Source organism: Escherichia sp. HH26CH (assembly GCF_009820205.1).
Lineage (GTDB): Bacteria > Pseudomonadota > Gammaproteobacteria > Enterobacterales > Enterobacteriaceae > Escherichia > Escherichia coli_F.
Genome location: NZ_VNXM01000054.1, coordinates 115343 through 173013, shown reverse-complemented (window position 1 = coordinate 173013; position 57671 = coordinate 115343). Strand labels below are relative to the sequence as shown.

Annotated in this window: 51 protein-coding genes and 1 pseudogene (2 of these 52 running past the window's edge); 24 read left to right on the top strand and 28 right to left on the bottom strand. The window is 50.5% G+C overall.

All coding sequences use genetic code 11. The features are described 5' to 3' along the window. From FQ015_RS18255 to ybiE, 5 genes are all read left to right on the top strand, one after another. Window positions 1-1509, top strand: partial view of a type III effector gene (locus FQ015_RS18255; protein WP_160524342.1) — the 3' portion only. Its footprint begins 504 nt before the window's first position; the window shows 1509 of its 2013 coding nt (coding positions 505-2013); its start codon lies off the left edge, out of view; its stop codon occupies window positions 1507-1509. A 283-nt stretch (window positions 1510-1792) separates the two neighbouring features. Next, on the top strand, window positions 1793-3943 hold the full coding sequence (gene dinG / locus FQ015_RS18250) for an ATP-dependent DNA helicase DinG (protein WP_039021137.1): 2151 nt from the start codon (window positions 1793-1795) through the stop codon (window positions 3941-3943). Between the two features lie 27 nt (window positions 3944-3970). Next, entirely contained in the window at window positions 3971-4933 is a 963-nt protein-coding gene (gene ybiB / locus FQ015_RS18245; RefSeq protein ID WP_039021133.1) for a DNA-binding protein YbiB, read from the top strand. Window positions 4934-5073: 140 nt separating this feature from the next. Beyond that, on the top strand, window positions 5074-6159 hold the full coding sequence (gene hcxB, locus FQ015_RS18240) for a hydroxycarboxylate dehydrogenase HcXB (protein WP_039021132.1): 1086 nt from the start codon (window positions 5074-5076) through the stop codon (window positions 6157-6159). 66 nt (window positions 6160-6225) lie between these two features. Next, complete coding sequence (gene ybiE / locus FQ015_RS24320; RefSeq protein ID WP_211180490.1) at window positions 6226-6285, top strand: protein YbiE; 60 nt, start codon at window positions 6226-6228, stop codon at window positions 6283-6285. Window positions 6286-6387: 102 nt separating this feature from the next. On the opposite strand, the gene ybiJ is transcribed toward ybiE, so the two are convergent. The 5 genes from ybiJ to mcbA all read right to left on the bottom strand — a co-directional run bounded on the left by ybiJ (window position 6388) and on the right by mcbA (window position 10779). Next, window positions 6388-6648, bottom strand: a complete 261-nt coding sequence (gene ybiJ / locus FQ015_RS18235) for a DUF1471 family protein YbiJ (protein WP_000849301.1) — start codon at window positions 6646-6648, stop codon at window positions 6388-6390. A gap of 264 nt (window positions 6649-6912) precedes the next feature. After that, a complete protein-coding gene (gene ybiI / locus FQ015_RS18230) occupies window positions 6913-7179 on the bottom strand; it encodes a C4-type zinc finger protein YbiI (RefSeq protein WP_000146357.1) in 267 nt (88 codons plus the stop codon). Window positions 7180-7252: 73 nt separating this feature from the next. Further along, the gene (gene ybiX / locus FQ015_RS18225; protein WP_000990146.1) at window positions 7253-7930 is read right to left on the bottom strand and encodes a PKHD-type hydroxylase YbiX; all 678 of its coding nucleotides are present in this window, start codon (window positions 7928-7930) and stop codon (window positions 7253-7255) included. A 41-nt stretch (window positions 7931-7971) separates the two neighbouring features. Then, window positions 7972-10254 carry a catecholate siderophore receptor Fiu gene (locus tag FQ015_RS18220; protein ID WP_039021131.1) on the bottom strand — a complete coding sequence of 761 codons (2283 nt, stop codon included), beginning with the start codon at window positions 10252-10254 and terminating at the stop codon, window positions 7972-7974. A gap of 264 nt (window positions 10255-10518) precedes the next feature. Further along, window positions 10519-10779: a DUF1471 family periplasmic protein McbA gene (gene mcbA, locus FQ015_RS18215; RefSeq protein WP_000710619.1), complete on the bottom strand. Its 261-nt coding sequence runs from the start codon at window positions 10777-10779 to the stop codon at window positions 10519-10521. Between the two features lie 275 nt (window positions 10780-11054). On the opposite strand from mcbA, the gene rlmF reads away from it, so the two are divergent. Further along, complete coding sequence (gene rlmF, locus FQ015_RS18210; RefSeq protein ID WP_039021130.1) at window positions 11055-11981, top strand: 23S rRNA (adenine(1618)-N(6))-methyltransferase RlmF; 927 nt, start codon at window positions 11055-11057, stop codon at window positions 11979-11981. On the opposite strand, the gene ybiO is transcribed toward rlmF, so the two are convergent. The 6 genes from ybiO to rhtA form a co-directional block, all read right to left on the bottom strand. Further along, window positions 11978-14203 carry a mechanosensitive channel protein gene (ybiO, locus tag FQ015_RS18205; RefSeq protein ID WP_001267253.1) on the bottom strand — a complete coding sequence of 742 codons (2226 nt, stop codon included), beginning with the start codon at window positions 14201-14203 and terminating at the stop codon, window positions 11978-11980. The genes rlmF and ybiO overlap by 4 nt on opposite strands. Before the next feature lie 116 nt (window positions 14204-14319). After that, on the bottom strand, window positions 14320-15042 hold the full coding sequence (gene glnQ / locus FQ015_RS18200; protein ID WP_000569077.1) for a glutamine ABC transporter ATP-binding protein GlnQ: 723 nt from the start codon (window positions 15040-15042) through the stop codon (window positions 14320-14322). Then, a complete protein-coding gene (glnP, locus tag FQ015_RS18195; protein ID WP_001159065.1) occupies window positions 15039-15698 on the bottom strand; it encodes a glutamine ABC transporter permease GlnP in 660 nt (219 codons plus the stop codon). Before glnP ends, glnQ begins: the two co-directional genes overlap by 4 nt. Before the next feature lie 138 nt (window positions 15699-15836). Further along, window positions 15837-16583, bottom strand: a complete 747-nt coding sequence (glnH, locus tag FQ015_RS18190; protein ID WP_000843866.1) for a glutamine ABC transporter substrate-binding protein GlnH — start codon at window positions 16581-16583, stop codon at window positions 15837-15839. Window positions 16584-16986: 403 nt separating this feature from the next. Further along, entirely contained in the window at window positions 16987-17490 is a 504-nt protein-coding gene (gene dps / locus FQ015_RS18185) for a DNA starvation/stationary phase protection protein Dps (RefSeq protein WP_000100800.1), read from the bottom strand. 298 nt (window positions 17491-17788) lie between these two features. Continuing rightward, window positions 17789-18676, bottom strand: a complete 888-nt coding sequence (gene rhtA / locus FQ015_RS18180) for a threonine/homoserine exporter RhtA (protein ID WP_001295297.1) — start codon at window positions 18674-18676, stop codon at window positions 17789-17791. Window positions 18677-18910: 234 nt separating this feature from the next. Here rhtA and FQ015_RS18175 point away from each other — a divergent pair, with 234 nt between their 5' ends. Together FQ015_RS18175 and ompX are read left to right on the top strand one after the other, a co-directional pair. Then, a complete protein-coding gene (locus tag FQ015_RS18175) occupies window positions 18911-18976 on the top strand; it encodes a protein YliM (RefSeq protein ID WP_120795379.1) in 66 nt (21 codons plus the stop codon). Between the two features lie 52 nt (window positions 18977-19028). Continuing rightward, window positions 19029-19544, top strand: a complete 516-nt coding sequence (gene ompX / locus FQ015_RS18170; protein ID WP_001295296.1) for an outer membrane protein OmpX — start codon at window positions 19029-19031, stop codon at window positions 19542-19544. 48 nt (window positions 19545-19592) lie between these two features. On the opposite strand, the gene opgE is transcribed toward ompX, so the two are convergent. Then, window positions 19593-21176 carry a phosphoethanolamine transferase gene (gene opgE / locus FQ015_RS18165; RefSeq protein ID WP_039021129.1) on the bottom strand — a complete coding sequence of 528 codons (1584 nt, stop codon included), beginning with the start codon at window positions 21174-21176 and terminating at the stop codon, window positions 19593-19595. Between the two features lie 269 nt (window positions 21177-21445). Beyond that, window positions 21446-21574, bottom strand: coding sequence for a manganase accumulation protein MntS (gene mntS, locus FQ015_RS18160; RefSeq protein ID WP_039021128.1), 129 nt, complete (start codon window positions 21572-21574; stop codon window positions 21446-21448). A gap of 185 nt (window positions 21575-21759) precedes the next feature. On the opposite strand from mntS, the gene mntR reads away from it, so the two are divergent. Both mntR and FQ015_RS18150 read left to right on the top strand, forming a co-directional pair. Beyond that, on the top strand, window positions 21760-22227 hold the full coding sequence (gene mntR, locus FQ015_RS18155; RefSeq protein ID WP_000091016.1) for a manganese-binding transcriptional regulator MntR: 468 nt from the start codon (window positions 21760-21762) through the stop codon (window positions 22225-22227). Continuing rightward, entirely contained in the window at window positions 22224-23342 is a 1119-nt protein-coding gene (locus FQ015_RS18150; RefSeq protein ID WP_039021127.1) for an anion transporter, read from the top strand. Before mntR ends, FQ015_RS18150 begins: the two co-directional genes overlap by 4 nt. 57 nt (window positions 23343-23399) lie before the next feature. Here the strand turns inward: FQ015_RS18150 and ldtB are convergent, their stop codons facing one another. Further along, window positions 23400-24320 (bottom strand): L,D-transpeptidase, encoded by a 921-nt coding sequence (gene ldtB, locus FQ015_RS18145; RefSeq protein WP_001056376.1) that lies wholly within the window; start codon window positions 24318-24320, stop codon window positions 23400-23402. A gap of 218 nt (window positions 24321-24538) precedes the next feature. On the opposite strand from ldtB, the gene FQ015_RS18140 reads away from it, so the two are divergent. Then, window positions 24539-26131, top strand: a complete 1593-nt coding sequence (locus FQ015_RS18140) for an ABC-F family ATPase (RefSeq protein ID WP_000961458.1) — start codon at window positions 24539-24541, stop codon at window positions 26129-26131. Between the two features lie 249 nt (window positions 26132-26380). On the opposite strand, the gene FQ015_RS18135 is transcribed toward FQ015_RS18140, so the two are convergent. From FQ015_RS18135 to FQ015_RS18120, 4 genes are all read right to left on the bottom strand, one after another. Then, a complete protein-coding gene (locus FQ015_RS18135; RefSeq protein WP_160524341.1) occupies window positions 26381-27640 on the bottom strand; it encodes a DUF1479 domain-containing protein in 1260 nt (419 codons plus the stop codon). Window positions 27641-27791: 151 nt separating this feature from the next. Continuing rightward, window positions 27792-28607, bottom strand: a complete 816-nt coding sequence (ybiV, locus tag FQ015_RS18130; protein WP_039020430.1) for a sugar-phosphatase YbiV — start codon at window positions 28605-28607, stop codon at window positions 27792-27794. Window positions 28608-28752: 145 nt separating this feature from the next. Further along, window positions 28753-31185: a glycyl radical protein gene (locus FQ015_RS18125; RefSeq protein ID WP_000209386.1), complete on the bottom strand. Its 2433-nt coding sequence runs from the start codon at window positions 31183-31185 to the stop codon at window positions 28753-28755. Window positions 31186-31190: 5 nt separating this feature from the next. Beyond that, complete coding sequence (locus FQ015_RS18120) at window positions 31191-32090, bottom strand: glycyl-radical enzyme activating protein (protein WP_039020431.1); 900 nt, start codon at window positions 32088-32090, stop codon at window positions 31191-31193. A 130-nt stretch (window positions 32091-32220) separates the two neighbouring features. Between FQ015_RS18120 and fsa the strand changes: the two genes are divergently transcribed. Then, entirely contained in the window at window positions 32221-32883 is a 663-nt protein-coding gene (gene fsa / locus FQ015_RS18115) for a fructose-6-phosphate aldolase (protein WP_001305948.1), read from the top strand. Window positions 32884-32970: 87 nt separating this feature from the next. Here fsa and moeB read toward each other — a convergent pair whose 3' ends face one another. After that, window positions 32971-33720: a molybdopterin-synthase adenylyltransferase MoeB gene (gene moeB / locus FQ015_RS18110; RefSeq protein ID WP_039020432.1), complete on the bottom strand. Its 750-nt coding sequence runs from the start codon at window positions 33718-33720 to the stop codon at window positions 32971-32973. Beyond that, window positions 33720-34955 (bottom strand): molybdopterin molybdotransferase MoeA, encoded by a 1236-nt coding sequence (gene moeA / locus FQ015_RS18105; protein WP_039020433.1) that lies wholly within the window; start codon window positions 34953-34955, stop codon window positions 33720-33722. The genes moeB and moeA overlap by 1 nt, the downstream gene beginning before the upstream one ends. Before the next feature lie 203 nt (window positions 34956-35158). On the opposite strand from moeA, the gene iaaA reads away from it, so the two are divergent. The 7 genes and pseudogenes from iaaA to FQ015_RS18070 all read left to right on the top strand — a co-directional run bounded on the left by iaaA (window position 35159) and on the right by FQ015_RS18070 (window position 45253). After that, a complete protein-coding gene (gene iaaA / locus FQ015_RS18100) occupies window positions 35159-36124 on the top strand; it encodes a beta-aspartyl-peptidase (protein ID WP_160524340.1) in 966 nt (321 codons plus the stop codon). Then, window positions 36111-37982 carry a glutathione ABC transporter ATP-binding protein GsiA gene (gene gsiA / locus FQ015_RS18095; protein ID WP_039020435.1) on the top strand — a complete coding sequence of 624 codons (1872 nt, stop codon included), beginning with the start codon at window positions 36111-36113 and terminating at the stop codon, window positions 37980-37982. Before iaaA ends, gsiA begins: the two co-directional genes overlap by 14 nt. Before the next feature lie 19 nt (window positions 37983-38001). Next, on the top strand, window positions 38002-39540 hold the full coding sequence (gene gsiB, locus FQ015_RS18090) for a glutathione ABC transporter substrate-binding protein GsiB (RefSeq protein WP_134736205.1): 1539 nt from the start codon (window positions 38002-38004) through the stop codon (window positions 39538-39540). 17 nt (window positions 39541-39557) lie between these two features. After that, a complete protein-coding gene (gsiC, locus tag FQ015_RS18085; protein ID WP_000936054.1) occupies window positions 39558-40478 on the top strand; it encodes a glutathione ABC transporter permease GsiC in 921 nt (306 codons plus the stop codon). Between the two features lie 2 nt (window positions 40479-40480). Beyond that, entirely contained in the window at window positions 40481-41392 is a 912-nt protein-coding gene (gsiD, locus tag FQ015_RS18080) for a glutathione ABC transporter permease GsiD (protein WP_001218007.1), read from the top strand. Between the two features lie 177 nt (window positions 41393-41569). Next, window positions 41570-43917: pseudogene (locus FQ015_RS18075) on the top strand (sensor domain-containing phosphodiesterase). Between the two features lie 7 nt (window positions 43918-43924). After that, complete coding sequence (locus FQ015_RS18070) at window positions 43925-45253, top strand: GGDEF domain-containing protein (protein ID WP_032183821.1); 1329 nt, start codon at window positions 43925-43927, stop codon at window positions 45251-45253. A 46-nt stretch (window positions 45254-45299) separates the two neighbouring features. Here FQ015_RS18070 and rimO read toward each other — a convergent pair whose 3' ends face one another. Beyond that, a complete protein-coding gene (gene rimO / locus FQ015_RS18065) occupies window positions 45300-46625 on the bottom strand; it encodes a 30S ribosomal protein S12 methylthiotransferase RimO (RefSeq protein WP_000049367.1) in 1326 nt (441 codons plus the stop codon). A 212-nt stretch (window positions 46626-46837) separates the two neighbouring features. On the opposite strand from rimO, the gene bssR reads away from it, so the two are divergent. Both bssR and yliI read left to right on the top strand, forming a co-directional pair. Continuing rightward, the gene (bssR, locus tag FQ015_RS18060) at window positions 46838-47221 is read left to right on the top strand and encodes a biofilm formation regulator BssR (protein ID WP_000497137.1); all 384 of its coding nucleotides are present in this window, start codon (window positions 46838-46840) and stop codon (window positions 47219-47221) included. Window positions 47222-47331: 110 nt separating this feature from the next. Continuing rightward, window positions 47332-48447, top strand: a complete 1116-nt coding sequence (gene yliI, locus FQ015_RS18055; protein WP_160524339.1) for an aldose sugar dehydrogenase YliI — start codon at window positions 47332-47334, stop codon at window positions 48445-48447. On the opposite strand, the gene gstB is transcribed toward yliI, so the two are convergent. Continuing rightward, the gene (gene gstB / locus FQ015_RS18050; RefSeq protein WP_000631897.1) at window positions 48444-49070 is read right to left on the bottom strand and encodes a glutathione S-transferase GstB; all 627 of its coding nucleotides are present in this window, start codon (window positions 49068-49070) and stop codon (window positions 48444-48446) included. The two genes, yliI and gstB, sit on opposite strands and share 4 nt — an antisense overlap. A gap of 246 nt (window positions 49071-49316) precedes the next feature. Between gstB and dacC the strand changes: the two genes are divergently transcribed. After that, window positions 49317-50519, top strand: coding sequence for a serine-type D-Ala-D-Ala carboxypeptidase (dacC, locus tag FQ015_RS18045; protein ID WP_000195961.1), 1203 nt, complete (start codon window positions 49317-49319; stop codon window positions 50517-50519). Between the two features lie 46 nt (window positions 50520-50565). Here dacC and deoR read toward each other — a convergent pair whose 3' ends face one another. Then, window positions 50566-51324, bottom strand: coding sequence for a DNA-binding transcriptional repressor DeoR (gene deoR, locus FQ015_RS18040; RefSeq protein ID WP_000450117.1), 759 nt, complete (start codon window positions 51322-51324; stop codon window positions 50566-50568). A 57-nt stretch (window positions 51325-51381) separates the two neighbouring features. Then, a complete protein-coding gene (ybjG, locus tag FQ015_RS18035) occupies window positions 51382-51978 on the bottom strand; it encodes an undecaprenyl-diphosphate phosphatase (RefSeq protein WP_024212110.1) in 597 nt (198 codons plus the stop codon). A 285-nt stretch (window positions 51979-52263) separates the two neighbouring features. Here ybjG and mdfA point away from each other — a divergent pair, with 285 nt between their 5' ends. After that, the gene (gene mdfA / locus FQ015_RS18030; protein ID WP_039020442.1) at window positions 52264-53496 is read left to right on the top strand and encodes a multidrug efflux MFS transporter MdfA; all 1233 of its coding nucleotides are present in this window, start codon (window positions 52264-52266) and stop codon (window positions 53494-53496) included. 40 nt (window positions 53497-53536) lie between these two features. Here mdfA and ybjH read toward each other — a convergent pair whose 3' ends face one another. The 3 genes from ybjH to FQ015_RS18015 all read right to left on the bottom strand — a co-directional run bounded on the left by ybjH (window position 53537) and on the right by FQ015_RS18015 (window position 55930). Then, window positions 53537-53821, bottom strand: a complete 285-nt coding sequence (gene ybjH, locus FQ015_RS18025; RefSeq protein WP_000605480.1) for a protein YbjH — start codon at window positions 53819-53821, stop codon at window positions 53537-53539. Window positions 53822-53906: 85 nt separating this feature from the next. Beyond that, a complete protein-coding gene (gene ybjI / locus FQ015_RS18020; RefSeq protein ID WP_001353328.1) occupies window positions 53907-54722 on the bottom strand; it encodes a 5-amino-6-(5-phospho-D-ribitylamino)uracil phosphatase in 816 nt (271 codons plus the stop codon). Beyond that, on the bottom strand, window positions 54722-55930 hold the full coding sequence (locus tag FQ015_RS18015) for an MFS transporter (RefSeq protein WP_032183824.1): 1209 nt from the start codon (window positions 55928-55930) through the stop codon (window positions 54722-54724). The genes ybjI and FQ015_RS18015 overlap by 1 nt, the downstream gene beginning before the upstream one ends. Before the next feature lie 83 nt (window positions 55931-56013). On the opposite strand from FQ015_RS18015, the gene rcdA reads away from it, so the two are divergent. Beyond that, window positions 56014-56550 (top strand): DNA-binding transcriptional regulator RcdA, encoded by a 537-nt coding sequence (rcdA, locus tag FQ015_RS18010; RefSeq protein WP_039020443.1) that lies wholly within the window; start codon window positions 56014-56016, stop codon window positions 56548-56550. Window positions 56551-56724: 174 nt separating this feature from the next. Here the strand turns inward: rcdA and FQ015_RS18005 are convergent, their stop codons facing one another. After that, on the bottom strand, window positions 56725-57671 hold the 3' portion of the coding sequence (locus FQ015_RS18005; RefSeq protein ID WP_001024876.1) for an aspartate:alanine antiporter. It continues 739 nt past the right edge of the window; 947 of the gene's 1686 nt are visible here — the last part of the coding sequence; the start codon falls outside the window, past its right edge — the gene reads right to left on this strand; the stop codon is at window positions 56725-56727.

Here is a 57671-nt window from a genome sequence, read left to right as displayed (position 1 = left end):
GGTGAGAAATTGAATGATGATAATCTTGCATATCATTCTATATTCACTAACGAATTCTCTGTTATTATTCCGCCATCCTATTATGATGCGACTTCAGCAGTAAACGCTAATAATATTGTGAGAGAAAAACTATATGAAAGTGATAGTAAAGTTAAAGATATCGTCGATGATATGTCTAATCATGACGTGGAGAGCGAAAAAGATATATTTGTAATCGGGGGGATGATAGAAAAACTAGAGTCTCTGGCAGACGAATCTTTCAATGATAAAACTGATAACATAAAAACAGTAAAAGATTTGCTAACGCAATTAACTGATGGCATGGAACTCTTCACGCTGCGGGACATGGTAGCATTCCCATCGTCCATAATAGCAAAACTATTAAAATCCCCACTTAATAGCGATCATGAACTTGTTATGCGCGTACTGGATACGTATCTGTGCTACTTCAGAAATAAAAATCTGAGTAACGATGCGGAAATAATAAACTTTTTCTATGCTCTCTTTTTAAAGAGACCAGAGTTGATGGTTTCTGAAAATTATAGATTTATTCAATTTGTTGATTTGCTTTTTGAAAACAGAAGTGTGGAAGAGAAAAACTTAGCATTTGACCTTTATCACAATTATCAGGTATTACCTGAAATAAAACAATTCGTTACTGAAGAAATAAAGTTGAATTTCAATCAGCTGCAAGGATTGTCAGATAAAGATAATAAATGTTATATCCTGTTATCATCCGATAACTCTGGGCGAGTAATGCACTTATCGCACCAGGCGTTAATCTCAATGCTTGAGCCAGAAGTTAAGAAAAAGACCATCTGGAATAATTACTCTATTTATCCATCTTTGCAGGATACCCATGAAGTTGTCAGAGATGATCCAGAAACGATTTGTACGCGTGCATTTCCTTTATTTGCAAAAGGATGGGAATATGCGCAGAAAAATAAGAAACACCAATTGATTCTCAATGCTCTTGGATTGAAAGGTTATATTCGTGATGTATTTATGTCAGCAATAATGCGAAAAACAGACTTTGTGCCAGAATCGGATAATCAACCGACAGAATTTAAATCATTATTTTCCTCTTTGATGACCGATTCAGACCAATGGCAACAGCATACTTTGAAAGAAAAACATTACACTAATCTATTAACGATGCTGGATCTCAAAGAGGCCAGTGAAAGTGATAAGTCTAAAATATTTTTCTGTCTGTCTGCCGTATTTGCAAATATTTCTCACAGTAATGTCTTTTACGGTATTCCTGATGCGTCAAAAATTTTAAAACGTTATGCATTTGCTTTATTGGCTAAAGCTTACTCTTTAGATGAAAATATGATAAGCAGTCAAACTTTTAATACATACAAAGCGGTATTGCTTGATTTCAATAATCTGTCTAATGAAGAGGCCAACCAGCTGCGTATAAGTTCGTTATATCGTGATATGGTCCGCTACGCACAATATCGTTTTTCTAAAGTTTTATCCGAGTGGACGCCAGACGCATGGCTGTAAAGATCCCAACAGGATAATGGCATTGATGGCCCTGGCTCAGGCCAGGGCGGGCAATACCGGTTCCTGCGAAGCGATGACGGCGGCAAGTGTAACCACGAAATGCGGTATCACTTGCTGTTTTCTGCCCTGAAGACTGGCGCTCACCGTGCCGTCGAACTTTCAATCAAATATATTGTGTGAGGGCGTGTTTGCGAGCCGCTTTCCAGAAACAGAAAAACCATTACCCCTGAAAACCGAAAAATGCCACAATATTGGCTGTTTATACAGTATTTCAGGTTTTCTCATGGCATTAACCGCCGCGCTTAAAGCGCAAATTGCCGCCTGGTATAAGGCGCTTCAGGAACAGATCCCCGACTTTATTCCCCGTGCGCCGCAGCGGCAGATGATTGCGGACGTCGCCAAAACGCTGGCCGGAGAAGAAGGGCGGCATCTGGCGATTGAAGCCCCCACCGGCGTTGGGAAAACGCTCTCCTATTTGATCCCCGGCATCGCCATTGCCCGCGAAGAGCAAAAAACGCTGGTGGTGAGTACCGCCAACGTGGCGTTGCAGGATCAGATTTACAGCAAAGATTTACCGCTGCTGAAAAAGATCATTCCCGATCTTAAATTCACTGCCGCTTTTGGGCGTGGGCGCTACGTTTGCCCGCGTAATCTGACGGCGCTCGCCAGCACTGAGCCCACGCAACAGGATCTGCTGGCGTTTCTTGACGACGAACTGACGCCAAATAATCAGGAAGAGCAAAAACGTTGTGCAAAGTTGAAGGGCGATCTCGACACTTATAAATGGGATGGTCTGCGCGATCATACGGATATCGCCATTGATGATGATCTCTGGCGTCGTTTAAGTACCGACAAAGCCAGCTGCCTCAACCGCAACTGTTACTACTATCGTGAATGCCCGTTTTTTGTTGCTCGTCGGGAGATTCAGGAAGCGGAAGTGGTGGTGGCAAACCATGCGCTGGTGATGGCGGCGATGGAAAGCGAAGCGGTATTGCCTGACCCGAAAAATTTACTGCTGGTGCTGGACGAAGGCCATCACCTGCCTGATGTGGCACGGGATGCGCTGGAGATGAGCGCCGAAATTACCGCGCCGTGGTATCGGCTGCAGCTGGACTTGTTTACGAAGCTTGTTGCTACCTGTATGGAGCAGTTTCGCCCGAAGACGATCCCACCGCTGGCAATCCCTGAACGTTTGAATGCGCATTGTGAAGAGTTGTATGAGCTTATCGCTTCGTTAAACAACATTCTCAATCTCTACATGCCAGCCGGTCAGGAGGCGGAGCACCGTTTTACAATGGGGGAACTGCCTGAGGAAGTGCTGGAAATCTGTCAGCGGCTGGCAAAGCTCACCGAGATGCTGCGTGGTCTGGCGGAGTTATTTCTCAACGATTTAAGTGAGAAAACCGGCAGCCATGACATTGTACGCCTGCATCGGTTGATTTTGCAGATGAACCGCGCGTTGGGGATGTTCGAGGCGCAAAGCAAACTCTGGCGGCTGGCTTCTCTGGCGCAATCTTCCGGTGCACCCGTCACTAAATGGGCGACGCGGGAAGAGCGCGACGGGCAGCTACATCTGTGGTTTCACTGTGTGGGTATTCGTGTTAGCGACCAACTGGAAAGGCTGTTGTGGCGCAGTATTCCGCACATTATTGTTACCTCCGCAACCTTGCGTTCGCTGAACAGTTTTTCGCGTTTGCAGGAGATGAGCGGGCTGAAAGAGAAAGCGGGTGACCGCTTTGTGGCGCTGGATTCGCCCTTTAACCACTGCGAACAGGGCAAAATTGTTATTCCCCGGATGCGCTTTGAGCCTTCCATCGACAACGAAGAGCAGCACATTGCCGAGATGGCGGCCTTTTTCCGTAAGCAGGTGGAGAGCAAAAAACATCTCGGTATGTTGGTACTGTTTGCCAGCGGACGGGCGATGCAGCGGTTTCTCGACTATGTGACGGATTTACGTCTGATGCTGCTGGTGCAGGGCGATCAGCCGCGTTACCGTTTAGTTGAACTGCACCGCAAACGCGTTGCCAACGGTGAGCGCAGCGTGCTGGTGGGCTTACAGTCATTTGCCGAAGGGCTTGATTTGAAAGGTGATCTGTTAAGCCAGGTGCATATCCACAAAATCGCTTTTCCGCCCATCGACAGCCCCGTGGTGATCACCGAAGGGGAATGGCTGAAAAGCCTCAACCGCTATCCGTTTGAGGTGCAAAGCCTGCCGAGCGCCTCGTTTAACCTGATTCAGCAGGTTGGGCGACTGATTCGAAGCCACGGTTGCTGGGGCGAAGTGGTTATCTACGACAAACGCTTGCTGACCAAAAATTATGGCAAGCGACTACTGGATGCATTACCGGTATTTCCGATAGAGCAACCGGAAGTCCCTGAAGGTATAGTTAAAAAGAAAGAAAAAACGAAATCCCCACGCCGTCGGCGGCGTTAATGATGTGAGTCAGGTAAGGAGTCGTAAATGGACTATCGCAAAATCATTAAAGAGATCGGGCGCGGGAAAAACCACGCGCGCGATTTAGACCGGGATACTGCGCGCGGTCTGTATGCTCATATGCTCAATGGTGAAGTCCCTGACCTTGAGTTGGGCGGCGTATTGATTGCGCTGCGTATCAAAGGGGAAGGGGAAGCAGAGATGCTCGGCTTTTACGAAGCCATGCAAAATCACACCATCAAGCTGACGCCGCCTGTTGGCAAGCCGATGCCGATTGTCATCCCTAGTTACAACGGCGCGCGTAAACAGGCCAACCTGACGCCGTTGTTGGCGATTCTGCTGCACAAACTCGGTTTTCCTGTGGTGGTTCACGGGGTTAGCGAAGATCCAACTCGCGTGCTGACAGAAACCATTTTCGAACTGATGGGTATTACGCCAACGTTGCACGGCGGGCAGGCGCAGGCGAAGCTCGACGAACATCAACCGGTGTTTATGCCAGTCGGCGCGTTTTGCCCGCCGCTGGAAAAACAACTGGCGATGCGCTGGCGGATGGGCGTGCGTAACAGTGCACATACCCTGGCGAAACTGGCGACGCCATTTGCCGAAGGTGAGGCGCTGCGTCTTTCCAGCGTTTCGCATCCGGAATACATTGGACGCGTCGCGAAGTTCTTTAGCGATATCGGCGGGCGGGCGCTACTAATGCATGGTACTGAAGGTGAAGTGTATGCTAATCCGCAGCGCTGCCCGCAGATCAATCTCATTGACCGTGAAGGGGTGCGGGTGCTGTATGAAAAACAGGACACTGCTGGTAGCGAGTTACTGCCACAAGCAAAAGACCCGGAAACCACGGCGCAGTGGATTGAGCGTTGCCTGGCTGGCAGCGAGCCGATTCCCGAATCGCTGAAAATCCAGATGGCTTGCTGCCTGGTGGCAACAGGTGAGGCGGCAACTATTAGCGATGGCCTGGCGCGCGTTAATCAGGCATTTTAATTTTCATCTCAGCCGGATGAGCCATGTCATCCGGCTTTTACCCCACCGCAATATGAAATTCCTGCATCTTTATTGACCTTCCCGCGCCCGGCGTGCAGCATAAAAAAACAACAAACACATAACATAAACAGGAGTTAATCATGGAAAGTGGTCATCGCTTTGATGCTCAGACGCTGCACAGTTTTATTCAGGCTGTATTTCGTCAGATGGGTAGCGAGGAACAGGAAGCGAAATTAGTCGCCGATCATTTAATCGCGGCAAACCTGGCAGGGCATGATTCACATGGTATTGGCATGATCCCAAGCTATGTGCGCTCCTGGAGTCAGGGGCATCTGCAAATTAACCACCATGCCAAAATCGTTAAAGAGGCGGGGGCGGTGGTCACGCTCGATGGCGATCGCGCATTTGGTCAGGTAGCGGCACACGAAGCGATGGCGCTGGGGATTGAGAAAGCGCATCAGCACGGCATAGCCGCCGTGGCGCTACATAACTCGCATCACATCGGTCGTATTGGTTACTGGGCAGAACAGTGCGCGGCGGCGGGGTTTGTCTCTATCCACTTTGTTAGCGTGGTGGGTATTCCAATGGTCGCGCCGTTCCACGGCCGCGACAGCCGCTTTGGCACCAACCCGTTCTGTGTGGTTTTCCCACGTAAAGATAATTTCCCTCTGTTGCTCGATTACGCCACCAGCGCCATCGCATTTGGGAAAACTCGCGTCGCCTGGCATAAAGGCGTACCCGTGCCGCCAGGCTGTCTGATTGACGTTAACGGCGTACCGACGACAAATCCGGCGGTAATGCAGGAGTCGCCGTTGGGTTCGTTGTTGACCTTTGCCGAACATAAAGGCTACGCCCTCGCGGCGATGTGTGAAATTCTTGGCGGGGCGCTTTCCGGCGGTAAAACAACGCATCAGGAAACGTTACAAACCAGTCCCGATGCCATTATTAACTGCATGACCACAATCATCATCAACCCGGAACTGTTCGGCGCGCCGGATTGTAGTGCGCAGACCGAAGCCTTTGCCCAGTGGGTGAAAGCCTCGCCGCATGATGACGATAAGCCGATTTTGCTACCGGGCGAGTGGGAAGTGAACACGCGTCGCGAACGGCAGGAGTTGGGGATTCCACTGGATGCGGGAAGCTGGCAGGCCATTTGTGATGCGGCACGGCAGATTGGTATGCCGGAAGAGGTGTTGCAGGCTTTCTGTCAGCAGTTAGCCAACTAAAAAAAAGCCCGTCCAGTGACGGACGGGCAAACAAGGGTAACATAGGATCAATGAGGGTTAGAGCATATGCGTCTGTCGGCAAACAGACAGGGAAATACTTGTGCTGGACGTAGCGTAAACGCCTGATCCGTCCAACGGTTCGGATTTTGTAGGCCTGATAAGACGCGGTAGCGTCGCATCAGGCACCTGTTGCCGGATGCGGCGTCAACGCCTTATCCGTCCTACGAATTACTTATAGATAACCGCGGTACCGCTTAATTTATTGTTGTTGGTGGCAGAAGTGATGCTGTATCCACTAGCACCAGCAGCCGCAGCTTTCTCAGCCAGTTTCGCTTCCAGGGCATCGAGGGTGGATGCACCATCGGCAGAAACCACGCCGATTTTATTCATGTTCTGTGCCTGGGATGCCGTTACCGGTTCCGCCGCGAACACGCCAAAGGACAGAGTTGAAAGAGCCATAGCAGCAACAACAGTATTGATAGTTTTCATAATTAATCTCTCGCAGGTGATTTTTGTTTAAGTGACGTTGTTTCGTCGATGTGATGAGTATCACGTTTTTTTACGAGAGATAAAATCGAAGAGAATTGACCGCCTTGTTCAAATAAATTGATTGATATCTAACATACTGATAAACCATTTATTTGTTGTACTTATGGACTTGTTTTATGCAGCGTGGCAGTCACGGCAGCGTTAAAGGCACGAAATGCCACGCAAAATACAAATTATACTCACTATACATCCCGCCAGTTGCAGTTAACGTAACTGGCTGTCTTTCGAACCTCTGCGATTATATCCTGTATAAGCTGGTTTTTGTAAATCTTTCTCCTGCTGACAATGAATGCATAAGCGCACACCAGGAATGGCTTCCCGACGGGCTTGCGGGATGGGGGCTCCGCACTCTTCACATTCATACAGGCTTTCGCCACGCGGAATTTCACCCCGGGCACGAGCAATCGCATCTTCAATTGTACTGTTGATCTGTTCGTTGACGGCGTCATCGTTAGCCCAACCGGATGCCATATCGTCCTCCCCATATCAATACTTGTACAGTTAAGTGTAGCTAATATAGGGGCGAACTCGGGCAGTTCAAGCGTCAGATCTCCGACCATTCCCGCAGCAGATTATGATAAAGATTGAGCAGCGACAGGATCTCTTCACTTTCGCCGTAGCGGCTTTTCAGCGACTGAATATTGTTGTCCAGTTCAAACAGCATGGCGCGCTTTTTATCATCACGGATCATCGACTGGATCCACATAAATGATGCCACTCGTACGCCGCGGGTTACGGGTGTCACGCAGTGCAAGCTGCTGGAGGGATACAACACGAGATCGCCTGCCGGAAGTTTTACCCGATGTTGCCCGAAGGTGTCATTAACGACCAGTTCGCCGCCGTCGTAGCTTTGTGGATCGCTTAAAAACAGTGTGGCAGAAAGGTCAGTACGCATCCAGCCGTTTTGTGGATGGCTGCGTACTGCGCCATCCACATGGAAACCATAGGTTTCATTGTTCTGATAGCGATTAAACAGCGGCGTGGAAAGGGTACGCGGCAAGGCCGCGGCAAAGAACAAAGCATGTTGGTTAACCGCGTTCAGCACCTCATTTTGCAGGGCGGCGTATAACGTGCTGCGGGTGTCTACCTGTTGATTGTTCTTAACTTGCGCACCTTGTGCGCCGGTGGTGACGCGTCCATCCACCCATTCGGCTTGTTCCAGTTGTTCGCGAAACCGGGCGACGTCCTTTGGCGATAGCACGCCGGGAATGTGGTACATCATACAAGTTCTCCAAAAAGTGGGGCCTGCGCCCCACATCTGAATCAGAAATGCATATTGGCCGTGAGCAAGAAGGTTCTTGGCTCGCCCGGGTGATAACGGTAGCCGCTCTTGTTGATTGAGGCGACGTAATCGGTATCAAACAGGTTGTAGACGTTTAGCTGGAAGTCGAGATTGCGATTAACCCGATACCCCAGTTTAGCGTCGGCGACCCAATAACCTTCGGTAAACGCTGGCGTTCCCACCGCGCCGTCAGAACCTTTATGCATACTGCCGATATAGCGTGCGCCCGCACCAACGGAAATATCATCGGTTGCCTGATACTGGCTCCATAAGGTAAAGGCGTGCTCCGGGGTATACGGCAGCGATGAGGAGCCATCCTGGGCAACATCTTTGCCGTTTTTGATGGTTGCTTTTTGCTGGGTATAGCCGCCAATCACCTGCCACGCGGGAGTGATATTCCCGGCCACGGATATCTCATAGCCTTCGACGCGTTTCTTACCGTATTGCGAGTAAGTTCCGTCATCATTTTGCTCAACTTCATTTTCGATATCAGTACGGAACAGCGCGGCGGTGAGCAACAGGCGTTTATCCAGAACCTGCCATTTGGTGCCAATCTCGCTGGTGTTGGCTTTTTGCGGTTTAAAATCGGTACGGTTGGCACTGTTACCGCTGCCAGACTGCGCAAGGGCGAAGTTGTTTCCGCCCGGCGGCTGTTGGGAAACGGCATAGTTAATATAGACATTGCCGTTTTCCGTCAGGTGATACAGCGCCCCGGCTTTCCAGTTCACCAGATTGCCAGACTTGGCGGTGTCAACAGTGGTGACCGGAGAACCTTTCGCCACGCCAGCTGGGCAGGTAACGGCACCTCGGCCACTGCCGCCGCAGGCGGTGGCACTGTCATATTCAGTATGATAATTATCCAGACGGATCCCGCCGTTCAACTCAAAATCACGGGTGATTTGCAGCGTATCGAAAGCATAAATTGCGAAGGTGTCCGTCTGACCATTGGCGTTTGCGCCGTTGCGCGTCAGGCCGCCAGGATGAATGCTGCTGTCAGGATGATAAATATTCACCGCGGGTAACGTCAGCGGATTAACGCCGTAGTTGGTTTGTGTTTCACGGGTAAATTCCACGCCGGTACTGACATCATGACCGATAGAGCCGGTATAGAACGTCGAGGTCAGGTTGGTCTGGTTGGTGAGAATTTTATTACTCACATCTTTAGTATTCGCAATACGGGACCAGGTCCAGCTATCCACATTGCTGGTGGGCTGGGTAATATTCGACGCCCCGCCCATAATCGCCGTCATCAGGTAATCCTGCTTCACGCGCGACCAACGCGTAGTGTTGCGAATAGTGGTGTTCTCGCTAATGTCGTGCTCAAAACGCATGGTAGCGGTGTCGGTGGTCGAATCGTCGTAATCGGAATCCGTGCCGTAAAAGTTATGCGTATCAACTTTTCCGGAATGATTCAGGGCCGCCGTTCCCGCAGATGGGGCAGAATAGCCCGGCAAACCGATGGTCGGAATGCCGCCGTCTGGCGTGTTGTGCTGGGTGACATGCAGATAATTAAGATACAAACGATTCGCTGTGCCAAGGCCAAAAGCTACAGAAGGGGCGACGCCGTAACGCTCATTTTTAACTTTGTCGCGTCCGGCATCGTGCGTTTTTTCACCCATCACATTCAGGCGCACCGCGGTGGTATCACCAATGACCTGATTGACGTCCAGCGTGCCGCGGCGGAACCAGGCGCTGCCAATACTGGCGGAAGCGTCAATGCCTGAATCATTGCGCGGCTGCTTGCTGATCATATTGATCGAGCCCGTCGGCGCGCTGCGCCCGTAGTCGGTGCCGGACGGCCCTTTAATCACTTCGACCTGTTCGGTATTGAAGGTGTCGCGTGAGACGCTGCCGATATCGCGAATCCCATCAATATAAATACTGTTAGAAGTATCGGCACCGCGCATATAAATGGCGTCGCCAGTGGTGGAGTTACCGTTCTCACCAGCAAAAAACGCACCCACTCCGGGGACGTTTTTGAGCGCATCGGTAAGGTTGGTTGCGCCCTGATCTTTAATCACTTGTTCAGAAATCACCGTCATCGTGCGGGTCGTATCCGCTACCGGACGCGAGAATTTCGGATCGGCAGATTGTTGTGGTGCATAAAGCGAAGGCGTTGATGCTTCGACAACCAGCGTGTCATCCGCGTTAGTTTGCCCTTCGGCGGCGAGTGCCTGTGCCACAGGCGTAATACCAATACAAAGACCGGCAAAGAACGTGAGCGAATGAAATTGTCTGGCAGGGAAATTGCGATTGTTTTCCATTTTGCAGGTGACTTTTTCTTATATGTTGAAATTTTCACTGTCACGAGAAAGCCTCTCTGCGGATGCGATGCCACTGTTAATCCCGTGATAGTGTTCGTGCAAGTGATAATAATTTTGATAAGCATTATCACTTGGCGCGATTTTCTATCACCCATTGCGCGAAAAAGAAATACATTTATTTACATTGCGTTCATATTTGATGTTTTTTGATTACAAAACAGGCGAAAACTGCATCCAGAGGCGAATGCAGTTACGTTGGTGGGGTTATTTGTAGATGGTTGCAGTACCGAACATCTGGTCATTTCCGCCTGCGGAATTAATGACATAACCTTTCGCGCCTTGTTCGCGCGCTTTTTCTGCCAGTTTATCCTCCAGATCGCTTAGATTTGATGCGCCAGTTGCCGAAACGGTACCGGCGGGCCGTAGCTGACCGCTGTCCAGGTTACTCATTGGTTGTGCGGCATAAGCCGTGAGAGAGATTCCGCTCAGGACGGTGGCAATCAGTAGTGTGAGGCACTTTTTCATAATGACATCCTCATAAATACAACGGGTAGTGCCTGATAAGTGTAGGTCGCCTGGACGATGAAAATGACGCAAAAAATTGACAGAGATGTGCTTGTTTTTTGAACGATATATTTTTACAAAATAAGACAAATCAATGACATGCATGATGCTGATTTTTATGATGAATTGATGGGGTAACAAGATAAGTGGCATATTTTGCGCATGATACACGACGCCAGATATTTACCCTGTCGCGTTATGCGGGTATCTTACGCCGCTGCTTAAAGGAGAATGCTATGTCCGCCCAGAAACCGGGGTTGCATCCGCGCAACCGTCATCACAGCCGCTACGATCTTGCCACGCTTTGTCAGGTCAATTCTGAACTCAGGCAATTCCTCACGCTTACACCTGCCGGGGAGCAAAGCGTAGACTTTGCCAATCCGCTGGCGGTGAAGGCGCTCAATAAGGCGTTGCTGGCCCATTTTTACGCCGTAGCGAACTGGGATATCCCGGACGGTTTTCTCTGCCCGCCAGTGCCAGGTCGGGCAGATTACATTCATCACCTTGCCGATTTACTGGCTGAAGCAAGCGGAACAATTCCAGCTAATGCCAGCATTCTGGATATCGGCGTTGGTGCGAACTGTATTTACCCGCTGATTGGCGTACATGAATATGGCTGGCGTTTTACCGGTAGTGAAACCAGCAGCCAGGCGTTAAGCAGCGCGCAGGCGATCATCAGCGCTAATCCGGGGCTTAATCGCGCCATTCGTCTGCGTCGGCAAAAAGAGAGCGGGGCGATTTTTAACGGTATTATCCACAAAAACGAGCAATACGACGCGACCTTGTGTAACCCGCCATTCCACGATTCCGCCGCTGCGGCACGGGCGGGTAGTGAGCGTAAACGGCGTAATCTGGGGCTGAACAAAGACGATGCATTGAACTTTGGTGGTCAGCAACAGGAGTTGTGGTGTGAAGGCGGTGAAGTGGCTTTTATCAAAAAGATGATTGAAGAGAGCAAAGGCTTCGCGAAGCAGGTGATGTGGTTTACCTCACTGGTATCTCGTGGCGAAAACTTACCGCCGTTGTATCGTGCTCTGACGGACGTGGGCGCGGTGAAAGTGGTTAAAAAAGAGATGGCCCAGGGGCAAAAGCAGAGTCGCTTTATTGCCTGGACCTTTATGAACGACGAGCAGCGCCGCCGTTTTGTCAATCGCCAGCGTTAAAGCGTTGGTTCCCCCGGCGGCAACGGTTCAGCCGGGGTCGCGCCCGGAGCAGGCAGCACCTGATAAGTCTGCACTGGCGCGCGAACGCCCGCCAGGTCGAAATGTTTTTTCACCTGGCTGTCGAGGGCAAAGCGTACCGTCCACTGTTTGAGTGGCAGCGTGGTGAACGAAACACGCAGTGTAAACGCGGTATTGCTTAAGCCGACAATCCCGGCAAAATTCGGTTCACCAATAATCAGCCCGCGAATTTCTTCGTTTTCCATTAATTCCGCTACCGCATCTTTCAGTGCCTGATTGGCTTTATCAGCATCTTCATGGCGATCAACATCGTAATTTGCCACTACCGAACCAATGCCGCGGACAAAGTTAGCAAAGGTGGTAATCGAAGACCACGGAATGATGTGATACGCCCCGGTATCCTGGCGTACGCCCACGGAGCGAATCGACATCCGTTCCACAGTGCCGGTCAGCGGCCCGATAGTCACCAAATCTCCAGTGTTCATGCCGTTTTCAAACTGAATAAATACCCCGGTGATAATATCTTTCACCAGCGTTTGCGAACCAAAAGAGATAGCCAGCCCCAATGCACCAGCACCTGCCAGCAATGGCGCGATATTAACGCCGATTTCTGACAACACAATCATGATGGTGATGGTACTGATAATCACCGCCAGCGCGTTGCGAAACAGCGTCAGCAGAGTACGCGTGCGGGCGCTCGGTAGCGGGCGGCCATGAATATCCGAAGCCAGCCGGTTTTCGATCAAACTGGCGAGCACCGTCCAGCCAACCGCCGAGAAGAAAAGGATGAGTGCGATACGGATCAGGATATCTACGGTTTTCTGCCCCGCGCCGTTTTGCAGCCAGTTCCAGAAATCGAACAATCCCCATGCGCTCAACAGCAACATCACCGCCACGCAGACGGTCAGAATACGCGCCGTTTTCAGTGCCGCCGACAGCCAGCCGTTCAGCCGTTTTTGCAGTTCCGGATAATTACGCTGAGTATGTGGCGAGAGAGTGATGGTTTTCGCCAGCCAGCGGGAAAACATACCGGAAACAAACGCGGCGATACCAATAATCGCCAGGCTGCGTACCGTTGCACCCATCATAAATTTCAGGCTGTTGCCCGGATCGAACAACGAAAAGAAAAACAGCACGATAAAATAGGCGCTTGCCAACCAGTGCCACACCAGCGCAAAAGCGCGAATAAACAGGCTGAAAAAGGCCAGCGAATGCTCCGCGAAGTTGAGCAAATGCTGGGTAATCTCTTTTTTATTACGAAAGATCAGGTACAACGCCCAGACCGTCATGCACAGCATAATGATGACGTTCGCCAGCGCACCTATCTGTACATTCACCTGATTAGAGATAATCGGCACTGCCACAATCAGACCATACCCAATCAGGCTGCTTAACCAGCTCAGGCGACGACTCCAGTAACGGGCGCTTTCGTCCTGAATCGTGAACGGGCGCAGCTCCGCCACGTTGGGGCAAAAAATCAGGCGTAGTACGGCTTTGAAAAATTCAATCAGGGCAAAGGCGTTGAGAAACAAACTTTGTTGGAAAGCGATGGTGCGACTGCCCGCATTCAGGTTATCGCTTAAAACCTGACCGACAAATAATGTCAGTGCCAGTAACAGCAGGTCGATAATAAACGCCCCGATAATCATCGCCGGAAGCTGCAACCAGTTACTGCGCTCACGATTTTTTTGCCGCGCCCACTGGCCCATTTTGCGATACAGCGGAAGTGCGCACAGGCGAATCAGCCAGTAAAAACCAAACACTAATACCGCTAACATTGAAAAATGGGTCAACGCATTGCTGAAGGTTTGTGGATTAAACGGCTTATGCGGGGAGCCGGTGATATTGCGATAAAGTTGTCCGAAGCGGGCGGAAAGGGCTTCACCATAATGGCGGCTGACTTCGGTGACTTTTTGCAGCACAGTTTGCTCTTCAACCAGCGTCGGCGGCACGATCTTCGGTACGGGTTCCGCAGGGGGCGTCGCGGCGACGGTGCGCAACTGGTCGATCAACTCTTTACGCGAGGTGTCATTATCCAGCACATCCGCCAGTGCGCCATAGGCCGCTTTTTTTTGTTCGATATCCGGTTCCGGGGCCGGTTCAGTCGTTGAGTCCGTTGTCGTTGTGGTTGTAACGCCCGGTATGGATACCGCGTGGGCAGGTGCGCCCAGCAGGCAGAAGAGGATGAACAGGATCCACCGCATGACTCCTCCAGTGAGAAAACAGAGCAAAAAGATAAGTATAGATGCTGGGGGAGGGGCGATTTTAAATGAGAGGAATCTGGTGTGCCTCCCTTTCGGGGGAAAGGGAGGCTGAGAAGTTAAGAGACGTGCTGCAAAAATTCCTGCAAGCGCTGGCTCGGCGGGTTCTTGATCAACACCTGCGGGTCGCCATCTTCCGCAATCCGGCCTTTGTCGATAAAGATCAGGCGCGAAGCGACTTTCTCGGCAAAACCGATTTCGTGGGTCACGATCACCATCGTCATCCCTTCTTCAGCCAGATCCTGCATAACCTTCAGCACTTCATGGCGCAGTTCCGGGTCAAGAGCGGAAGTCGGTTCATCAAACAGTATCATTTTCGGCTTCACCGCCAGCGCGCGGGCGATCGCCACACGCTGCTGTTGACCACCAGAAAGTTCGGAAGGGTAGTGATGTGCACGTTCTGCCAGACCGACTTTCGCAAGCAGCTCACGCGCCAGTTTTTCCGCCTCTTCTTTGTTCGCGCCACGCACGCGTAGCGGACCAAACATCACGTTTTCCAGCGCCGTCAGATGCGGGAAGAGGTAAAACTGCTGGAACACCATACCCGCTTCCTGGCGAATCAGGCGCTCGTCAACTTTCGGATCGTTAACCTTCAGGCCATCGACAATCAGATCGCCGGAGGTGATTTCTTCCAGTTTGTTGATGCAACGCAGCAGGGTAGATTTACCGGAACCGGACGGCCCGATAATCACCACGACTTCGCCCTGGGCAATGTTCAAATCGATATTGTGCAGCACCTGGGTTGGACCAAAATGCTTGGAGACGTTTTTAAATTCAATCACAGGATTTTCATCCTTCTTTCCAGACGACGCAGAATAAAGCTCAGCACCAGGGTAATAATCAGATAGAACACCGCCACGGCGCTCCAGATCTCAAGGGCGCGGAAGTTACCGGCAATAATTTCTTGCCCCTGACGGGTCAGTTCCGCCACGCCGATAACAATAAACAGCGAGGTGTCTTTAATGCTGATGATCCACTGGTTACCCAGCGGCGGCAGCATACGACGCAGTGCCAGCGGTAAAATGACGTAGCGAATGGTTTCCCAACGTGAAAGACCGAGCGCCAGTCCTGCTTCACGAAAACCTTTGTGAATAGACAGCACCGCACCACGCGTGATTTCTGCAATGTACGCGCCGGAGTTGATCATGATGGTGACCACCGCCGCAGTAAACGGGTCGATGCGTAAGTCGTTAAACGCCATCGGCAGGGCAAAGTAGATAAACATCACCTGGACGACGATAGGTGTGCCGCGGATCACTTCAATAAAGACCAGCGCGACGTGGTTGGCTATCCAACCACCGAAGGTGCGTGCAAAACCTGCCAGCAATCCGATCACCAGGCCGCCAGCCAGACCGAGGACCGAAATCCACAGGGTCATTTTGGCACCTTCAATCAGAAGCGGAATGGCAGGCCAGATGGCACTCCAGTCAAACTGCATATGTTGTTCCTGTTACCGTGGTGTAAATAATCAAATTCAGGGTAATTAATGGCCCCGGAGCGGGTTTGCGCCCCTCACCCTAATCCTCTCCCCAGAGGGGAGAGGGAACTGCCAGTGCGCTTTACAGGCGTAGCATTATTATTTCGGTTCAGTACCGAACCATTTTTTGTAGATTTCGTTGTAAGTTCCGTTCTCGCGCAGGGTTTTCAATGCGCCGTTGACTTTGTCACGCAGCTCGTCGCTACCTTTCGGGAACGCAATACCGTATTGCTGTGCTTCCAGAGAGTCACCTACCGCTTTGAACTGACCGTTACCGGCGGTTTTGATGAAGTACAGAATGTTTGGCGTATCGTGCAGAACGGCATCTGCGCGGTTGGTGCCCAGTTCCATATAGGCGTTATCGATGTTCGGGAACTGACGCAGATCTTTAGTTTTGATGTTTGCTTTCGCGTAATCAACGGAGCCAGTGCCGCTCTTCACAGCAACCACTTTCCCGTCGAGATCTTTCACGCTTTTCACATCGTTATTGTTAGCTTTCACCATCACTAACAGGCCGCTTTTGTAGTAGCCGTCAGAAAAATCGATCGCTTTTTTACGCTCGTCGGTAATGGTGATGCCCGCCAGCGCCAGATCGACGTTTTTGGTTTGCAGTGCCGGAATGATCCCACTGAAATCCATCGGCTTCAGTTCGTAATCCAGCTTCAGCTCTTTAGCGATGGCAGCCCACAGATCAACGTCAAAGCCCACGTATTTATCGCCCTGTTTAAATTCAAACGGAACGAAGGCGGTATCCGTCGCGACAACTAATTTTTTATCCGCGGCATGAGAAGAAACCGCAAAAGCCAGGGTCAGTGCAGCCAGTGAAACTTTTAATACAGACTTCATAGCATTTCCTTTTTTCTATCCACGGGACGATCCCCTGCGTGACATTCACATATATGAAAAAATCGTGCCAGTTTTGCAACTCATTGATTTATCGAGATGCGGTAAAAACGTGATGCACGATTTATAGGGCAATACCCTGAAGATGCACCATTCTGGGGCACCAAACTGGTGCGCTAAAATTGTGCACTCAACACAGTGATTATTTAGCGTAAAACCTGATGAAAAAACAATCTTTATGTAACGATTGTGTGATGATGTGGATACAAAAAATTTACTTAATCAGCTGGAGATAGCAGATGGATGCACTAAATAAGTGCGTTGAGGTGGGCTGCAAAACAAAACGGCCTCCTGTCAGGAAGCCGCTTTTATCGGGTACTAAAGTTCTCCACCATCAGCGATGGATTTATTCGATGTTAGACTCGATAAACCACAGGAATTTATCCAGGTCGCGAGACGCGGCGGTCAGGATATCTGCGGTGTCGTCATCTTTCGCTTCACCAATCGCTTTGCGTACGTCATTAGCGACGATTGCGTAACGGTCAGCCAGTTCTTTCAGGTGATCCTGAACGTTGTGGATGTCCAGCGGGTAACTTTTCAGCGGGGTTTTGCTGTTGATAACTTGAGTGGTCCCCAGAGCTACACCGCCCAGCTGCACTGCACGTTCTGCCATGGTATCCAGATGATCGATCAGTGCGGTGCGGAAGCCATCCAGCATTTCATGTACGGCAATGAAGTTAGCGCCGCGCATGTTCCAGTGCGCTTGTTTGGTAATCAAAGAAAGATCAATAAACTGGATAACCTGGCGATTCAGCAACTCTACTGTTGCTTTTTTCTCGCTGTCAGAGACATCGTTGCGGGTATAAAGCAGATTGGTCGCTTTTGATTTAACTAATTTAGCGGTACTCATAATTTCATATCCTCTTGATGTTATGTCCCAGTAATTAACGAGACTAAGTATAGCACCGGCTATGTGTTCCGCTATTCTGGCTGTTCCTATCACACTAATAGTGGTAACAAGCGTGAAAAACAAAACTAATAAAAATTCAATGAGTTAGATATATTGATAAGAACAATTCTTATTTATTGGCTCGCCAGGAATTTTCGGAATAAATATGCTTTTGCATAATTCGATATATAAAGACGGTGTGGAGGAAAAGTAGCGAGAAATTCTGCATGGTTATGCATAACCATGCAGAAATGTAAATTTAATTAATGTCTAATTCTTTTATTTTGCTCTCTTTGCGTACTGTCAGCGTAGAACCCATTGAAGCGGCGATGATAGCGCCGAGCGCCAGCAGCTGTATGGGTGTCAGTGTTTCTCCGAGGAAAATCATCCCGGAAACGGCAGCCAGCGCCGGTTCCATGCTCATCAGCGTACCAAATGTCCGTGTTGGCAAACGGGTGAGAGCAATCATTTCCAGCGAATAAGGTAGAGCGGTCGAGAGAATAGCGACCGCCAGACCCAATGGAATAACCGACCAGTGCCAGAGTGCTTCACCAGCCTGAAGCGCTCCAATTGGCACGAAAATTAACGCTGCAATCAACGAACCAATTGCCACCGTCGCAGGGCCATGTTCCGCTCCTGCGCGTTGCCCACTTAAAATGTAAATAGCCCAACAAGCCCCTGCTCCCAGTGCCAGCGCACAGCCGGTTAAATCGACATGGGAAACGTCTTGCCCCAGCGGTAGCAGGAACCACAGACCAAGAACCGCCAGCACAACCCAGACGAAATCTACCGGGCGACGAGAAGAGAACAGCGCCACCGCCAGTGGTCCGGTGAACTCCAGCGCCACCGCAATACCCAGCGGTACTGTCTGAATAGAAAGATAAAAAAGATAATTCATCCCACCCAGCGAAACGCCGTAAAACAACAGCGGTAACCGCTGCTCTTTGGCAAAGCGCAGTCGCCATGGCTTAAAGAACGCGATGAGGATCAGCGTTCCTAATGCCAGACGCAGCGCAGTGACACCCGGTGCGCCCACCAGAGGAAAAAGTGACTTAGCTAACGAGGCTCCACCCTGAATAGACGCCATGGCAACGAGCAATATGACTATTGGTAACCAGACCGGCATTTTACGTAATGAACCAGGCATCCTTTCTCCCACAAATATCTAAACCTAAGTAAAGCGTGGAGTGTACTGGATATACCCAATGCTGGTTGAGCATTTGTTGAAAAAATTTTCCCCCGTTTTGACTAAAATGCGCCAGGATTGATGGAATCATTAGTCTGGTGATTAGGAATAATCTGGATGAATGACAGGGAATACATGCGTAATACTTACGCAGTTCTCTGAAAAAGTGATTTAAATTTAGATGGATAGCGGTGTATGGAAACGTTCTGTTACATGAAATGGCCCGTTAGACATCATAAATCGCGAAGAGTTTCCCATTAATTTTTGATATATTTAAAACTTAGGACTTATTTGAATCACATTTGAGGTGGTTATGAAAAAAATTGCATGTCTTTCAGCACTGGCCGCAGTTCTGGCTTTCACCGCAGGTACTTCCGTAGCTGCGACTTCTACCGTAACTGGCGGTTACGCACAGAGCGACGCTCAGGGCCAAATGAACAAAATGGGCGGTTTCAACCTGAAATACCGCTATGAAGAAGACAACAGCCCGCTGGGTGTGATCGGTTCTTTCACTTACACCGAGAAAAGCCGTACTGCAAGCTCTGGTGACTACAACAAAAACCAGTACTACGGCATCACTGCTGGTCCGGCTTACCGCATTAACGACTGGGCAAGCATCTACGGTGTAGTGGGTGTGGGTTATGGTAAATTCCAGACCACTGAATACCCGACCTACAAACACGACACCAGCGACTACGGTTTCTCCTACGGTGCAGGTCTGCAGTTTAACCCGATGGAAAACGTTGCTCTGGACTTCTCTTACGAGCAGAGCCGTATTCGTAGCGTTGACGTAGGCACCTGGATTGCCGGTGTTGGTTACCGCTTCTAATCACTTCGGTGATATAAAAAATCCGCCTCTCGGGGCGGATTTTTGTTTTTAAGGTTTCGGGTCGAAAATATCGGTTGCGAGATGGTTGTAATCTACCTTCTGTAACTGGAAGTTGGTGATGTATATCGGCCCGGCTTTCTTCTCAGATATAAACGGGTATTTGATGTTAATTTCCTTCGCTTTAATTCCCGTCCACTGCGAGAAAAAGCCTAAAAAGTCATTGGCTGAACGGCGGGCTTTAATCACCCGATGCGCTTTATCGTCGCTCGAAATGACCATAAAAGGCACCTGGAAATTTTGCTGATACTTATCATCATGGGCAAGGTATTGCACGTCTTTGCCGCGTTCTTTAAAGGCCAGACCGTGGTCCGCAAAGTAAACCAGCGAGAAGCTGCTGCCGCTATTGCGTAACTGGTCGTACAGCTTACGCAACAAATCGTCCGTTTGTGTCATGGTATAGAGATAGCATGACGTTTCTTTCGATTGCACAAAGGTTTCGTATTTGCCTTGTGTCCGGTCGCAGGCCTGCGGATGTGAGCCCATCAGATGTAAAACAATCAGTTGCGGTTGCGAGTGTTCTTGCGCCAGCACTTGAGCGGTCATATCCAGTAACGCTTCGTCTTTCGTGTTTTTATCTGCTTCAAAATTACCGTCTTTCAGGAAATACACTTCATCTGCCCGTTTGGCGATGCTGGCGATGGCGGTATCGTATTCTCCGATTTGGCCCTGATTGGAAAACCACCACGTCTGAAAGCCCGCGCGATTTGCCAGGGTGACAAAGTTATCCTGAAACTGTGGTTTGCCATCGACTACGCGATTGAGTGTTAAGCCAAGCGATTTCTGCGTGGAGCCACTGGCAGCAATGTAGTCAGCAAAAAGCAAACCGTTAACGCTGCTGGCAAACGGGGTATTATCCCAGTGACCGCCAAAGGCACCGAGGGCATCGCGACGCGCACTTTCACCGATCACCACCACATAGGTCTGATATTTCGGCTTAACGGCAGTGACCGTCCAGGTATCTTTCATTCCGGAAAGTTTTGCCATCCGTTCTTGCTCTTCAATCACCTCGTTATTATTGACGATGACATCCTTAGCAAAACGAAATACCGGATAGCCAGTATCTTTCAGTTTAAATACGCCGCCCCAGGCCAGGTTTTGCATGGGAGCAACAAAAAATGTCGCCACACTGAATACCAGACACAGGCTGTCGAAGGTATTCCAGCGCGCTTTTTCGCTCTCTTTTTTCCGCCTGATTGCTATTACGCCGAGTGCAAAAATAAATAAGCCGACCAGGTAGCTATACCACGGAAAAATCGTCAGGATTTCGGTCGACTCTTCCATATTGGTGGAGTGCAATGCCAGCAATGTATTGAAGTTAGGCGCGCCGTAGGCCTGAGCAAAAGGGAAATAACAAGCTGCCACCAGCGAACTGACACCGACCAGAACTTTTTGTACGCGAGGCAATGTTCGCCATAGCAAAAGCAAAATAGCCGTAAATGCGGCGGTGTATAGCAAACTGAAGGGGTAACCTAAGCCGAGGTTAATTAATAGCGACTGTAAAAAGTAGAACGCAGTCCACGGGCTAAATACCCGGCTACGGGTAACAAGCGATTCTTTGAGGGTTAAATTCATATGCCACTATCGTAACAAACGCCATGTGCTTACCCTGGCGTCAAGGGTCAATACCTGCAAGAGTGCGTGAAGAGGGGAAAAGGGTCCGCATCCGCGAGCCGCAATATACGCAGGGCTGCAAGAAGATAGAGCGAGCAGCCGTTAAGGTCAACTACTGACGAACAAATCTTTTGCGAAGGGGATTGCAAATCCGACAAAAAGTGGGGTTTTCAGGCCAAACACGTTATACCTGTATGAAAACAAGAGTGAGGCGGCGTACCGCGACGCCGCTATTTATCGGAAGGTTTATCTTGCTGCGGTTTGTGGTTGACCATATCGCACAACATAGAGAGCAGCATTAACCGTACTTTAAAGGGAGAATGACTAAACACGCGCATACACCTCTTGAACTCATTCATAAGACCTCCTGACTTGCTAATCCCGTCGATCCTTGAGGGATGATTGCATTACATACAGATATAGCACAGGCTATATTATATAGCTATTGCTAAAACGTTAATTTTTTGTACCTTCGCAACTCTGGTTTACAATGTGCGCACGAAATGAGAACGCTATGTATGCGTCACCATAATGAGGAAGCACAATGAGTCGTCGCGCAGGTACGCCAACAGCAAAAAAAGTGACGCAGTTAGTGAACGTGGAAGAGCACGTTGAAGGGTTCCGCCAGGTCAGAGAGGCGCATCGGCGCGAGCTTATTGATGATTACGTTGAGCTGATTTCTGACTTGATCAGGGAAGTGGGGGAAGCTCGTCAGGTGGACATGGCTGCTCGTCTGGGCGTTTCGCAACCGACGGTGGCTAAAATGCTTAAGCGACTGGCAACCATGGGGCTGATTGAAATGATCCCCTGGCGTGGCGTGTTTTTAACGGCAGAAGGAGAGAAGCTGGCGCAGGAAAGCCGCGAGCGACATCAGATAGTCGAAAATTTCTTGTTGGTGTTGGGCGTCAGCCCGGAAATCGCTCGTCGCGACGCGGAAGGCATGGAGCACCATGTCAGTGAAGAGACGCTGGATGCCTTTCGTTTGTTTACCCAGAAACACGGTGCCAAATGAGCCTGCCTTTTTTACGCACGCTGCAAGGCGATCGCTTTTTTCAGTTATTAATTCTTGTTGGCATCGGATTAAGTTTTTTCGTTCCCTTTGCACCGAAATCCTGGCTTGCTGCTATCGACTGGCACACCATCATCACCTTAAGCGGTCTGATGCTGCTGACCAAAGGTGTGGAGTTAAGCGGTTATTTTGATGTGCTGGGGCGCAAAATGGTGCGCCGCTTTGCTACGGAGCGACGGCTGGCGATGTTTATGGTGCTGGCGGCGGCGCTACTTTCTACCTTTCTGACCAACGATGTCGCGCTGTTTATTGTTGTTCCGCTGACAATCACACTAAAAAGACTGTGTGAGATCCCGGTTAATCGACTGATTATTTTTGAGGCGCTGGCAGTCAATGCGGGTTCGCTACTGACGCCGATTGGCAACCCGCAAAATATTCTTATCTGGGGTCGTTCTGGTCTTTCGTTTGCCGGGTTTATTGCCCAAATGGCACCGCTGGCTGGCGCAATGATGCTGACACTCCTGCTACTGTGCTGGTGTTGTTTCCCTGGAAAGGCGCTGCAATATCATACGGGGGCGCAAACACCTGAGTGGAAACCGCGGCTGGTGTGGAGTTGTCTGGGGCTGTATATCGTCTTTCTGACGGCGCTGGAGTTAAAACAAGAGCTGTGGGGACTGGTGATTGTAGCGGCGGGCTTTGCGCTGCTGGCTCGTCGCGTGGTGATCAGCGTGGACTGGACTCTGCTGCTGGTATTTATGGCGATGTTTATCGACGTCCATTTACTGACCCAACTGCCAGCTTTGCATGGGGTGTTAAGTAACGTGAGTCATTTATCCGAACCCGGATTATGGTTAACGGCGATTGGTTTATCGCAGGTGATCAGTAACGTGCCGAGCACGATTTTGCTGCTCAATTATGTGCCACCGTCTTTATTACTGGCATGGGCGGTAAACGTGGGTGGCTTTGGTTTATTACCCGGATCGCTGGCAAATTTGATTGCGTTACGGATGGCAAACGATCGCCGTATCTGGTGGCGTTTCCATCTCTATTCAATACCGATGCTGTTGTGGGCGGCGCTGGTGGGATACGTTTTATTCGTTATGCTCCCGGCCTGGTAGGGTCTGGCAAATAAAAAAGGCGGATGATGAGTCCGCCTCTGTTTTACGTTTTGACGATTAATTCAGACGAACCGGCATCCCGGAACGATTTTTGATCGCTTCATCCAGAACAACCTGGTCAACATCTGGCTGACCGGTCACTGTCTGCACGCTCTTGGTCAGGGTAATTGGCACAATTTCCTGACCTTCAAACTGGGCTTCGGTGGTAGACAGCGGGTTATGGACTTCAATATAACGGCTGCCGTCAGGCTCGGTGGTCGCTTTTACCGGCTCATCAATAAACTGTACGCGAGTACCGACCGGTACTTTCTCGAACAGGAATTTGATGTCTTCGTTACGTAGACGCACACAGCCATGACTTACACGCAGACCGATACCGAAGTTGGCGTTGGTGCCATGGATAGCGTACAGGCGACCGATGTAGAGTGCATACAGCCCCATCGGGTTATCCGGACCTGCCGGAACGACAGCCGGAAGCGGTTCGCCCGCAGCGCGGTACTCTGCGTGCATTTTGGCGGTCGGCGTCCAGGTAGGGCCTGCTTTTTTACGCTCAACTTTGGTGGTCCAGTTGATAGGCGTGTCTTTGCCTAACTGACCAATGCCGATGGGCAGCACGATAACGGTGTTGCTGCCTTTCGGATAGTAATAGAGACGCATCTCTGCGCTGTTAATGACAATGCCTTCATGAACGGTATCCGGCAGGATCAGCTGCTGCGGAATGTTCAGTACAGTACCGCCTTTCGGCAGGAAGGTATCCACACCCGGGTTAGCTTCCATCATGTTGGAAAGACCCATCTGGTACTCGGCGGCAAAATACTCCAGCGGCTGAGTGTTACCTTCAGGAATGGTGATCACCTGATTCTGACCAACCAGGCGACTCCCGTCGGTTGGCAGAGGATAAGTTACCGCAGAGGCGGTACTGCAAAAGCCGACAACAGCGAAGGCCGCTGCGAATAATGTTTTCAATTTCATATTCATGTTAAGCGAGATTTAGTGCCTGGCAGGCCATTGGGTTGAGAATATTAGAGTATTGGAAGCGCATTATAAGTTCATTCCAGCTCACAGTGAAATCAGATGTGTACGAAATCACATTTTTTGCCTTTGGGAAGAGTGTAGACCTTAAGCGGGGGACGGGATCTTCTTTCAGACTTATGGCATAATATGCGGTTTGTCATATCTCTTTTCAGGATACGCCTGTGTTAGTTTCCAGTAACGTCACCATGCAGTTCGGCAGTAAGCCGTTGTTTGAAAACATTTCCGTCAAGTTTGGCGGCGGCAACCGTTACGGCCTGATTGGCGCGAACGGTAGTGGTAAATCCACCTTTATGAAGATCCTCGGCGGCGACTTAGAGCCGACGCTGGGTAACGTTTCCCTCGATCCCAACGAGCGCATTGGTAAATTGCGTCAGGATCAGTTTGCCTTTGAAGAGTTCACCGTGCTGGATACGGTGATCATGGGGCATAAAGAGTTGTGGGAAGTGAAGCAGGAGCGCGACCGCATCTATGCTTTGCCGGAAATGAGTGAAGAAGACGGCTATAAAGTGGCCGATCTGGAAGTGAAATACGGCGAAATGGACGGTTACTCTGCGGAAGCTCGCGCCGGTGAACTGTTGCTTGGCGTGGGAATTCCAGTGGAACAACACTACGGCCCGATGAGTGAAGTTGCTCCTGGCTGGAAGCTGCGTGTGCTGCTGGCGCAGGCGCTGTTTGCTGATCCGGACATTCTCCTGCTCGACGAACCGACCAACAACCTCGACATCGACACCATTCGTTGGCTGGAACAGGTGCTGAACGAGCGTGACAGCACCATGATCATCATCTCGCACGACCGTCACTTCCTTAACATGGTTTGTACCCACATGGCGGATCTGGATTACGGTGAACTGCGCGTTTATCCGGGCAACTACGATGAGTACATGACGGCGGCGACTCAGGCGCGTGAACGTCTGCTGGCTGATAACGCCAAGAAGAAAGCGCAGATTGCTGAGTTGCAATCTTTCGTTAGCCGCTTTAGTGCCAACGCCTCGAAATCTCGCCAGGCAACTTCGCGCGCACGCCAGATTGATAAAATCAAACTTGAAGAGGTGAAAGCCTCCAGCCGTCAGAACCCGTTCATCCGTTTTGAACAGGATAAGAAACTGTTCCGTAACGCGCTGGAAGTGGAAGGTCTGACCAAAGGGTTTGATAACGGTCCCCTGTTTAAAAATCTCAACCTGCTGCTGGAAGTGGGTGAAAAACTGGCGGTACTGGGTACCAACGGCGTCGGTAAATCAACGCTGCTGAAAACGCTGGTGGGCGATCTGCAACCGGACAGCGGCACCGTAAAATGGTCTGAAAACGCGCGCATTGGTTACTACGCCCAGGACCACGAATATGAGTTCGAAAATGATCTGACCGTATTCGAATGGATGAGTCAGTGGAAGCAGGAAGGCGATGACGAGCAGGCGGTACGCAGCATTCTCGGTCGTTTGCTGTTCAGCCAGGACGACATCAAAAAGCCAGCGAAAGTGCTTTCCGGTGGAGAAAAAGGGCGGATGCTGTTTGGTAAGTTAATGATGCAGAAGCCGAATATTCTGATCATGGACGAACCGACCAACCACCTGGATATGGAATCTATCGAGTCGCTGAACATGGCGCTGGAATTGTATCAGGGAACGCTGATCTTTGTTTCTCACGACCGTGAGTTTGTAAGCTCGCTGGCGACTCGCATTCTGGAAATCACCCCGGAACGCGTGATCGACTTTAGCGGTAATTACGAAGATTACCTGCGTAGTAAAGGGATCGAGTAAGTTATTATCAGTAGCCCTGATAGGGTCAGGGCTACTGAAACTGATGACAAATGCAAAATTGCCTGATGCGCTACGCTTATCAGGCCTGACAGTGTACCACAATATATTGAATTTTCAGGACTTTGTAGACCGGATAAGGCGTTAACGCCGCATCCGTCATGAACAAAGCGCACTTTGTCAGCAATCAGAGCAACACCGAACCTGCTTTCTTAACCTCACATCAATTCACTTCTACTAATCCATCACCTCTCAAACATCCATGCCCAGCGCGCGCTTACCGTGAATGTTCAGATCATCCAGCGTAAATCGGCCATCCCAGTTTGCTTCATAATCTTCTCGAGGGAAATCGCCCGGTGATGCCCCTTTTTCCAGTGCTTTCCTGACGTTATGCGCATAAGCCCGGTTTTTCTCACACATCGGCGCGGCAGGGATATACATCACATTCCCCCAGCCTTGTTGATTATTTACCGATGCGACGGAGTGGATCACGTCGCAGTGCCACCAGACGGAATCCCCCGCTGTAATAGCTGGAATGGAAGTGAGTGCTTTAATCAGTAGTGGATGCCATTTCTCTGAAATGGGCAGAACTTTGCCAGGAGCGACCCCACACAACTCATCGTCCGGTACGTCATCCAGCAGTGGGCGCAATAAAACATACGCCATCGCTTCCGGGATTGGCACCACATGCAATAATCCCTGTCCTGGTAACATATCGGAAAGCGCCGTCCAGCCTTGAAAAGTGCGGAACACCGAACATTTTGTGGTGTTATCCACCGTGTACTCTTCAACATCAGTACGGTATGCAGCATCCCACGGATCGTAATCGTCGACATTACCGTTGAAAACATGGGCAAAAACACGCTGATAAGCGGGTAATAACCAACGTTCCAGCGCCCCAGAATCAGTGTGTGCACCCAGACCTTTAGACGTCGTGCCTGGTGGGCGGCGGCGGATCCTGTCCGGATAGATCACGCTAATATCGGGATCAAACCACTGCCTGCCGTTGCTTTCAGACTTCCACAGGCGGTTAAGGAAAGATTGCACCGCCGCCATATTGTCACTTTGTCGCGCCTGCATTTGTGCCTGCGACCAGTAAATAGGGTAGATTTCAGGACGAGATGCCTCCAGCGATCCAAAGAAGCTGTCGCCGGGACCTTTATAAACATCATCAAAATGATTGGCATCAAGATAGTCAAGCATTGCGCGATCCCATGCCAGTGCCTGTTCGCGGGGGAAATGGCCTTTAATTACTGCACAGCCGCGACGTTTAATTTCATTGCGCGTGGCTTCACTCACTGTACCTGCTGCAACGTCGCTATATGGGACTTCCGGCCAAACCGGTAATCCTTGCCCTTTGAGGGCGTCTATTTCTGCTACACGTGCTTCGATTTTTGCAGAGAGTTTATCGAAGACCTGTTGTACATCGCCGATCTGTTGTCGCAGCTCCGTTTTCATCTTACGGATAGCCGTTTTCGCATCTGTTGGCAGTGTCTCATAGGTAAAAGTCATATCAACCTCACAACTTTCGTTCGAAAGTAAAAATAGTTATGATTGATACTTTAAGTTAAAAATAAGTTAACGCAAGATGAAAATCTTGAGTAAGTGCACAAAGTGAGCAAAAAAGAGAGATGCCGGAACGATAGCTCCGGCCGGGAAAAGGTTACTTATTGAAAGGAGCGGTGTTATCCAGCACCGCCTGAATCACATTCAGCGCGCCTTCATGATTATTATCATCGGTAGCGTAACGGGAGATTTGTTTAATGTTTTCCGCAGCATTGCCCATCGCAAAGGAATAACGCGCCATTTTCAGCATCTCCGCATCGTTACCGCTGTCGCCAATCGCTACCACATTTTGCGGTGACAGATCCCAGCGTTTCAGTAACCGCGAAATACCATTCGCTTTATGCAGGCCAGGAATAATCAGGTCGATAAAGCCAAAACCACTGGTAACCGGCTTCATAATGCCGTCGAGCGCAACGTGCAGTTTGTCGACGACCAAGGGGATCTGCTCATCTGGCAGGTTGAGCGAAAATTTAAACAGCACATCGTCAATCTCCTGATAATCTTTTACAGGTTTCAGGCGATGGTAGTGTTTTGCCATCAGTGCGACAAATGCTTCGGGGGCATTTTCGCTGACATATGCACTTTGCAGACCGCAGGCGACAAAATTGAGTTGCTTATCTTTTAGCAATTCGCCAATAACAATCCGCGATTCATGTCGGGTTAATTCGCCGTGGAACAACTGCTTGCCATGTTCGTAAACCAGTGCGCCGTTTTCCGCGACAAAAGAGATCTCATCCTTTAGCTCAGGAAAGAACGAAATAAGCTGGTAATACTGATTACCGCTGGCGACAACGAACTCAATGCCGCGCTTTTTAAGTTCCTGATACTGCGCCATAAAACGTGGTTGGTTGTACGTTTTGGCGTCGTTAAGAAAAGTACCGTCCATGTCTGTGACGATAACTTTTACGCTCATAGGTGTGCTCCTGGCTCGAAAATGAAACCGTAACAGTGTAATAACAATGTGACGCAGAGCACAAATTATATTTCGAATGAAAGTGAGAGCGGAATTGATGATGTGAATGATTTGGCCCGGCGACGACGCCGCCGGGCTGAGGGGATTACAGCATGTGTTCGGTACGGGCGATGATATCGTCCTGTGCGTCTGGAGAGAGCGCGGTGAAGAAGGCGGAATAACCCGCTACGCGTACCACCAGATCGCGGTATTGATCCGGATGTTTCTTCGCCTCCAGCAATGTTTCGCGGGAAACAATGTTGTACTGAATATGCCAGCCTTTATGCACCTCAAAGAAGGTACGTAGCAGGATCATCAGTTTCTGCTTGTCAGATTCGTTCTCCAGCGTTGCCGGATTCAGTTTCTGGTTGAGCAACACGCCGCCGAGAATCGCTGCCGTAGGCAGTTTACCCACCGAGCCAATGACCGCCGTTGGGCCGAGATGGTCAGTACCGGAGGCCGGACTAGCGCCTTCTGCCAGCGGGGTATGTGCTTTACGTCCGTCCGGCGTTGCCATAGTCTGCGCGCCAAACGGTACGTTAGCGGAGATAGACGATGTGCCCGCATAATAGTTGCCGCCAATCGGACCACGACCGTAGCGCGGGTTATGGTACTGCTTCAGTTCGTCGATATAGGTTTGATAAGCGCGAGCCAGCAGCGTATCGACAGTATCATCGTCGTTGCCGTACTTCGGCGCGCCGTTAATCAGCCGCTGACGCAACTGCTCGTGCGTCAGGCCGTCGAAGTCATCCGCCAGTGCGGCAGCCAGTTGTTGCTGACCAATCGCGCCCTGTTCAAACACCAGTTTCTTCACTGCCGCCAGGCTGTTGCCGAGGTTAGCAATGCCGACCTGCAGGCCAGAAACCCAGTCATACTTCGCGCCGCCTTGTTTAATGCTTTTCGCTCGCTCAATACAGTCATCCACCAGCGCCGAGCAGAGAATATCGTGCACGTTCTCTTCCAGCATGGTGTCGACGACATATTCGATTTCGATTGATTTACGGGTGTAGTAACGGATTTGCGTGTCCCACGCGTCCATCACTTCATCGAAGTTGTTGAAGTTACCCGCTGACAACGCTTTTTCTTGTGGCAGGAACACTTTGCCGCTGGTGGCATCACGACCGCCTTCCAGCGCCGCCAGCATCACGCGGGCGAAGTTGATAAAGCTCATCCCGGTGCAGCGATAGCCCCATTTGCCACCGACGGCGGTTTCGATACAACCAATCGCTGCGTAGTCGTAAGCGTCCTGCGGTTCAATACCGAGTTTAATAAATTCCGGGATGACAATTTCGTCGTTGTTGAACGCCGGCATCCCGAAGCCGCAGCGGATCACCTGCACACAGGCGTCGAGGAAATCGTTGCTCATTCCTGCATGGTAACGCACGCTGAGGTTAGGCTGAGTGGAACGCAGGCGACCGCAGGATTCGAGGATCGCGTAAGAGAGTGGATTCACCGCGTCCATTGGTTGACCATCAACCAGATTTTGCCCGCCAATGGTGACGTTCTGATACAGCGGACTTCCCGCAGAGGCTTTTGAGTGTGAGCCGGAGCGGATCTTGTTCACTTCCAGCAATTTTAACCAGCAGCTATGCAGCATCTCGATGGCGTGTTCGCGATCCAGCGTCTGGTTCAGTTCAACGTCGCGGCGATAGTACGGGTAGAGATACTGGTCCATACGACCAAACGATACCGAGTGACCGTTAGATTCAATCTGCAAAATCAACTGGATGAAGTAGCACAGTTGCAGCGCCTGCCAGAAAGTCTGCGGCGGCTGGTGGGCGATAAGGTCGCAGTTTTCGGCCATCGCCAGCAGTTCATCGCGACGGCTTTCGCGGGGTTCGGTAGCGGCCATTTCACGCGCCAGGGCAGCGAAACGTTCAATATGTTCACTGACCGCCACCAACACGATATCAATCGCTTTCAGGAACTGCTCGCCGTGCAGATCTTCCAGCACGGTCAGGTTAATACGCGAGCGGCGCTCCGCCACTTTCTCGCGCAGACCATCAAGCCCTTTTTCCAGCAACAGCGGGAAATTGACCGCCAGGTGCGCATCGCCGGAGGTCATATTACCTTCCGCTTTAATGATACCGGTCGCCAGCAGGCCTTTTTGCTCATCGGTAAACATGCCATAGCAGCGATCCTGTACGGTCTGACCGCGCCACCACGGGCACACTTCATGCAGAACGCGTTTGTTCTCTTCGCTCACCGCAAAACCTGCACCCGGACGATCCGCCAGATCATCAATCTCTTTTTCGATCCAGGAGACGGTATATTCCGGGAAGATCGGCGCGGCGCGAACTTCGCTTGCCTGGTTGCCGATGATCAACTCATCGTGCTTGATCCAAATAGTGCGATTCGCCAGGTGATGGGCCAGCGCCAGAGCGCGACGTACCGGGATCGGCTTATCGAGATGTTGTTGATACATCTCGGTATAGTGCTGCGCGCGCTCGGTACAGACCGGCGGTTTCACAATATTCACCAGTGCATTTTTGTGCGCTTTAATGCGGTCGCTGAGCGTGTCCAGTTTCAGTGTGGTCATGGTTGTTATCCTCGTAAGGTCGCGGTTAACCCTTTCTGGCAGGCATACTGCTGGGCAAAGTCGAGCAGTTCTGGCGCATCAAGCGGTTTTTCCGGGGCGTCATAGGGCAGATTAAGTAAGTGATATTTGTTAATGCCCAGCGTGTGGTAGGGCAGGAAATGAATTTCGCCGACGTGCAGCTCGTCGGCGGCAAAATCGGTAATGGCTTTCACAGAGGTTTCATCGGCATTAAAGCCCTGAATCAACGGCACGCGGATGATGATTTTTTTCCCCGCCGCTGCGAGTTTTTTCAGGTTATCCAGCACTCTGGCGGCGTTACCGTCGGTCCACTGTTTAAACGGCACGTCGGCAACGTGTTTTAAATCGGCAAGAAACAGATCGATATACGGCAGAGAAGGGGCGATGTATTTCCACGGCACATGCAGACAGGTTTCTACCGCAGTATGAATACCGGCTTCGTGGCTGGTTTGCAGTAGCCCCATCGCCATTTCCGGCTGCATAAACGGCTCACCACCGGAAAGCGTTAAGCCGCCGCCGCTGCGATCGTAAAACGGTTTGTCGCGCAGAACGGTCGCCATGATCTCCTCAACGCTTTTCACTTCACCACACACGGTTAACGCCTGTGTCGGGCAGCAGTCGGTTAACGCCGTCAGATGCTCCGGGGTTAACTTTTCCCGATGAATAAGCAAACCATTCAGCGCGCGCTCAATCACTTCCGGCGCGGTCTTAGCGCACAGCTCGCAGCCTTCCAGACACAGACGTGCGTCATACAGAAGATCCTGCGTGCGGGCGCGGCTTTCTGGGTTCTGACACCAGCGGCAGCCCAGTGAACAGCCTTTAAGAAAAACGACCGTGCGGATACCGGGGCCGTCATGGGTCGAGTAGCGCTGAATATTGAAAATCATAGTTGCCTCTCTGTTTCGTTCAAACATTAAAATACTTTCGAATGAAAGTTTGATTGATGTGCGTCAACTGTTCAGAGAGTTTTCCCGTGATAGTCTACATTCAGACAAAAAGTACATTTTGAGGATGGTTATGGAACTGTATCTGGATACTTCAGACGTTGTTGCGGTGAAGGCGCTGTCACGTATTTTTCCGCTGGCGGGTGTGACGACTAACCCAAGTATTATCGCTGCGGGTAAAAAACCGCTGGAGGTGGTACTTCCGGAGCTTCACGAAGCGATGGGCGGTCAGGGGCGTCTGTTTGCCCAGGTGATGGCTACCACTGCCGAAGGGATGGTGAATGATGCACGTAAACTGCGTTCTATCATTGCGGATATCGTGGTGAAAGTCCCGGTGACTGCCGAGGGGCTGGCTGCTATTAAAATGTTAAAAGCAGAAGGGATTCCGACGCTGGGTACGGCAGTGTATGGCGCGGCACAAGGGCTGCTGTCGGCGCTGGCAGGTGCGGAGTACGTTGCACCTTACGTCAACCGAATAGATGCTCAGGGCGGTAGCGGTATTCAAACTGTGACCGATTTACACCAGTTATTGAAAATGCATGCGCCGCAGGCGAAAGTGTTAGCCGCGAGTTTTAAAACCCCGCGTCAGGCGCTGGACTGCTTACTGGCAGGATGTGAATCAATCACGCTGCCACTGGATGTGGCGCAGCAGATGATTAGCTATCCGGCAGTTGATGCCGCTGTGGCGAAGTTTGAGCAGGACTGGCAGGGAGCGTTTGGCAGAACGTCGATTTAACCGGACGTTCTGCATCCTCATAAATTGCTGGTGACGTGGCGGAGTGCACCGATGCTTGCCGCGTCTTATCAGACCTGGAGGTGGCAATTACTGCCCGCACACCTCGCACCCCGGATTACGCATCAGTTTCATTTCGCGAAACTGGCAAGTCATCGCATCGTACATAATGATTTTGCCGCTGGCAGGTTTGCCATAACCTGCCAGCAGTTTGATCGCTTCCATTGCCTGCAACGAACCAATTACGCCGATCAACGGTGCCATCACGCCTGCTTCTACGCAGGTTAACGCGTTCTCGCCAAACAAACGGCTAAGGCAGCGGTAGCAAGGCTCGCCGTCCTGATAAGTGAAGACCGTGATTTGACCTTCCATGCGAATTGCCGCGCCGGAAACCAGCGGCACCTTCGCGGCAAAACAGCCTGCGTTCAGTTGATTGCGTACCGCAACGTTATCCGTGCAGTCGAGCACCAGATTGTGTTCAGCAATCAACGCAGCAAGCTCCGCGTCATCAAGCAACGCATTTACCGGCGTAATCGCGATATGTGGATTGATCCGCGCCAGTGCGTCTCGGGCGGATTCCACCTTCGGTTGCCCGACCGTGGCATCACTATGCAGTGTCTGGCGTTGCAGATTTGAAAGCGAAACCGCGTCGAAGTCGAGCAGCGTCAGGTTGCCGACACCGGCGCTTGCCAGATATTGCGAGGCCGCGCAGCCGAGCCCACCCAGCCCGACGACCAGCACGCGAGAATCTTTTAATGCTTCCTGACCGTCAAAATCAAAACCACGCAGAATGATTTGCCGGTTGTAGCGCAGCATCTCCTGATCGCTGAGTTCTGCCATTACAGGCCTCCGAACAACGCGTTAAACGGTTCTACTTCCACCCATTCGCCCGCTTCTACATTGCCGCGCTCGCGTTCCAGTACGATAAAGCAGTTGCCGAGGCTAAAGGAGCTAAATATATGTGAGCCCTGATGCCCGGTGGTGGTGACTTCCAGCTCGCCGTCGGCGTTGCGTTGCAGCACACCGCGTTGGAAATCAAGGCGACCAGGCGTTTTCTTGAGGCGAGAAGCCGTGCGTACGCGCTGACGCACTGGCAGGCCGCTGGCGGTGTTGCCGCTCAATTTTGCCAGTAACGGCTGTACCAGTTGATAGAAGGTCAGCGTTGCTGAAACCGGATTACCCGGCAGGCCGCAGAACCAGCTATTACTGAGTTTACCGAACGCGAACGGTTTACCCGGTTTGATCGCCAGCTTCCAGAAGGCGATTTCGCCCAACTCTTCGAGAATGGTTTTGGTGTAATCCGCTTCACCAACCGATACACCGCCGGAACTGATCACCACATCTGCCTGGCTATCAGCTTCAATAAATGCGGCGCGCAGGGCATGGGGATCGTCGCGGATAATCCCTAAGTTGATTACCTCGCATCCCAGCTGTTCTAACATCAGGTGTACGGCGAGACGGTTGGTATCGTAGATTTGGCCGTCGCCCAGCGGCTGGCCTGGCAACTGGAGTTCATCACCGGTAGAAAACAGCGCTACACGCACTTTACGAATCACCGGAACTTCGGCAATCCCCAGTGAAGCAATTACTGGCAGCTCTGCGGTAGTCAGGCGTGTTCCCGCTGGGAAAACAACCGCACCCGCAGAGATATCTTCACCGCGACGGCGAATATTTTGCCCGCTACGCACTTCAGCAGTAAAACGCACGCCAGCGTCAGTCTGTTCGGTCTGTTCCTGCATCACCACCGCTTCGCAGCCTTCCGGCACCGGCGCACCGGTCATAATACGAATGCAGGTACCCGCAGGCCATTCACCATGGTACGGCTGACCGGCAAAGGATTTACCGGCAACGGGCAGCGGTTGCCCGGAGGCGATATCGGCTAAACGCACCGCGTAGCCGTCCATAGCGGAGTTATCAAACCCCGGGACATCCAGTGGCGAAACGACATCGCTCGCCAGAATACGACCAAAACACTGTACCAGTGGCAGCGTTTCCTGGGCGGTCAGTGGGGTAACGCGAGAAAGCATCTCATTAAGCGCGGTGTCGAGCGACATCAATCCGGTGGTAAATTCCATGAAAACACTCCTGCGGAGGCAAAATCGAATTTGCCTATTATGTCAGAAAAACGCCACAGACTGTATGCCACCTCGGGCGTAGCGCTGGCTCCTGCCTTTACATGCCATATCCATCTTTCTATATTCAAAAATTGAATGAGTAATTCATAAAAATTCTGATATTTATAGCAAAAGTGGCGAGCCACCCTTAATGGACGAATACTATGGGCAAAGCAGTCATTGCAATTCATGGCGGCGCAGGTGCAATTAGCCGCGCGCAGATGAGTCTGCAACAGGAATTACGCTACATCGAGGCGCTGTCTGCCATTGTTGAAACCGGGCAGAAAATGCTGGAAGCGGGCGAAAGTGCGCTGGATGTGGTGACGGAAACGGTGCGTCTACTGGAAGAGTGTCCACTGTTTAACGCCGGAATTGGCGCAGTCTTTACGCGAGATGAAACGCATGAACTCGACGCCAGTGTGATGGATGGTAACACCTTGAAAGCCGGTGCGGTGGCGGGCGTGAGTCATCTGCGTAATCCGGTTCTTGCTGCCCGGCTGGTGATGGAGCAAAGCCCGCATGTGATGATGATTGGCGAAGGGGCAGAAAATTTTGCGTTTGCTCATGGCATGGAGCGCGTCTCGCCGGAGATTTTCTCCACTCCTTTGCGCTATGAACAACTCCTGGCAGCGCGCGAGGAAGGGGCAACGGTTCTCGACCATAGCGGTGCGCCACTGGATGAAAAACAGAAAATGGGCACCGTGGGTGCCGTGGCGCTGGATTTAAACGGCAATCTGGCGGCAGCCACGTCCACGGGCGGAATGACCAATAAATTACCCGGACGAGTTGGCGATAGTCCCTTAGTGGGCGCCGGATGCTACGCCAATAACGCCAGTGTGGCGGTTTCTTGTACCGGCACGGGCGAAGTCTTCATCCGCGCGCTGGCGGCATATGACATCGCCGCGTTAATGGATTACGGCGGATTAAGTCTCGCGGAAGCCTGCGAGCGGGTAGTAATGGAAAAACTCCCTGCACTTGGCGGTAGCGGTGGCTTAATCGCTATCGACCATGAAGGTAACGTCGCGCTACCGTTTAACACCGAAGGAATGTATCGCGCCTGGGGCTACGCAGGCGATACGCCAACCACCGGTATCTACCGTGAAAAAGGGGACACCGTTGCCACACAGTGATGAACTTGATGCCGGTGATGTGCTGGCGGTTGAAAATCTGAATATTGCCTTTAGGCAGGACCAGCAGAAAATAGCTGCGGTCCGCAATCTCTCTTTTAGCCTACAACGTGGTGAGACGCTGGCAATTGTTGGCGAATCCGGCTCCGGTAAGTCAGTGACTGCGCTGGCATTGATGCGCCTGTTGGAACAGGCGGGCGGTTTAGTGCAGTGCGATCAAATGCTGTTGCGGCGGCGCAGTCGTGAGGTGATTGAACTTAGCGAGCAGAGCGCTGCACAAATGCGCCATGTGCGCGGTGCGGATATGGCAATGATATTTCAGGAGCCGATGACATCGCTGAACCCGGTATTTACTGTGGGTGAACAGATTGCCGAATCAATTCGTCTGCATCAAAACGCCAGTCGTGAAGAAGCAATGGTCGAGGCGAAGCGGATGCTGGACCAGGTACGCATTCCGGAGGCACAAACCATTCTTTCACGTTATCCGCATCAACTCTCTGGCGGGATGCGCCAGCGAGTGATGATTGCGATGGCACTGTCATGCCGCCCGGCGGTGCTGATTGCCGATGAGCCAACCACCGCGCTGGATGTCACTATTCAGGCGCAGATCCTGCAATTAATCAAAGTATTGCAAAAAGAGATGTCGATGGGCGTTATCTTTATCACTCACGATATGGGTGTGGTGGCAGAGATTGCCGATCGGGTACTGGTGATGTATCAGGGCGAGGCGGTGGAAACGGGTAGCGTCGAACAGATTTTTAATGCACCGCAACATCCTTATACCCGTGCGCTGTTAGCTGCTGTTCCGCAACTTGGTGCGATGAAAGGGTTAGATTATCCACGACGTTTCCCATTGATATCGCTTGAACATCCAGCGAAACAGGAGCCACCCATCGAGCAGAAAACGGTGGTGGATGGCGAACCTGTTTTACGGGTGCGTAATCTGGTCACCCGTTTCCCTTTGCGCAGTGGTTTGTTGAATCGCGTAACGCGGGAAGTGCATGCCGTTGAGAAAGTCAGTTTTGATCTCTGGCCTGGCGAAACGCTATCGCTGGTGGGTGAGTCTGGCAGCGGTAAATCCACTACCGGGCGGGCGTTGCTGCGCCTGGTCGAATCGCAGGGCGGCGAAATTATCTTTAACGGTCAGCGAATCGATACCCTTTCACCCGGCAAACTTCAGGCATTGCGTCGCGATATTCAGTTTATTTTTCAGGACCCTTACGCTTCGCTGGACCCACGTCAGACCATCGGTGATTCGATTATCGAACCGTTGCGCGTACACGGTTTATTGCAAGGTAAAGAAGCGGCTGCACGCGTTGCGTGGTTGCTGGAGCGCGTGGGTCTGTTACCTGAACATGCGTGGCGTTACCCGCATGAGTTTTCCGGCGGCCAGCGACAGCGCATCTGCATTGCTCGCGCGTTGGCATTGAATCCAAAAGTGATCATTGCCGACGAAGCCGTCTCGGCGCTGGATGTATCTATTCGCGGGCAGATTATCAACTTGTTGCTCGATCTCCAGCGTGATTTCGGCATTGCGTATCTGTTTATCTCCCACGATATGGCCGTTGTAGAGCGGATTAGTCATCGTGTGGCGGTGATGTATCTCGGGCAAATTGTTGAAATTGGTCCACGGCGCGCGGTCTTTGAAAATCCGCAGCATCCTTATACGCGTAAATTACTGGCGGCAGTTCCGGTCGCTGAACCGTCCCGACAACGACCGCAGCGTGTACTGCTGTCGGACGATCTTCCCAGCAATATTCATCTGCGTGGCGAAGAGGTTGCAGTCGTCTCGTTGCAATGCGTCGGGCCGGGGCATTACGTCGCACAACCACAATCAGAATACGCATTCATGCGTAGATAACATTCAGGCGGAGAATAAAATGGCAAGAGCTGTACACCGTAGTGGGTTAGTGGCGCTGGGCATTGCGACAGCGTTGATGGCATCTTGTGCATTCGCTGCCAAAGATGTGGTGGTGGCGGTAGGATCGAACTTCACCACGCTCGATCCGTATGACGCGAATGACACGTTATCTCAGGCCGTAGCGAAATCGTTTTACCAGGGGCTGTTCGGTCTCGATAAAGAGATGAAACTGAAAAACGTGCTGGCGGAGAGTTATACCGTTTCCGATGACGGCCTTACTTACACCGTGAAACTGCGGGAAGGAATTAAATTCCAGGATGGCACCGATTTCAACGCAGCGGCGGTAAAAGCGAATCTGGACCGGGCCAGCGATCCGGCGAATCATCTTAAACGCTATAACCTGTATAAGAATATTGCCAAAACGGAAGCGATCGATCCGACAACGGTAAAGATTACCCTCAAACAGCCGTTTTCAGCGTTTATTAATATTCTTGCCCATCCGGCGACCGCGATGATTTCACCGGCAGCGCTGGAAAAATATGGCAAGGATATTGGTTTTCATCCGGTGGGAACCGGGCCGTATGAACTGGATACCTGGAATCAGACCGATTTTGTGAAAGTGAAAAAATTCGCGGGTTACTGGCAGCCAGGATTGCCCAAACTGGACAGCATAACCTGGCGTCCGGTGGCGGATAACAACACCCGCGCGGCAATGCTGCAAACCGGTGAAGCGCAGTTTGCTTTCCCCATTCCCTACGAGCAGGCCGCACTGCTGGAGAAAAACAAAAATATCGAGTTGATGGCCAGTCCGTCAATTATGCAGCGTTATATCAGTATGAACGTGACGCAAAAGCCGTTCGATAACCCGAAGGTCCGTGAGGCGCTGAATTACGCCATTAACCGTCAGGCACTGGTGAAAGTGGCCTTTGCGGGATATGCAGTTCCTGCTACTGGTGTGGTGCCACCGAGTATTGCCTACGCGCAAAGTTATCAACCGTGGCCTTACGATCCAGTGAAAGCGCGTGAATTATTGAAAGAGGCGGGGTATCCCAACGGCTTCAGTACCACGCTGTGGTCATCACATAATCACAGTACCGCACAGAAAGTGCTGCAATTTACCCAGCAACAGCTAGCGCAGGTGGGGATTAAAGCCCAGGTAACGGCGATGGATGCCGGGCAGCGGGCGGCAGAAGTTGAAGGTAAAGGGCAGAAAGAGAGCGGCGTGAGAATGTTTTACACTGGCTGGTCGGCCTCGACTGGTGAAGCTGACTGGGCGCTATCGCCACTGTTCGCCTCGCAGAACTGGCCGCCGACGCTGTTTAATACTGCGTTTTACAGCAATAAGCAGGTGGATGACGAGCTTGCCCAGGCGCTGAAAACCAACGATCCGGCGCAAAAGGCGCGCTTGTATAAGGCGGCGCAGGATATTATCTGGCAAGAGTCGCCGTGGATCCCGCTGGTGGTCGAAAAACTGGTGTCGGCACACAGTAAAAACCTGACTGGTTTTTGGATCATGCCAGACACCGGTTTCAGCTTTGAAGACGCGGATTTGCAATAAGCAACGCAGGGAGTGGAATGCTTAATTACGTTATCAAACGCTTACTGGGACTGATTCCAACGCTGTTTATTGTCTCAGTGCTGGTGTTTTTGTTTGTTCATATGCTCCCCGGCGATCCAGCGCGATTGATTGCCGGACCAGAAGCCGATGCGCAGGTCATCGAGCTGGTGCGTCAGCAACTGGGGTTGGATCAGCCACTGTATCACCAGTTCTGGCACTATATCACCAATGCCGTACAGGGCGATTTTGGCCTGTCGATGGTGTCGCGTCGTCCCGTTGCCAATGAGATTGCCAGCCGCTTCATGCCTACTCTATGGTTGACTATTACCAGTATGACCTGGGCGGTGCTGTTCGGCATGGGGGCTGGTATTATCGCCGCTGTCTGGCGTAACCGTTGGCCGGATCGATTAAGTATGACTATCGCGGTATCAGGGATTTCATTCCCGGCATTTGCGTTAGGAATACTGTTGATTCAGGTTTTCTCAGTTGAACTTGGCTGGTTACCCACCGTAGGTGCAGACAGTTGGCAGCACTACATTTTACCCTCCCTGACGCTCGGCGCGGCAGTGGCAGCCGTGATGGCGCGCTTTACCCGCGCATCGTTTGTCGACGTTTTAAGCGAAGATTATATGCGTACCGCGAGGGCGAAAGGGGTGAGCGAAACCTGGGTCATCCTCAAACACGGGTTACGCAATGCGATGATCCCGGTAGTGACCATGATGGGCTTACAGTTTGGCTTTTTACTCGGTGGTTCCATTGTGGTGGAGAAAGTCTTCAACTGGCCCGGACTTGGACGCTTACTCGTCGACTCCGTAGAAATGCGCGATTACCCGGTGATTCAGGCGGAAATTCTGCTTTTCTCGCTGGAATTTATTCTTATCAACTTAGTGGTGGATGTGCTTTATGCCGCCATTAACCCGGCTATCAGGTACAAGTAAGGATGCGAATATTTAACTGGCGACGTCAGGCGGTGTTAAACGCCATGCCATTGGTTAAACCTGACCAGGTACGCACACCGTGGCATGAATTCTGGCGACGATTTCGCCATCAGCATATGGCGATGGCCGCCGCATTATTCGTCATTTTATTGATTGTGGTGGCCATTTTTGCACGCTGGATCGCCCCCTATGACGCCGAAAATTTTTTCGATTATGACAATCTGAATAACGGACCTTCTTTGCAGCACTGGTTTGGCGTCGATTCACTGGGACGCGACATTTTCAGCCGTGTCCTGGTTGGTGCGCAAATCTCGCTGGCGGCGGGCGTGTTTGCCGTGTTTATCGGTGCGGCGATCGGGACGTTGCTGGGCTTGCTGGCGGGATATTATGAAGGCTGGTGGGATCGGCTGATCATGCGCATTTGCGATGTGCTGTTTGCCTTCCCGGGTATTTTGCTGGCCATCGCTGTTGTTGCGGTGTTGGGAAGCGGCATCGCTAACGTGATTATCGCCGTTGCCATTTTTTCCATCCCCGCGTTTGCCCGACTGGTGCGCGGCAATACGCTGGTGTTGAAACAGCAAACCTTTATTGAGTCAGCACGCAGTATTGGTGCCAGCGATATGACCATTTTATTGCGTCATATTCTGCCTGGGACCGTCTCTTCTATCGTGGTGTTTTTCACCATGCGCATCGGCACCTCGATTATCTCTGCCGCCAGCCTGTCATTTCTCGGCCTCGGTGCGCAGCCGCCGACACCAGAGTGGGGAGCAATGCTCAATGAGGCACGAGCGGATATGGTTATCGCGCCGCATGTCGCTGTTTTTCCGGCCCTGGCTATTTTTCTGACCGTACTGGCGTTCAATTTGTTGGGTGATGGTTTACGCGATGCGCTGGATCCGAAAATTAAAGGATAGTTACGTTTGAATATTGCTTGAAAGGGTAATCACCTCACAGGAAATTATTGCCCTAAGCAAGTGTTGTAACTTTCTGCTGATTTTGTAGAATCGGGTAATTTGGTTAAAAAGCCGCAGCAAGGGACTGTTTTTGCAGCGGCACAGCGTTCAGACAGTTATTTTGTTAAATGTATTAACATGCTGAGTTTATACGAAAAGATAAAGATAAGGCTGATAATTTTATTTTTATTGGCAGCACTGTCATTTATTGGCTTTTTTTCATCATTAACTATCAACTGGTATCGGAACGCGCGGTAAAACGTGCCGATAGCCGCTTTGAACTTATTCAGAAAAACGTTGGCTATTTCTTTAAAGATATTGAACGTTCGGCCCTGACATTAAAGGACTCACTGTATTTATTAAAAAATACAGAGGAGATTCAACGCGCTGTGATCCTTAAAATGGAAATGATGCCATTTTTAGACTCGGTGGGACTGGTACTTGATGATAATAAATATTATCTCTTTTCGCGGAGGGCAAATGATAAAATCGCTGTTTATCATCAGGAACAAGTAAATGGACCGCTTGTCGACGAGTCAGGGCGGGTTATTTTTGCCGATTTTAACCCATCGAAACGACCGTGGTCGGTGGCTTCAGATGACTCTAACAACAGCTGGAATCCGGCATACAATTGCTTTGATCGTCCGGGTAAAAAATGTATCTCTTTTACGCTACGCATCAACGGCAAAGATCACGATTTGTTAGTGGTGGATAAAATTCATGTCGATTTAAACTGGCGATATCTGAACGAGTATCTTGATCAAATCAGCGCTAATGATGAAGTTCTATTTTTGAAACAAGGCCATGAGATCATTGCCAAGAATCAACTCGCTCGTGAAAAACTGATTATTTATAATAGCGAAGGCAATTATAATATTATTGATTCTGTCGATACTGAATATATCGAAAAAACATCAGCGGTGCCAAACAACGCATTATTCGAAATCTATTTTTATTATCCTGGCGGTAATTTATTGAACGCATCAGATAAACTTTTTTATCTGCCGTTTGCTTTCATTATTATCGTATTGCTGGTGGTTTATTTAATGACCACTCGTGTGTTCCGTAGGCAATTTTCTGAAATGACCGAGCTGGTTAATACGCTGGCATTTTTGCCCGACTCAACGGATCAAATCGAGGCTCTGAAAATTCGCGAAGGCGATGCGAAAGAGATTATCAGCATCAAAAATTCGATCGCGGAAATGAAAGATGCCGAAATTGAACGGTCAAATAAATTGCTCTCACTGATCTCTTACGATCAGGAAAGCGGTTTTATTAAAAATATGGCGATTATTGAGTCCAACAATAATCAGTACCTGGCTGTGGGGATCATCAAACTGTGTGGTCTGGAAGCCGTGGAAGCGGTGTTTGGTGTTGATGAACGCAATAAAATCGTCAGGAAATTGTGTCAGCGAATTGCCGAGAAATATGCGCAATGCTGCGATATCGTGACATTCAATGCCGATCTCTATTTACTTCTGTGCCGGGAAAATGTACAGACATTTACCCGTAAAATAGCGATGATAAACGATTTTGACAGCAGCTTTGGCTACCGCAATCTGCGCATCCATAAGTCTGCCATTTGTGAACCTTTGCAGGGAGAAAACGCCTGGAGTTACGCAGAAAAACTGAAACTGGCGATTTCCAGTATCCGTGACCATATGTTCTCAGAGTTTATTTTCTGTGATGACGCGAAACTCAACGAAATAGAAGAGAATATCTGGATTGCGCGTAATATTCGCCATGCAATGGAAATTGGCGAACTATTCCTGGTCTATCAACCGATCGTTGATATTAACACCCGCGCCATTCTGGGCGCGGAGGCGTTGTGCCGTTGGGTGTCTGCGGAGCGGGGGATCATTTCACCGCTGAAGTTCATTACCATTGCTGAAGATATCGGGTTTATCAATGAGCTAGGTTATCAGATTATTAAAACGGCAATGGGTGAATTCAGACATTTTAGTCAGCGTGCGTCGCTGAAGGACGGTTTCTTACTGCATATTAATGTTTCGCCATGGCAGTTAAACGAACCACACTTTCATGAGCGTTTTACCACCATCATGAAAGAAAATGGCCTGAAGGCGAACAGCCTCTGTGTTGAGATCACTGAAACTGTGATCGAGCGAATTAATGAACATTTTTATCTCAATATTGAACAACTGCGTAAACAAGGGGTACGGATATCGATTGATGACTTTGGCACCGGTTTGTCAAACCTGAAACGTTTTTATGAAATTAATCCAGACAGTATAAAAGTGGACTCGCAATTTACCGGCGATATTTTCGGTACTGCGGGGAAAATTGTGCGCATTATTTTCGATCTGGCACGCTATAACCGGATCCCGGTGATTGCGGAAGGCGTAGAGAGCGAAGACGTTGCGCGCGAATTAATCAAATTAGGATGTGTTCAGGCTCAGGGGTATCTGTACCAGAAACCCATGCCGTTCTCCGCCTGGGATAAAAGTGGAAAATTAGTAAAAGAGTAGTTTACGTATGTCCAGAATCAATAAGTTCGTACTTACAGTCAGTCTGCTGATTTTTATCATGATTTCAGCAGTTGCCTGCGGGATCTACACTCAAATGGTAAAGGAACGGGTGTATGGCCTGAAACAGTCCGTTATTGATACTGCTTTTGCGGTGGCAAATATTGCTGAATATCGGCGTAGCGTGGCAATTGATCTCATCAACACGCTAAATCCCACGGAGGAACAGCTGTTGGTTGGCTTGCGCACAGCTTACGCCGACTCGGTTTCACCCTCTTATTTGTACGATGTCGGTCCTTATCTGATTTCCAGTGACGAATGTATTCAGGTAAAAGAGTTCGAGAAAAATTATTGTGCAGATATTATGCAGGTTGTTAAGTATCGACATGTCAAAAATACAGGGTTTATCTCTTTTGACGGTAAAACCTTCGTCTATTACCTCTATCCGGTAACTCACAATCGCAGTCTGATATTTTTGCTTGGTCTGGAGCGTTTTTCTTTACTGTCAAAATCGCTGGCGATGGATAGCGAGAACCTGATGTTCTCCCTGTTCAAGAACGGTAAATCGGTGACCGGTGATGAATATAACGCTAAAAACGCCATCTTCACCGTTTCGGAAGCAATGGAGCACTTCGCCTATTTGCCGACCGGATTGTACGTATTTTCGTATAAAAAAGACGTTTATTTTCAGGTATGTATGTTGATTATTTTCTTTGCTGCATTGGTGGCAGTGATATCGGGTGCTAGCTGCCTTTATCTGGTGCGCAGAGTGATTAATCGTGGCATTGTGGAGAAAGAAGCCATTATTAATAACCATTTTGAACGCGTCCTGGACGGTGGGCTTTTCTTCTCGGCTGCCGATGTCAAAAAACTCTACAGTATGTATAACTCGGCGTTTCTGGACGACCTGACCAAAGCAATGGGCAGAAAATCCTTTGATGAAGATTTAAAAGCCCTGCCGGAAAAAGGCGGCTATCTGTGTCTTTTTGATGTCGATAAATTCAAAAACATTAACGACACCTTCGGTCATTTGCTGGGCGATGAAGTGTTGATGAAAGTGGTGAAAATCCTTAAATCACAAATTCCGGTAGATAAAGGTAAAGTCTACCGCTTCGGCGGTGACGAATTTGCGGTGATTTATACTGGCGGAACGCTGGAGGAGTTGCTATCGATTCTAAAAGAAATCGTCCATTTCCAGGTGGGGAGTATTAACTTGAGCACCAGTATCGGCGTAGCGCATTCAAATGAATGTACTACCGTCGAACGCTTGAAAATGCTGGCGGATGAGCGGCTGTATAAGAGTAAGAAAAACGGCAGGGCGCAGATTAGCTGGCAGTAATCTTTATTCGCAGGCCGGACAAATGATTTTGCCCGGCCTGAATTAATTAAACCCGGCTACCCCACAAATCGTACTCATCGGCGTGCTCGACTTTCACTCGCAGGATATCACCCGGCTTAACGTTAGTTTCACCATTGAGATAAACCGCGCCGTCGATTTCTGGTGCATCTGCCATGCTGCGGCCAATCGCACCTTCTTCGTCCACTTCGTCGATAATCACCAGAATTTCACGGCCCACTTTCTCCTGCAGGCGCTCGGCGGAAATCTGCTGCTGTAGCTGCATGAAACGGTTCCAGCGTTCTTCTTTCACTTCTTCCGGAACCTGGTCAGGCAGGGCATTGGCATCTGCGCCTTCAACCGGGCTGTATTTAAAGCAGCCAACGCGATCCAGACGTGCTTCTTTCAGGAAATCGAGTAGCATCTGGAAATCTTCTTCCGTCTCGCCAGGGAAGCCGACAATAAAGGTTGAGCGCAGGGTCAGTTCCGGGCAGATTTCGCGCCACTGTTTGATGCGCGCCAGTTGGCGATCTACAGAACCCGGACGCTTCATCAGTTTGAGAATGCGCGGGCTGGCGTGTTGCAACGGGATATCCAGATACGGCAGGATTTTGCCTTCCGCCATCAGTGGGATGACGTCGTCCACGTGTGGATAAGGGTAAACGTAGTGCAGACGTGTCCAGATCCCCAGTTTCGATAACTGTTCACACAGGCTGACCATGCTGGTTTTTACTGGCTCGCCGTTGTGGAAGCCAGTACGATGTTTAACATCGACGCCATAGGCGGAAGTATCCTGCGAGATCACCAGAATCTCTTTAACGCCCGCATCAACCAGTCGTTTCGCTTCACTTAACACTTCGCCAATTGGACGGCTCACCAGATCGCCGCGCATAGACGGAATAATGCAGAAGGTGCAGCGGTGGTTACAGCCTTCAGAAATTTTCAGATAGGCATAATGACGCGGCGTCAGTTTCACACCTTGTTCTGGCACCAGGCTCAGGAATGGGTTGTGTTTCGGTTTTGGTACGTAGTGATGAACGTGCTCAAGAACCTGCTCATAGCTATGAGGCCCGGTGATTTCCAGCACTTTCGGGTGGACTTCGCGGATCTGATCTTCTTTCGCCCCCAGACAACCGGTCACAATGACCTTGCCGTTTTCATTCAACGCTTCGCCAATGGCTTCCAGTGATTCTTGTACCGCGCTGTCAATAAAGCCGCAGGTATTGACGATCACCATGTCCGCATCGTCATAGCTCGGTACCACGTCATAACCTTCGGTGCGTAGTTCGGTGAGAATACGCTCTGAATCGACAAGGTTTTTCGGACAGCCAAGGGAAACAAAGCCGATTTTCGGCTGGGGAGTTACTTTGCTCATAGCTTAAAAAATATTCAGTTACAGGAAAGGTCAGGGCAGGGATTCTACAGAGTTCTGGATAAAATTTGTATCGCAATCTCATTCGCTGGCGGAGGCGAAGGAAATGTAAATTTTGTTAATTCGGCGTGAAGAATTGATTCTGGACAGCATTTTGCTCAAAAAATAGCCATACTATTTAATTGCAACAAGGCTGGAAAGAGGAGGATCGAAGTATGTTCGTTGACAGACAGCGAATCGATCTGCTGAACCGGTTGATCGACGCACGCGTTGACCTCGCTGCATACGTGCAACTGAGGAAGGCAAAAGGATACATGTCCGTCAGCGAAAGCAATCATCTACGAGATAACTTTTTTAAACTGAATCGCGAACTGCACGATAAATCGCTGCGGTTGAATCTTCATCTGGATCAGGAAGAGTGGAGTGCTCTTCATCATGCTGAAGAAGCATTAGCGACAGCCGCAGTATGTTTGATGAGTGGGCACCATGATTGCCCGACTGTTATTACCGTCAACGCCGATAAGCTTGAAAATTGTCTGATGAGCTTAACGCTGAGTATCCAGAGCCTGCAGAAACACGCCATGCTTGAGAAGGCCTGAAAACTAAGGGGGAGAAAGCGTCTCCCCCTTCATGTTTAAGTTTTTGTAAAAATGAATTTGTTATCTCCTCCACTGACTACGCTTTAAGCCAGAGTCAATCTGGAGGCGTTATGCAGAGACAATCCTTTTTCCTTGTGCCCCTTATCTGTCTTTCTTCTGCTCTCTGGGCAGCTCCTGCAACGGTAAATGTCGAAGTACTGCAAGACAAACTCGATCACCCTTGGGCGCTGGCCTTTTTACCCGATAATCACGGTATGTTAATCACTCTGCGCGGCGGTGAGTTGCGTCACTGGCAAGCAGGAAAAGGATTATCTGCGCCGCTTTCCGGAGTGCCGGACGTTTGGGCGCACGGGCAGGGCGGTCTGCTGGACGTGGTTTTAGCGCCTGATTTTGCCCAGTCGCGCCGCATCTGGTTAAGTTATTCCGAAGTTGGCGATGATGGCAAAGCCGGAACTGCCGTGGGGTATGGTCGTTTAAGTGATGATCTCTCAAAAGTGACCGACTTCCGCACCATTTTTCGCCAGATGCCAAAACTGTCTACCGGCAACCATTTTGGTGGGCGGCTGGTATTCGACGGTAAAGGTTATCTTTTTATTGCTCTGGGCGAAAACAATCAGCGCCCGACGGCGCAGGATCTGGATAAATTACAGGGCAAACTGGTGCGTCTTACTGACCAGGGCGAGATCCCGGATGATAATCCTTTTGCCAGGAGATCCGGTGAGCGCGCCGAGATCTGGTCTTATGGCATTCGTAATCCGCAAGGAATGGCGATGAATCCGTGGAGTAATGCACTGTGGCTAAATGAACATGGCCCACGCGGTGGTGATGAAATTAATATCCCGCAAAAAGGCAAAAACTACGGCTGGCCGCTGGCAACCTGGGGAATCAATTATTCAGGCTTTAAAATACCGGAAGCGAAAGGGGAGATCGTCGCCGGGACCGAGCAACCTGTTTTTTACTGGAAAGATTCGCCCGCCGTGAGCGGCATGGCCTTCTATAACAGCGATAAATTCCCCCAGTGGCAGCAAAAATTATTTATTGGCGCGCTGAAAGATAAAGATGTCATTGTGATGAGCGTCAACGGCGACAAAGTGACAGAAGATGGCCGTATTTTAACGGACAGAGGGCAGCGAATTCGTGATGTTCGCACTGGACCAGACGGTTATTTATACGTTCTCACCGACGAGTCCAGTGGGGAATTACTTAAAGTTAGCCCACGCAATTAGCTAACGGGAATCATCACCACTTTGCGCACTGCGGGGCGTTCAGTGAGTTGCTGATACCAGCGTTGCAGATTTGGACGCGGTGTCCAGGTCAGGCCAACGTTAAACAAATTGTAGATGAACGGTGCGATAGCGATATCGCCCACACCAAACTCGTCGCCGGAGAACCATTTTACTTTTGCCAGTTCCGCATCGAGCAGGGCAAACAGGGCGTCGCACTCTTTACAACTGGCATCAATGGCGGCCTGATCGCGCTCTTCCGGTGGTGTTCTGACTAATCCCATCAGGATCCCGCGATGGGCATTGCTGAGCGTCTGGTTTGCCCAGTCCATCCATTTTTCCGCTTCTGCACGGCGTGCCGGTGAGTCGATCCACAGGCGGTTTTGCCCATACTGTGCCGCCAGATAGCGGACAATGGCGTTTGATTCCCAAAGGATGAGATCACTTTCGTCGTCACGCAACAACGGCACCAGCCCGTTAGGGTTCATCGCCAGAAAATCAGCATCGTGGTTTACCCCAAACTCACGGCCCGCGAGAATTTGCTCATAAGGTAGTTCCAGTTCTTCGAGCGTCAGCAATACTTTTTTTACGTTGGTTGAATTATTCCGACCCCACAGCGTAATCATACTTACCCCTTTTCCGACAGGCAGCCACAGGCTGAACAGGACTTTGATGGTGAAGTAAAGTTAACTTTTAAGCAACAGCTGGCAAAAAAATGACGGCAGAAGCAGCGAAGCGGCAGGATATTGCATAAACTTTAAAAACTTTACCAACTTACGGTTTCTTTAAGTTTGTGTGTGCGTTATTAATCACCGAACTTATCATACGGCGATATAACGTATTTTTTTTGAATGGATACTCGGGTGGCATTTATGACGCAATACTCCTCTCTCCTTCGTGGTCTTGCAGCGGGTTCTGCATTTTTATTCCTTTTTGCCCCAACGGCATTCGCGGCGGAACAAACCGTTGAAGCGCCGAGCGTGGATGCGCGTGCATGGATTTTAATGGATTACGCCAGCGGTAAAGTGCTGGCAGAAGGCAATGCGGATGAGAAACTGGACCCCGCGAGCCTGACTAAAATCATGACCAGCTATGTGGTTGGGCAGGCGCTTAAGGCCGATAAGATTAAACTCACCGATATGGTGACGGTCGGTAAAGATGCCTGGGCGACGGGAAACCCGGCACTGCGCGGTTCGTCGGTAATGTTCCTCAAACCAGGCGATCAGGTTTCGGTGGCAGACTTGAACAAAGGCGTGATTATCCAGTCCGGTAATGACGCCTGTATTGCGCTGGCTGATTACGTTGCCGGGAGCCAGGAGTCATTTATTGGTTTGATGAATGGTTATGCCAAAAAACTGGGGCTGACCAACACGACCTTCCAGACGGTGCACGGTCTGGATGCGCCGGGGCAGTTCAGTACCGCACGCGATATGGCATTGCTGGGTAAAGCACTGATTCACGATGTGCCAGAAGAGTACGCCATTCATAAAGAGAAAGAGTTCACCTTCAACAAAATTCGTCAGCCTAACCGTAACCGTCTGCTGTGGAGCAGCAATCTGAATGTTGATGGCATGAAGACAGGAACCACGGCAGGCGCGGGATATAATCTGGTTGCTTCTGCTACCCAGGGCGATATGCGTTTAATCTCCGTAGTGCTGGGGGCGAAAACTGACCGTATCCGTTTTAATGAGTCTGAGAAATTATTGACCTGGGGTTTCCGCTTCTTTGAAACCGTGACGCCAATTAAACCTGATGCCACCTTTGTGACTCAGCGCGTCTGGTTTGGTGATAAGAGCGAAGTGAATCTCGGGGCAGGCGAAGCGGGATCAGTGACCATACCGCGAGGGCAGTTGAAAAACCTGAAGGCGAGCTACACGTTAACGGAACCACAGCTCACCGCACCGCTGAAAAAAGGTCAGGTTGTCGGCACCATTGATTTCCAGCTTAACGGTAAATCCATTGAGCAGCGTCCGCTGATCGTGATGGAAAATGTGGAAGAGGGCGGATTCTTTGGTCGGATGTGGGATTTCGTGATGATGAAATTCCATCAGTGGTTCGGCAGCTGGTTCTCTTAATCTTCTGATAACCGGATGGCGCGAAACGTCATCCGGTTATTCGTTGTTAATACATCAACTTAATACGCTGCGTCTGCGCGTACTTCACATACTCATCTTCCGGGCAACAATCGCTCACTACAATATCAAAGCGTTTCAGGTCACCCATGCGTGCCGGACGCACCTTGCCAAATTTACTGTGGTCGACAACCAGCACATGCTTTTGCGCCATCGACATGGCCCAGTGTTTTACCGGCAACTCTTCAAGATTAAAACAGGTAGCGCCCTTACTGACATGCACCCCCGCCGCGGAATAAAAAGCGATATCCGGGCAAAAATTATTCAGCGTTTGCTGAAAATCGATGGGTTTGAAAATGGCGTTGCTGGCGTGAAATTCACCACCGCAAAGAAACGCGCGGCAATGAGGTTTCTCTTTCAGTGCCAGAAAGGTATTTAGCGAATAACAAATGGCGGTAAAAGGGATTTCATTATCAATCGCTTCAATAATCCACGGTGTGGTGGTGCCACAGTCAAAAAAGAGGGTCTGATCGGGTTCTACCAGCGTCGCAGCCAGTTTTGCCGCCCGGCGTTTTTCCTCTACCAGACGGGATTTTTGATCGCTTAACAGATAATGGCTGGCGCTGCGCGGTTCCAGAACAATATAGCCGCCAAGCAAAACGACGGGGGCGCTGTGGTTGTTCAGATCGCGACGAATCGTCATCTCCGAAACCCCAAGCAGGGCGGCGGCGTCTTTAAGATGTAACTTATCGCTGCGTTTTAATTCTTGCAGCAGTTGCCCGATACGCTCTTCGCGACGTGTTTCCATAATCCCTCTGAATAGTTATTGAAGCGAGCCGCTCAATACTACACTTTTTAGCAGAGATCAGTCACGCACCCAGCCTTTGCGGATCGGTAATGCAAAACAGAAGCGATACCATGATTGCAGACGTTGATAGAGTTTATGCCCTATCGCTTGCCAGATAATCTGAGCGCTAAGGCAGCCAATCATACCTGCCAGCAATCCACCGAGCATATCCAGCGGCCAGTGCACGCCAAGATAAACGCGCGACCAGGCAATGACAACAGCCAGTACCATTAAAAGGGAACCGGACCACAGGCGATGCCAGCATAAAAATGCCAGTGCAAAGGTGAAAATTACCGTACCATGATCGCTCGGGAATGAGTCATCCGCCGCATGATGCAGGAAGTTATAGCCGATATTCTCGACAAAGGGGCGGTCGTGTGGGAAAAGATGCCCCATCGTCCAGGACACTAACAGGCTGACGACTAGCGCGATTGCGATTTTTATCACCAGTTGCCGTTGTGCTGTAAGCCCCCACAACCAAAGTACTGCGGCCAGCAGCGGCACCACGGTAATCAAATCTTTAGCAATAAAAATCGCCAACGAGATCATCCACGGAGCCGAGTCTGGCGTCGCGTTAATAAGAGAGAATAGAGAGAGATTCAAATTTTCCAGCATAACTTCCCGACGCAAAGTGATTAAAAGGGAGCCAATACAGGCAAGTCGTTGAGAATAAAGTGCAGGTTAAACTGGGTAAAGCGGCATCGTCTTATTTCCCTCAAGCGGCCCTGTTTACGGTGGCTGATTGTAACGAGCATAGGTTAAATAAAACTTAAAGAAAGCGTAGCTATACTCGCAATAATGTAAGAATGTGCTTAACCGAAGTTTCAGCTACAAAATTCGCTTTCTCGTTAGCTGCGCTTTTATTAAACTTTGCGCGATTATTATTGGCGAAGAAATTGCATGCAAAATAGATTAGCTTCCGGTGCCAGGCTTGGACGTCAGGCGTTACTTTTCCCTCTCTGTCTGGTGCTTTACGAATTTTCAACCTATATCGGCAACGATATGATTCAACCCGGTATGTTGGCCGTGGTGGAACAATATCAGGCGGGCATTGATTGGGTTCCTACTTCGATGACCGCGTATCTGGCGGGCGGGATGTTTTTACAGTGGCTGCTGGGACCACTGTCGGATCGTATTGGTCGCCGTCCGGTGATGCTGGCGGGAGTAGTGTGGTTTATCATCACTTGTCTGGCGATATTACTGGCGCAAAACATTGAACAATTCACGCTGTTGCGCTTCTTGCAGGGCATAAGCCTCTGTTTCATTGGCGCTGTGGGTTACGCCGCAATTCAGGAGTCCTTCGAAGAGGCGGTTTGTATCAAGATCACCGCGCTGATGGCGAACGTGGCGCTGATTGCTCCGCTACTCGGTCCGCTGGTGGGCGCGGCGTGGATCCATGTGCTGCCCTGGGAGGGGATGTTTGTCTTGTTTGCCGCATTGGCAGCGATCTCCTTTTTTGGCCTGCAACGCGCCATGCCTGAAACCGCCACGCGTATAGGCGAGAAACTGTCGCTGAAAGAACTCGGTCGTGACTATAAGCTGGTGCTGAAGAACGGTCGCTTTGTGGCAGGGGCACTGGCGCTGGGATTCGTTAGTCTGCCGTTGCTGGCGTGGATCGCCCAGTCGCCGATTATCATCATTACCGGCGAGCAGTTGAGTAGCTATGAATATGGCTTGCTGCAAGTGCCTATTTTTGGGGCATTAATTGCGGGTAACTTGCTGCTAGCGCGTCTGACCTCGCGCCGCACCGTACGTTCATTGATTATTCTGGGCGGCTGGCCGATTATGATTGGCCTGTTGGTCGCTGCTGCGGCAACGGTTATCTCATCGCACGCGTATTTGTGGATGACCGCCGGGTTAAGTATTTATGCTTTCGGTATTGGCCTGGCGAATGCGGGATTGGTGCGATTGACCCTGTTTGCCAGCGATATGAGTAAAGGTACGGTTTCTGCGGCGATGGGAATGTTGCAAATGCTTATTTTTACCGTCGGTATTGAAATCAGCAAACATGCCTGGCTGAATGGGGGCAACGGCCTGTTTAATCTCTTCAACCTTGCCAACGGGATTTTGTGGCTGCTGCTGATGGTTATCTTTTTAAAAGATAAACAGATGGGTAATTCGCACGAAGGGTAAAAAAATGCCTGGTTGCGCAAAGCAATCAGGCATTTTCAAATTAATGGTGATGGTCATCAATCTGGTGTTCGATAACCATCCCTTCACCTACGCTGGCAAGATGGCGAACATACGGATGCGGGCGGTAAGCCGGAGCTGGCGCAGGAGCCACATAGACGGTTTGCGGCACAGTCGCGACGCTGACTGCTTGTGGAACGCTGACTGAATCAGGGACCACAACCACTTTGTATCCACTCGGCACATCGACGGTGACACTTTGCGCCATCGCCACACCAGTAAAGCCCATTAAAAGCGCGCCCAACAGTAGACAATTTTTCATAATCATTTCGCCTGAAATAATGCAGCGGGTTAATTTCTGCGAATTATGCAGCCTTCATTCAGGCTTTGTGTTGCCGGGCGTGCTACCGTTTTTATTGATCAAAAGGCGCTTCGTGTTTAAGAACTTTATCGATCACATCCAGTACACCTTCATGATTATTGGAGCCTGCCCGGTATTTTGCCGCTGCAACGACCGCGCTGCCGGCATTTTCCATCGCAAAACTAAAGCCTGCCTGACGCAGCATCTCAATATCGTTACCACCATCGCCGAAGACCACCACTTCGCTGTCGTCTATTCCCCATAATTTCTGAAGTTGGCGCAGGCCATTCGCTTTATGTACGCCGGGGATAATCAGATCGATGCTGCCGTTGCCGGTGTGGACCGGCACCATAATATCGCCGATGGTCTCATGTAATGCTTTTTGCACTTGTGGAATCAGTTCATCGGAAAGATTCAGGCCAAACTTAAAGAAGATATCTTCTAAATTATCAAAGTTATCGACGTATTCCAGACGGTGATAATACATTTCCGCCACCGTTTTCATGGCATCGTCATATTTTTTGAGGGTATAGGCGCTATTTTTTCCGCAGGCAATAATTTCCACTTCCGGGCGCGTCAGTAAATGTTCCACCACAGTAGCAAACGCATCCTTCGACAGCTCGCCATTAAAAACATCTTTGCCTTCGCTTACAACCCAACCGCCGTTTTCTGCCACAAAGGCAATTTCATTAGCAATTTCAGGGAAGAAAGAGATCAACTGATAATATTGATTCCCGCTGGCGACCACAAAGCGAATGCCTTGTGCTTTCATCTGCTGATACTGAGCCATAAACCGCTCACGGTTATAGGTTTTTTGATCGCTTAAGAAAGTACCATCCATGTCAACCGCAATTAATTTAATGCTCATCAACTATTCTCCATCGCCGTCTGCGTTTGGGTATCGGGTTTGGCGACGGCTTTCGCGACAATAGCCGCGAGAATAACCAGCGCCAGTACAACCAGCATTGCACTACGTAATCCATAATGTTCGCCGAGATAGCCCAGTAGCGGAGGCCCGACGAGGAAAGCCAGATAACCGGTCGTTGCCACTACGCTGACGCGGGTTGGTGCATCGGGTCCGGTATCGCTGGCGGCAGAAATAGTCAGCGGGAAGCCCAGCGAGGCACCCAGTCCCCAAAGTACAACAGAGACCCCAGCGACCCAGGCGCTATCGACAAAAATAATCAGCCCAATACCCAACGCTCCCATTAGTGCACTGGCCCGTACCACGGCAACGCGACTGTAACGGTCGATGAACCAACCGCCGGTGAAGCGTCCAACAGTCATCCCCAGGGTAAAACCGGCATAAATCAGCGAGCCGGAAGTAGGGCTAAAACCGTGACCGTCAACCATTAATAAGGGTAACCAGTCGTTGGCAGAACCTTCGGCAAAGGCCATCGCCAGTACCACAACACCAATCAGCAGCAACTGGATATCCCGATAAAAAGGTACGCCTTTTTCACCATGCTGGGTGCCATCGGCAGCATTTTTGCCCGTACCGTCAGGGATTGCCTGAATGGCGATATAAATAGGCGCGATGCCTACCAGCGCCGCCAATAAAATGTGCACCGTTGCCGGAACGCCAAAGGCCGTCAGTGCCATCCCGACACCAGCGCCTGCCAGCGTGCCCAGGCTATAAAAACCGTGCATCATCGGCAAAACCGTCTTATTCATTTCTCGCTCAACGGCAGCACCTTCAACGTTTATCGCCACTTCCGCAGAACCAAAACTTGCCCCAAAGACGCCGAGACCAACGGCAAAGAGCAGGGGCGATGTCAGCCAGAGTGCCAGACTTAATATCATCATCCCGATCAATGCGCAGGACATCGTGACCAGGATGACATTACGCGTCCCAAAGCGTTTCACTAACCACGCCGAGCAGAGAATACCGCTCATTGAACCGATCGACAGACCAAAGAGGACTCCGCCCATTTCAGCGATCGAAACAGAAAGAATATCGCGGATAGCAGGTGTACGAGTTGCCCAGGACGCCATTAACAGGCCCGGCAAAAAGAAGAACATAAACAGCGCCCAGGTTCGGCGTTTCAATGCATTACGTGAAGAATTTACGGTCATAGATCACGTCAAAATAAGAAGAGGGAAGACAACATTAGCAAGGTTGTGTACATTTGTACACAATTGCAGAGAGAGGAAATGACATGCGTCGCGCTAACGATCCGCAACGGCGAAAAAAAATTATCCTGGCCACGCTGGAGGCGGTGAAACTTTACGGAATACATGCCGTTACGCACCGCAAAATTGCTACCCTTGCCGGGGTACCGTTGGGGTCGATGACCTACTATTTTTCAGGAATTGATGAGTTGTTGCTGGAGGCGTTCAGCAGTTTTACTGAGATCATGTCCCGGCAATATCAGGCATTTTTTAGCGATGTTAGTGATGCTCCGGGCGCATGCCAGGCTATCACCGATATGATCTACAGCTCACAGGTTGCAACGCCGGATAACATGGAGCTGATGTACCAGCTCTACGCGCTGGCTAGCCGAAAACCGCTATTAAAAACGGTAATGCAAAACTGGATGCAGCGCAGTCAGCAAACGCTCGAACAATGGTTTGAACCCGGAACCGCCCGCGCGCTTGATGCGTTTATTGAGGGGATGACGCTGCATTTTGTCACCGACCGTAAGCCGCTATCGCGCGAGGAGATTTTGAGGATGGTTGAGAGGGTTGCAGGGTAGTAGATAAATTTTAGATAACAAAAAACCCACCAACCTTGAACCAAAATGGCGGGGTTGATGGGCTCCACAAAATGGGGACATCAAAGAAAAGCAGTGGCACTAATTAAGACTGATGCCCTGCGGAAAAGTTCTGCGGTTGTGCAAAAAAATTTCATTTTCAGGGCAACTTCAGTTTTATCCTAATCCTGGCCATACCATGACGATGATTGTCCCTGCCAGCGTCAGCAGGACGTTGGCGATTGCGTAAGTGCCCGCATAGCCCAGCGCCGGGATATTACTGCGAGCTGTATCACTGATGATCTCCATTGCCGGCGCGCAGGTGCGTGCGCCCATCATTGCGCCGAACAACAGTGCGCGGTTCATTCGCAATACATAAGCACCGAACAAGAAGCAGATAACCACTGGCACCAGACTGACAATCAATCCGGCAATCAACATCTGACCGCCAATCGCGCCCAGGCCGTTATTAATACCGCTACCAGCGCTCAGACCAACGCCTGCCATAAACACCATCAAGCCGAACTCCTTCACCATGCTTAATGCACCCTGCGGAATGTAACCGAAGGTCGGGTGGTTAGCGCGCATAAAGCCCAGCATAATCCCGGCGAATAACAACCCGGCAGCGTTCCCCATGCCGAAACTGAATGTGCTGAACTGGAAGGTGATCATCCCGATCATCAGCCCAATAACAAAGAAGGCGCAGAATGCCAGCAAGTCAGTGACCTGGCTGTGAATCGAGATAAAGCCGATGCGATCGGCGATGGTTTTTACGCGACGGGCATCGCCGCTGACTTGTAAAACGTCACCTTTGTTAAGCACGACGTTGTCATCAATCGGCATCTCAATCTGACTACGAATGACGCGGTTGAGGAAGCAGCCGTGATCGGTCAACTTCAGTTGTGCGAGACGTTTGCCTACAGCGTTATGGTTTTTAACGACCACTTCTTCGGTGACGATACGCATGTCGAGAAGGTCACGATCGAAAACTTCTTTGCCATTACGGAAACTGGGATCGAGTCGGGCGTGGGCGTCGGGATAGCCTACCAACGCTATTTCATCGCCCATTTGTAGTACGGCATCACCGTCTGGATTTGCCAGAATCCCGTTACGCCGAATACGTT

Bases quoted from the DNA above. Each gene is read 5' to 3' on its own strand.
- dinG (WP_039021137.1), top strand. From the start codon at position 1,793: ATGGCATTAACCGCCGCGCTTAAAGCGCAAATTGCCGCCTGGTATAAG.
- ybiB (WP_039021133.1), top strand. From the start codon at position 3,971: ATGGACTATCGCAAAATCATTAAAGAGATCGGGCGCGGGAAAAACCAC.
- hcxB (WP_039021132.1), top strand. From the start codon at position 5,074: ATGGAAAGTGGTCATCGCTTTGATGCTCAGACGCTGCACAGTTTTATT.
- ybiJ (WP_000849301.1), bottom strand. From the start codon at position 6,648: ATGAAAACTATCAATACTGTTGTTGCTGCTATGGCTCTTTCAACTCTG.
- ybiI (WP_000146357.1), bottom strand. From the start codon at position 7,179: ATGGCATCCGGTTGGGCTAACGATGACGCCGTCAACGAACAGATCAAC.
- ybiX (WP_000990146.1), bottom strand. From the start codon at position 7,930: ATGATGTACCACATTCCCGGCGTGCTATCGCCAAAGGACGTCGCCCGG.
- FQ015_RS18220 (WP_039021131.1), bottom strand. From the start codon at position 10,254: ATGGAAAACAATCGCAATTTCCCTGCCAGACAATTTCATTCGCTCACG.
- mcbA (WP_000710619.1), bottom strand. From the start codon at position 10,779: ATGAAAAAGTGCCTCACACTACTGATTGCCACCGTCCTGAGCGGAATC.
- rlmF (WP_039021130.1), top strand. From the start codon at position 11,055: ATGTCCGCCCAGAAACCGGGGTTGCATCCGCGCAACCGTCATCACAGC.
- ybiO (WP_001267253.1), bottom strand. From the start codon at position 14,203: ATGCGGTGGATCCTGTTCATCCTCTTCTGCCTGCTGGGCGCACCTGCC.
- glnP (WP_001159065.1), bottom strand. From the start codon at position 15,698: ATGCAGTTTGACTGGAGTGCCATCTGGCCTGCCATTCCGCTTCTGATT.
- glnH (WP_000843866.1), bottom strand. From the start codon at position 16,583: ATGAAGTCTGTATTAAAAGTTTCACTGGCTGCACTGACCCTGGCTTTT.
- dps (WP_000100800.1), bottom strand. From the start codon at position 17,490: ATGAGTACCGCTAAATTAGTTAAATCAAAAGCGACCAATCTGCTTTAT.
- rhtA (WP_001295297.1), bottom strand. From the start codon at position 18,676: ATGCCTGGTTCATTACGTAAAATGCCGGTCTGGTTACCAATAGTCATA.
- ompX (WP_001295296.1), top strand. From the start codon at position 19,029: ATGAAAAAAATTGCATGTCTTTCAGCACTGGCCGCAGTTCTGGCTTTC.
- opgE (WP_039021129.1), bottom strand. From the start codon at position 21,176: ATGAATTTAACCCTCAAAGAATCGCTTGTTACCCGTAGCCGGGTATTT.
- mntS (WP_039021128.1), bottom strand. From the start codon at position 21,574: ATGAATGAGTTCAAGAGGTGTATGCGCGTGTTTAGTCATTCTCCCTTT.
- mntR (WP_000091016.1), top strand. From the start codon at position 21,760: ATGAGTCGTCGCGCAGGTACGCCAACAGCAAAAAAAGTGACGCAGTTA.
- FQ015_RS18150 (WP_039021127.1), top strand. From the start codon at position 22,224: ATGAGCCTGCCTTTTTTACGCACGCTGCAAGGCGATCGCTTTTTTCAG.
- ldtB (WP_001056376.1), bottom strand. From the start codon at position 24,320: ATGAATATGAAATTGAAAACATTATTCGCAGCGGCCTTCGCTGTTGTC.
- FQ015_RS18135 (WP_160524341.1), bottom strand. From the start codon at position 27,640: ATGACTTTTACCTATGAGACACTGCCAACAGATGCGAAAACGGCTATC.
- ybiV (WP_039020430.1), bottom strand. From the start codon at position 28,607: ATGAGCGTAAAAGTTATCGTCACAGACATGGACGGTACTTTTCTTAAC.
- FQ015_RS18125 (WP_000209386.1), bottom strand. From the start codon at position 31,185: ATGACCACACTGAAACTGGACACGCTCAGCGACCGCATTAAAGCGCAC.
- FQ015_RS18120 (WP_039020431.1), bottom strand. From the start codon at position 32,090: ATGATTTTCAATATTCAGCGCTACTCGACCCATGACGGCCCCGGTATC.
- fsa (WP_001305948.1), top strand. From the start codon at position 32,221: ATGGAACTGTATCTGGATACTTCAGACGTTGTTGCGGTGAAGGCGCTG.
- moeB (WP_039020432.1), bottom strand. From the start codon at position 33,720: ATGGCAGAACTCAGCGATCAGGAGATGCTGCGCTACAACCGGCAAATC.
- moeA (WP_039020433.1), bottom strand. From the start codon at position 34,955: ATGGAATTTACCACCGGATTGATGTCGCTCGACACCGCGCTTAATGAG.
- iaaA (WP_160524340.1), top strand. From the start codon at position 35,159: ATGGGCAAAGCAGTCATTGCAATTCATGGCGGCGCAGGTGCAATTAGC.
- gsiB (WP_134736205.1), top strand. From the start codon at position 38,002: ATGGCAAGAGCTGTACACCGTAGTGGGTTAGTGGCGCTGGGCATTGCG.
- gsiC (WP_000936054.1), top strand. From the start codon at position 39,558: ATGCTTAATTACGTTATCAAACGCTTACTGGGACTGATTCCAACGCTG.
- gsiD (WP_001218007.1), top strand. From the start codon at position 40,481: ATGCGAATATTTAACTGGCGACGTCAGGCGGTGTTAAACGCCATGCCA.
- FQ015_RS18070 (WP_032183821.1), top strand. From the start codon at position 43,925: ATGTCCAGAATCAATAAGTTCGTACTTACAGTCAGTCTGCTGATTTTT.
- rimO (WP_000049367.1), bottom strand. From the start codon at position 46,625: ATGAGCAAAGTAACTCCCCAGCCGAAAATCGGCTTTGTTTCCCTTGGC.
- bssR (WP_000497137.1), top strand. From the start codon at position 46,838: ATGTTCGTTGACAGACAGCGAATCGATCTGCTGAACCGGTTGATCGAC.
- yliI (WP_160524339.1), top strand. From the start codon at position 47,332: ATGCAGAGACAATCCTTTTTCCTTGTGCCCCTTATCTGTCTTTCTTCT.
- gstB (WP_000631897.1), bottom strand. From the start codon at position 49,070: ATGATTACGCTGTGGGGTCGGAATAATTCAACCAACGTAAAAAAAGTA.
- dacC (WP_000195961.1), top strand. From the start codon at position 49,317: ATGACGCAATACTCCTCTCTCCTTCGTGGTCTTGCAGCGGGTTCTGCA.
- deoR (WP_000450117.1), bottom strand. From the start codon at position 51,324: ATGGAAACACGTCGCGAAGAGCGTATCGGGCAACTGCTGCAAGAATTA.
- ybjG (WP_024212110.1), bottom strand. From the start codon at position 51,978: ATGCTGGAAAATTTGAATCTCTCTCTATTCTCTCTTATTAACGCGACG.
- mdfA (WP_039020442.1), top strand. From the start codon at position 52,264: ATGCAAAATAGATTAGCTTCCGGTGCCAGGCTTGGACGTCAGGCGTTA.
- ybjH (WP_000605480.1), bottom strand. From the start codon at position 53,821: ATGATTATGAAAAATTGTCTACTGTTGGGCGCGCTTTTAATGGGCTTT.
- ybjI (WP_001353328.1), bottom strand. From the start codon at position 54,722: ATGAGCATTAAATTAATTGCGGTTGACATGGATGGTACTTTCTTAAGC.
- FQ015_RS18015 (WP_032183824.1), bottom strand. From the start codon at position 55,930: ATGACCGTAAATTCTTCACGTAATGCATTGAAACGCCGAACCTGGGCG.
- rcdA (WP_039020443.1), top strand. From the start codon at position 56,014: ATGCGTCGCGCTAACGATCCGCAACGGCGAAAAAAAATTATCCTGGCC.